Below are 55544 nucleotides of genomic sequence, written 5' to 3' on the forward strand. Positions count from 1 at the left end.
GCGCTTGAAGACTGCGACACCGGCCACATCGGCTTCGTCCTGCAAATCTTCGAGTTCTTCGCGCCACTGCATCTGCTGCATCAGGAAGTCCGGGTCGTGCACCGTGACTTCAATTGGCAACTCGCCACCGTTCATCGCGAGCAGGTAACGCGCGCGTTTCGGGGGGCTTTTAAGCGTCTGATAGGCTTCATTGAGGCTGGCCGACTTCTCCAGCGCCAGGCGTTGCTCACGCTCGGAAGCGTCAGCGAAGCGGTCCGGATGCACGCCACGCGCCAGTTCTCGGTAGCGCGTGGCAAGCTGCTCGAGGTCCAGCCGAAAGCTCGGCTGCAGCTCGAATAAAGCGAAATGACAAGGAGTACCCACAGATAGCCTCAGATGTTGAAGCTTTCGCCGCAGCCACATTCACCGCGTACGTTTGGGTTGTTGAACTTGAAGCCTTCGTTCAACCCTTCCTTGACGAAATCGAGCTCGGTGCCGTCCAGGTAGGTAAGGCTTTTAGGGTCGATGATCACTTTCTCGCCGTGACTTTCGAACACCTGATCCTCTTCGACCACCTCGTCGACAAACTCCAGCACGTAGGCAAGGCCGGAACAGCCCGTGGTGCGAACACCCAGACGAATCCCCTCACCTTTACCGCGCCCATTCAGGGAGCGGCGAATGTGCTGCGCAGCCGCTTCTGTCATGCTGATAGCCATCGTTGACTCCTTACTCGTCGCCAAATGCTTAGATCAAGCCTTTCTTCTGCTTGTAGTCGCGAACGGCCGCCTTGATGGCGTCTTCTGCGAGTACGGAGCAGTGAATTTTCACTGGCGGCAGGGCCAGTTCTTCGGCCAGCTGGGTGTTGCTGATGGTGACAGCCTCATCCAGGGTCTTGCCTTTCATCCACTCGGTCGCGAGGGAGCTTGAGGCAATGGCGGAACCGCAGCCGTAGGTCTTGAACTTGGCGTCTTCGATAACGCCAGCGTCGTTGACCTTGATCTGCAGGCGCATAACGTCGCCGCACGCCGGAGCGCCGACCATGCCAGTGCCGACATCAGGGTCTTCCGCGTTCATCTTGCCGACGTTGCGCGGGTTTTCGTAGTGGTCGATGACCTTTTCGCTGTAAGCCATGGTACTGAATCCTCACTCATCAGGGCCGCTCTGGAACCCTGTAAAAACGCCTGCGTTTTCCGCCACGTTCCTACAGAGCTTGGGTGGCGGCTTCTATATTTAGTGTGCCGCCCACTCGATCTTGGAAATGTCGACACCGTCTTTGTACATGTCCCACAGCGGCGACAGAACGCGCAGCTTGTTGACGGCTTCGCAGACTTTCTGCGCGGCGTAGTCGACTTGCTCTTCGGTGGTGAAACGGCCGAACGTAAAGCGGATCGAGCTGTGTGCCAGTTCGTCGTTGCGGCCCAGGGCGCGCAGCACGTACGAAGGCTCAAGCGAGGCCGAGGTGCAGGCCGAACCGGACGAAACCGCCAGGTCCTTGAGCGCCATGATCAGCGACTCGCCTTCGACGTAGTTGAAGCTCAAATTCAGGTTGTGCGGTACACGGGCGGTCATGCTGCCGTTGATGTACAGCTCTTCAAGGTTCTCGACCTGCTTGTAGAAGCGATCGCTCAAAGCCTTGATGCGCACGTTTTCGGCAGCCATGTCTTCTTTGGCTACACGGAAGGCTTCACCCATGCCGACGATCTGATGGGTCGCCAGGGTGCCGGAACGCATGCCGCGCTCGTGACCGCCGCCGTGCATGGTGGCTTCGATACGCACGCGAGGCTTGCGGCTCACGTACAGCGCGCCGATGCCTTTAGGACCGTAAGTCTTGTGGGCGGAGAACGACATCAGATCGACTTTCAGTTTCGACAGGTCGATGTCGACCTTGCCGGTGGACTGAGCCGCGTCGACATGCAGCAGGATGCCCTTGGAACGGGTCAGCTCGCCGATGGCCGCGATGTCGTTGATGGTGCCGATTTCGTTGTTCACGTGGATCACGGAAACCAGGATGGTGTCTTCACGCAGCGCGGCTTCGATCATGGCCGGGGTGACGATGCCGTCGGTGGTTGGCTCGAGGTAGGTGACCTCAAAACCTTCACGCTCCAGTTGGCGCATGGTGTCGAGGACAGCCTTGTGCTCAATCTTGGTGGTGATCAGGTGTTTGCCTTTGGTCGCGTAGAAATGCGCCGCGCCCTTGATTGCCAGGTTGTCGGACTCGGTAGCACCAGAGGTCCAGACAATTTCGCGTGGGTCGGCGCCCACCAGGTCAGCCACCTGGCGACGAGCGTTCTCGACCGCTTCCTCGGCTTTCCAGCCGAACACGTGGGAACGGGAGGCCGGGTTGCCGAAGTTTCCGTCAACCAGCAGGCATTCGCTCATCTTTTGCGCGACACGCGGATCAACCGGGGTGGTCGCTGAGTAATCAAGGTAAATCGGCAATTTCATGGACTTTCTCCTAAATCAGGCTGGCTGGCGTGCCGTTAGCTCTGCGGCTGTCACTCGACGGCGGACGCTTCGATCTTGTCCAGACGCGGCGCCTTGGTATTGCAACGGCGCTGGTCCTGACGCTGGGCTACTTCTTGCACCTCACGGCGAGTCACAAGATCAGCCAAGCTGATACCACTCAAAAACTCATGGATCTGCAGGCTCAAGTCACACCACAAGTGGTGCGTCAGGCAGGTGTCGCCGGCGTGGCAATCACCCAAACCCTGGCATTTGGTGGCATCGACGGATTCGTTGACCGCGTCGATCACCTGGGCTACCTGAATGCCCTGCATGTCGCGGGACAGTTGGTAGCCGCCACCCGGCCCACGTACGCTGGAAACCAAGTTGCTACGGCGCAATTTGGCAAACAGCTGTTCGAGGTAGGACAGGGAAATGCCTTGGCGCTCGGAGATATCGGCCAGGGACACCGGCCCAGTTTGCGCGTGCAAGGCCAGGTCAAGCATGGCGGTTACCGCGTATCGGCCTTTTGTAGTCAGTCTCATGGACAAGTACCAAGGTGTTTCAGAATGGGAGCAAGTATGCGATTCCCGAGTATTTAAGTCAACTATAAGACCTAGTACTTTAGTCAGGATTACCCGTAAAAAGGGCGCGCGAATTATAGCAGGATGGGGTGGGATCGAACAGCGCGAACAGGGGCCAAGCCTTATCTCAAGACCAGTGGAGATCAAATGTGGGAGCTGGCTTGCCTGCGAAAGCGGTGGATCAGTAATGAAAGGGTGGCTGGCAGACCGCTATCGCAGGCAAGCCAGCTCCCACAGGAGATTTTTACCGACCTTAAGACTCAGCCAGCCTTGGTGGCGGCCTCGCTCTTGATCTCGGCAAAGTCTTCTTCGCGCAGCTCAGGCAGATCTTTCGCACAATAGTTGCTGCCCAACTCCTTCAACGCGCCGCACATGCCGTCCAGCTTGCCATCGACTGCCTGCAAGTGGTCTAGCAACTGCCCGATGGCACGCGCCACGGGATCGGGCATGTCTTCGCTGACGCCGTAGGCGTCGAAGCCGATCTTTTCAGCCATGGCCTTGCGCTTGGCTTCCTGCTCATCGCCGACTTCCGGTTTGACGATAATCCGCCCGGAATGCCCACGACGGTGGCGCCAGGCGGTACGGCCTTGGTCACCACGGCGTTGGAGCCTACTTTGGCACCGGCACCCACCGTAAAGGGGCCGAGCACCTTGGCGCCCGCCCCTACCACCACGCCATCACCCAGCGTCGGGTGGCGCTTGCCTTTATTCCAGGTGGTACCGCCCAGGGTCACGCCTTGATACAAGGTCACGTCATCACCGATTTCGGCGGTCTCGCCAATCACAATGCCCATGCCATGGTCGATAAAGAAGCGACGCCCCACCTTGGCACCCGGGTGAATCTCGATGCCGGTCAACCAGCGGCCGAAGTTCGACACCACGCGCGCCAGCCATTTCCAGCCCATGCCCCACAACGCGCCGGACAGGCGGTGAATCCAGATCGCGTGCATGCCCGGGTAGCAGGTCAGCACTTCAAAGGCGTTGCGCGCCGCCGGGTCACGGTGGAAAACACTCTGGATATCTTCTCGCAAACGCTCGAACATTTTTAATCCTTCCGCTTAAGCAGCTCGCCACGGGCCGCTTTCTGGGTTTCCGTGAGGATGCCACGCAATATATTCATCTCTGCTCGACTGACCGAGCTGCGCCCGTACAAGCGACGCAGGCGTGCCATCAAGTGCCGTGGTTTTTCCGGATCGAGAAATTCGATGGCCACCAGGGTTTGCTCCAGGTGCTCATAGAATCGCTCCAGCTCGTCCATCGTGGCCAGTTCGCCACTCTTGGTCGATGCGACTTCATCCTTTTCTACCTTGCTCGGCTGACCTTCAGCGGCCAGCCAGGCCATGCGCACTTCATAACTCAATACCTGCACCGCCGCCCCGAGGTTCAGCGAACTGAATTCAGGGTCTGATGGAATGTGCACGTGGTAATGACATCGCTGCAGCTCTTCATTGGTGAGGCCGGAGTCTTCACGGCCGAATACCAAGGCGATTTCTGCGCCGCCGGCAGCTTCTTCCACTACTTTGGTGCCGCACTCGCGCGGATCCAGCAGCGGCCAGGGGATGCGACGGTCGCGGGCGCTGGTGCCGAGCACCAGGTTGCAGCCGACCAAGGCGTCTTCCAGCGTGGCGACGACCTGGGCTTTTTCGAGGATGTCATTGGCGCCGGATGCACGGGCATCGGCCTCGTGGTGCGGGAACACGCGCGGCTCGACCAGCACCAGGCGCGTCAGCCCCATGTTTTTCATGGCTCGCGCCACCCCGCCAATGTTGCCGGGATGACTGGTATTGACCAAAACGACACGAATGTTTTGCAGCAAGGGAGGCGCTCTCGGACACGGGAAAGGGGAGCAAATCTTACAGAACAGCCTAAGGTTATGCCATGAAAGCTAACGTCGTCCTTCACCTGAAGAAAGTTTCTGCTAGAATGCCCGGCTTTCTTTAACAACCTTAGGTGACACATCCATGCAGCCCATGCTGAATATCGCGCTGCGCGCCGCCCGCAGCGCCAGTGAATTGATCTTCCGCTCCATCGAGCGCCTGGATACCATCAAGGTCGACGAAAAAGACGCCAAGGATTATGTGTCCGAGGTGGATCGCGCCGCCGAACAGAAAATCATCGATGCGCTGCGCAAGGCCTACCCTACCCACAGCATCCTCGGCGAAGAAACCGGTTTGCACAAAGGCAGCGGCGAAGGCGAAGACTACCTGTGGATCATCGACCCACTGGATGGCACCACCAACTTCCTGCGCGGCATCCCACACTTTGCGGTGAGCATTGCCTGCAAATACCGTGGCCGCCTGGAACACGCAGTGGTTCTGGACCCGGTTCGCCAGGAAGAGTTCACCGCCAGCCGTGGCCGTGGCGCCCAGTTGAATGGTCGTCGCCTGCGTGTCAGCGGTCGCACCAGCCTGGACGGCGCCCTGCTGGGCACGGGCTTCCCGTTCCGTGACGACCAGATGGACAACCTGGAAAACTACCTGGGCATGTTCCGCGCCCTGGTTGGCCAGACCGCCGGTATCCGTCGCGCTGGCGCAGCCAGCCTGGACCTGGCTTATGTGGCTGCCGGCCGTTTTGATGCGTTCTGGGAGTCGGGCCTGTCCGAGTGGGACATGGCCGCAGGCGCCCTGCTGATTCAAGAGGCTGGCGGTTTGGTGAGCGACTTCACCGGCGGTCACGACTTCCTTGAGAAAGGCCACGTCGTTGCCGGCAACACCAAATGCTTCAAGGCAGTACTGACGGCGATCCAGCCGCACCTGCCGGCTTCGCTGAAGCGCTAAGCGAGCGAGCACAAAAAAGCACCCCGAGGGGTGCTTTTTTTATGCCTGGCATTTGGTGCGAACTCAAACACCAGCTACACAACAAATCAAATGTGAGAGGGGGCTTGCCCCCGATTGCGTGGACCAGTCAAAAATTCATTAACTGATGTAGCGCTATCGGGAGACAAGCCCCCTCCCACATTTTGAATTATGCCAGGCCTTGGATTACTGCTGGTTCTGGCCCAGCACCAAGCGCCCTTCCTTGTCGACCGGGATCTGACCACCCGGATCACGGTCCATCCGCACCGAACCTTCCTTGCCATCCAGGGTGTACCGCACGTCATAGCCGACAACCTTGTCGCTGATGTCGTTGACGGTGTTACACCGGGTTTGCGTGGTGGTGTAGGTATCGCGGTTCTGCATGCCTTCCTGAACCTTGTTACCGGCGTAACCGCCACCCACCGCACCGGCTACAGTCGCCAGCTTCTTGCCATTACCGCCACCAACCTGGTTGCCCAACAGGCCACCGGCCAGCGCACCCACCACGGTGCCGACGATTTGATGCTGATCCTGCACCGGCTTCTGCCGGGTTACGGCGACGTCCTTGCAGACCTCGCGCGGGGTTTTAATCTGGGTTTTCACCGGCTGCACCGCCAGCACTTGCGCATACTCAGGGCCGCTTTTTACCAGGCTGTAGGTGGCAACAGCACCCCCGGCAGTCACACCGACAGCACCCAATACCGCACCAACCAGCAACGACTTGTTCACGTGAACCTCCTGACCATCACAAGCGGACCGAAACGTCCGCGCTATACCCAGCCTTGGAGCAAAAAAAAAGGCGCGAGTTCAATACTCGCGCCTTCTTTGTAACAGCGTGTCAACAAGCGCCCATCAAGGGCGGTCGTCGACCTCCTTGCCGGTAGCGGCAGGAGGGATCAAGTCTTCGCTGTTGAGGTTCAGCCAGATCAGCACCACGTTGGCGATGTAGATCGACGAGTAGGTGCCCGCCAGAACGCCGATGAATAGCGCCAGGGAGAAGCCCCACAGGTTGTCGCCACCGAAGATCATCAGCGCAGCAATCGCCAGCAACGTGGAGATCGATGTCGCCATGGTCCGCAGCAGGGTCTGGGTGGTCGAGACGTTGATGTTCTCGATCAGCGACGCCTTGCGCAGTACACGGAAGTTTTCACGCACCCGGTCGAATACCACGATGGTGTCGTTGAGCGAGTAACCAATGATCGCCAGCACCGCCGCCAATACCGTCAGGTCGAAGGTGATCTGGAAGTACGCGAGGATGCCCACGGTCACGATCACGTCGTGGATCAGCGACACAATCGCGCCGACGCCGAACTTCCACTGAAAGCGGAACGCCAGGTAGATCATGATGCCGACCAGCGCCATCAGCATGCCGAGGCCGCCCTGGTCGCGCAGCTCTTCACCCACCTGCGGGCCTACGAACTCAACGCGCTTGACCGACGCCGGGTTGTCGCCGCCGACCTTCTGCAAGGCTTCGGCTACCTGGTGACCCAGTTGCGGGTCTTCACCTGGCATACGCACCAGCAGATCGGTAGTTGCACCAAAGCTCTGCACGATGGCTTCGTGATAGCCGGCCTTGACCAGCTCGTTGCGCACCAGGGTAACGTCGGCCGGCTTCTCGTAGGTCAGCTCGATGAGCGTACCGCCGGTGAAGTCCAGACCGTAGTTCAGGCCCTTATGGAACCAGCTGAACAGCGCCAGAACGGTAAGGAGCACAGTGACGCCGAACGCAATGTTGCGAACGCCCATGAAGTTGATTGTACGTAACATGGCAGCCCCTTAAATCCACAACTTCTTGAAGTCACGCCCGCCAAAGATCAGGTTGACCATTGCGCGGGTCACCATGATGGCCGTGAACATCGAGGTAAAGATACCGAGGGACATGGTGACCGCAAAACCTTTGACCGGGCCGGTGCCCATGGCAAAGAGAATCCCGCCGACCAGCAAAGTGGTCAAGTTGGAGTCAAGAATCGCGGTAAATGCCCGGCCGAAGCCTTCGTTGATTGCACGCTGTACGGTCATGCCCGCCGCGATCTCTTCACGAATCCGCGAGAAGATCAGTACGTTGGCGTCTACCGCCATACCCATGGTAAGCACGATACCGGCGATACCTGGCAGGGTCAGTGTAGCGCCCAGCAGCGACATCAGCGCCAGCAGCATGACCATGTTGCCCGCAAGGGCCACGGTGGCAATGATGCCGAAGAAGCGGTAGATGGCAATGATGAACAGCGACACGAACAGCATGCCCCACAAGGCCGCGTCGATACCCTTGGTGATGTTATCGGCACCCAGGCTCGGGCCAATGGTGCGCTCTTCAGCGAAGTACATCGGCGCCGCCAGGCCACCGGCACGCAGCAGCAGTGCCAGCTCGGACGATTCGCCCTGGCCGTTCAGGCCCGTGATGCGGAATTGAGCACCCAGTGGCGACTGGATGGTCGCCAGGCTGATGATCTTCTTCTCTTCCTTGAAGGTCTGCACCGGCACGTCTTTCTCGACGCCGTTGACCACTTGCTTGGTGTAGGTGGTGATCGGGCGTTGCTCGATGAAGATCACCGCCATGCTGCGACCAACGTTGCTGCGCGTGGCGCGGCTCATCAGTTCGCCGCCGTGACCATCCAGACGAATGTTCACTTCAGGCGTGCCGTGCTCGCCAAAACCAGCCTTGGCATCGGTGACCTGGTCGCCGGTGATGATCAAGCCACGCTCGATCAGCGCTGGAGGACGATTACCTTCACGGAACTCGAATTCTTCGGCAGTCGCGCGAGAAGCACCCGGCTCAGCAGCCAGACGGAACTCCAGGTTGGCGGTCTTACCCAGGATACGCTTGGCTTCAGCAGTGTCCTGCACGCCCGGCAACTCAACCACGATGCGGTTGGCGCCTTGACGCTGAACAATCGGCTCAGCCACACCCAGCTCGTTGACGCGGTTACGTACCGTGGTCAAGTTCTGCTTGATGGAGTATTCGCGGATTTCCGCCAGCTTGGCTGGGGTCATCGCCAGACGCAGTACAGGTTGACCATTGAGGTCGGCCGGCACGATGTCGAAATCGTTGAAGTTCTTGCGGATCAGCGCACGGGCCTGTTCGCGGGACGCTTCGTCAGAGAAGCCCAGCTGGATGGCACCGTTGAGCTGCGGCAGGCTGCGATAACGCAACTTCTCTTTGCGCAGCAGGCTCTTCACATCGCCTTCGTAGACTTTCAGGCGTGCGTCGAGGGCTTTGTCCATGTCGACTTCCAACAGGAAGTGCACACCGCCGGACAAGTCCAGACCCAGCTTCATCGGGTGCGCGCCAATGCTGCGCAGCCATTTTGGCGTGGTCTGTGCCAGGTTCAGCGCGACAACGTAGTCGTCACCCATGACCTTGCGCACAACGTCTTTGGCCGGTAATTGGTCTTCTGCCTTGGTCAGGCGCAACAAGCCGCCCTTCGCATCAGCCGCCAATGTTGCCGCTTTAACCTGAATGCCCGCGTCGGTGAGCGCTTTGCTCGCGCGTTCCAGGTCAGCCTGATTGACTTGCAGCGAAGTGCTGGCGCCCGTGATCTGGATCGCAGGGTCATCAGGATAAAGATTGGGAGCGGAATAAATAAAACCGATCGCCAGCACCGCCAGGATCAGTACGTATTTCCACAGAGGGTATTTGTTCAGCATCACGCCGCCCGCTTATAACGCGGGGCGCCTTGCGCGCCCCGTCGATTGGTAAAGGTTGTTACTCAGATCGCTTTGAGCGTGCCTTTTGGCAACGTGGCGGCGATGGCGCCCTTCTGGAACTTCATTTCTACGGTGTCGGAGACTTCCAGAACCACGAAAGCATCGGAAACCTTGGTGATCTTGCCGGCGATGCCGCCAGTGGTCACAACTTCGTCGCCTTTTTGCAGGCTGCCCAGCAGGTTTTTCTGCTCTTTGGCGCGCTTGGCCTGTGGACGCCAGATCATCAGGTAGAAGATGACCAGGAAGCCGACCAGGAAAATCCACTCAAAACCACCGCCCATAGGGCCGGCAGCGGCAGGCGCAGCGGCGTCAGCCATGGCATTAGAGATAAAAAAGCTCATTTAGCACTCCAGTTGCAAATAGTGAATCTTAGGGTCGGAAAACTCAGTCCAAGGGCGGCACAGGGAGCCCGCGCTTGGCATAGAAGGCATCGACGAAGGCGGCCAATGTACCCTGTTGAATAGCCTCGCGCAAACCAGCCATCAGGACTTGGTAGTGACGCAAATTGTGGATGGTATTCAACATGCTACCCAGCATTTCCCCGCACTTGTCCAGATGGTGCAGATAAGCGCGCGAGAAGTTCTGGCAGGTGTAGCAGTCACAGGTGGGATCCAGCGGCGAATCATCATGGCGATGGAACGCGTTACGGATCTTCAGCACGCCTGTATCGATGAACAGATGCCCATTGCGGGCATTACGGGTTGGCATCACGCAATCGAACATGTCCACACCGCGGCGCACACCCTCTACGAGATCCTCCGGTTTGCCAACGCCCATAAGGTAACGAGGTTTGTCAGCCGGCATCAGGCCCGGCAGGTAATCCAGCACCTTGATCATCTCGTGCTTGGGCTCACCCACCGACAAACCGCCGATGGCCAGGCCGTCAAAGCCGATCTTGTCCAGGCCTTCCAGCGAGCGCTTGCGCAGGCTTTCGTGCATGCCGCCCTGAACGATACCGAACAGCGCCGCGGTGTTGTCGCCATGGGCATTCTTCGAACGCTGAGCCCAACGCAGCGACAGCTCCATAGAGATACGCGCCACGTCTTCGTCCGCCGGGTACGGCGTGCATTCGTCAAAGATCATCACGATGTCGGAGCCCAGGTCGCGCTGCACCTGCATCGACTCCTCCGGGCCCATGAATACCTTGGACCCGTCGACCGGCGAGGCGAAGGTCACGCCCTCCTCCTTGATCTTGCGCATGGCGCCCAGGCTGAACACCTGGAAACCACCGGAGTCGGTGAGGATCGGGCCCTGCCACTTCATGAAGTCATGCAGGTCGCCATGCTTCTTGATCACTTCCGTGCCCGGGCGCAGCCACAGGTGGAAGGTGTTGCCGAGGATGATTTCGGCGCCGGTGGCGACGATGTCACGCGGCAGCATGCCTTTGACGGTGCCGTAGGTGCCCACGGGCATGAAGGCCGGGGTTTCGACGGTGCCGCGCGGAAACGTGAGGCGACCACGACGAGCCTTGCCATCCGTGGCCAACAATTCAAACGACATACGACTCATAGTTGTTCCTCAGGGCCCGCTTCTTTAGGAGCAGTCGGCGCAGGGTTTCGGGTGATAAACATCGCATCACCGTAGCTGAAAAAACGGTACTCGTTGGCGATGGCAGCTTGATAAGCGGCCATGGTTTCCGGGTAACCGGCAAATGCCGACACCAGCATCAACAGCGTGGATTCCGGCAAATGGAAGTTGGTGACCAGGCAATCGACCACATGAAACGGCCGGCCCGGGAAAATAAAGATATCGGTGTCGCCGCTGAACGGCTTGAGCACGCCATCACGCGCCGCACTCTCCAGCGAACGTACGCTGGTGGTGCCGACAGCAACAACACGACCGCCGCGCGCCTTGCACGCGGCCACTGCATCCACGACTTCCTGGCTGACTTCCAGCCACTCGCTGTGCATATGGTGGTCTTCGATGTTATCCACACGCACCGGCTGAAACGTGCCGGCCCCCACGTGCAGGGTCACGTAGGCGCTCTCGACGCCCTTGGCAGCAATCGCATCCAGCAACGGCTGGTCGAAATGCAGCCCGGCCGTCGGCGCGGCAACAGCGCCCAAGCGCTGCGAGTACACCGTCTGATAGCGCTCGCGGTCCGCATCTTCATCAGGGCGGTCTATATAAGGAGGCAACGGCATATGGCCGACGCGTTCCAGCAGCGGCAACACCTCTTCGGCAAACTTGAGCTCGAACAGCGCGTCATGGCGCGCGACCATCTCGGCCTCGCCACCGCCATCGATGAGGATGCTCGAACCCGGTTTCGGCGACTTGCTGGAGCGCACATGGGCCAGCACGCGATGGCTGTCCAGCACCCGCTCCACCAGAATTTCCAGCTTGCCGCCGGACGCTTTCTGGCCAAACAGCCGTGCCGGAATCACCCGGGTATTGTTAAACACCATCAAATCGCCTGGGCGCAAATGCTCAAGCAAATCAGTGAATTGACGGTGTGCGAGGGCACCGCTCACCCCGTCCAGGGTCAGCAGTCGACTGGCGCGACGCTCGGCCAAAGGGTGGCGAGCGATCAGCGAATCAGGGAGCTCAAAAGTAAAGTCAGCAACGCGCATGATGGGGTTCGTCTAGCAGGGCCGGGAAGTCTAGCGGAAATAGTGAAAATAGACCATGAAACGTGATTGACCAACGGTAATCTCATCTCTATACTTCGCCGCCATTGAGCCCTGATGGCGGAATTGGTAGACGCGGCGGATTCAAAATCCGTTTTCGAAAGGAGTGGGAGTTCGAGTCTCCCTCGGGGCACCATCTTAAAGAAAGACCTTGAAATTCAAGGTCTTTTTTTTCGCCTGTAAAAAAGTAAGCAGGCATAGGCGAACGCAGACGTTAAGGAGCCGGGACCATGGAATTGACGCTGGAAGCTGTTGCCCTTTTTGCTCTCAAGCTGGTGCACGAGACCGAAGGCGCGAGCCCGATTCTGCGCGATGACCTGGTCATGGATGGGTATGAGCGCGAGGTGTTCGGGTTGTTGGTGCGTCAGGGGGATTTGGCCGCGATTCGGCTCAAGCTTGATGAATGCCTGACGTTAGCACTCGACTCCCTGGGCGGGCCAAACACAGTGATGGGGCGTGAGCTGCAACGGCTCGCGGTGGACGTGCGCCAAGCGCCGACACTTGAAGCACTCGACGCCCCGCTCAACGCACTCAAGGACTACCTGAAAGCCATCCTGTGACGCGCAACTTACCGCCGCCCTTCAACCGCCATCCGCACCGCCAACCCCATCAGCACCGAGCCCATCACCCAGCGCTGCGCCACCTGCCAACCCGGGCGGGTGACGAAGAACACCGCGATGGAGCCCGCCATAACGGCAATCACCGAGTTGACGCTTACGCTGATGGCAATCTGCGTAAAGCCCAAAATCAGCGATTGCGTCAGCACACTGCCATGCCCGTTGGGGTCGATAAACTGCGGCAGCAAAGACAAATACATCACCGCAACTTTAGGGTTCAGCAGGTTGGTCACAAAGCCCATCATGAACAGCTTGCGCGGGCTGTCCTGGGGTAAATCCCGCACTTGAAACGGCGAACGACCACCCGGCTTGACCGCCTGCCAGGCCAGGTACACCAGGTACAACGCCCCGCCGAGCCGCAGCGCGTCGTAGGCAAACGGCACCGCCATCACCAGCGCGGTAATCCCCAATGCCGCGCACAACATGTAAACCACAAATCCCAGCGCAACACCGCCCAGCGAAATCAACCCGGCCGTACGCCCCTGGCAAATCGAGCGGGAAATGAGGTAAATCATGTTCGGCCCTGGCGTAAGTACCATGCCGAGTGAGATCAGGCCGTAGGCTAGCCAGCTGGACAGTTCGGGCATGGTGTCGCTCCTTAAGAGTTGTGCTGGGCACCATGGTAGGGCGATGAAAAGCAGGCCGTTAGATACAGATCCGCGAGCAAAACGTCATACACATAAACAAAAAAAGAGACATTGGCGTCCCAAGGTCTCTTTACTGCCAACACTGATTCAACGGATGTACACCCTCCACTGTGTGGGCTGGCTTGCCTGCGAAGGCGCCAGCCGCCACACCCTCAACTCACCCGCCTACACACCAACAGCGTCACCCTCCTCCATCACCCCATTCGGCAACATCCCATTGGCCAAATCATCCACCACCGCCTTCGCCATCTCCCCCAAATAATGCGCTGCCCAGGCGTAGCGATCCGCGCTGTTGTCCATGGCGGCATCCAACGCGAGCATTTTGGAACAGTGCAGAAGCTCGGAGGCATGCTCCAGGGCAACGCGGATGGGTACGCCGGCGTTGACGCGAAATAGGCGGTGGAGGTCGGGCTGTTGGCCCCCTTTTTAATTATCGTCGCTAACAGGATGACTTTTCCCACGCAAACCACCGAACAAACCCGACATCAACCTCTGATCCCCCCTCGTACCCTCACTCCCTCGCACAAGGAAGTGAGCCCGTCATGTCAGAACGCGCGTACCCCATCACCGAAGAAGAACAACTCAAACGGCGAATCCTGATTCCGCAGTCGAAACGAGAGCCCTATTCGCCGCCGATAGACTTATTCAACTTGGCACCTGCCCCGGCGCCTACGCCCGTAAAGCTTCCGGGCTGCGTGTTCACCAAACCCTGCCAACTGCCCGACGGCATCATTCGCTACAACGACCCCACCGGTTACGTACCGCTGGAGCTGATCAAGGACTACGGCCACTTCAGCCTGTTGGGTGGGCGCGAGGTGGACAGCCGAGGCGCGGTTGCTTTGCGCAAGATCAGCGGCAGCGCCCTGCCCGTTGGTTTAGGGCAGTTGGCGTTGCGTTCGGCGGTGGTGGAATCCGCAGCCACCGCAGCTGGCACTGTCGCCGGTGGATTATTGGCCGGTTTGGTGGCGCTGGCTTGGCCATCGGAACTAGGTGATAGCGCGCTCTACAGCGAGGAGCAACTGCGTTTGCTGCCACAGGCGCGGTCGCAGATGCGTTTGCATGTGGAGCAGCGTGAGGACGGCACGCTCAAGGGGTATGGGTTTTACACGGGCAACCATGCCGATTGGCAGATGATTGATGTGGTGCAGTTCCAAAGCCGTGGCGATCAGTTTGTGGCGGATTTGGGTGAGGGCGTGGAGCTGATCTGGACGCCTGCGGTTGATCCGGGCGACACGCTGGGTATTCCGGCATTGGAAGCTGCGCCGCAAGCGCCGGTGATTTGGATTTACCCACCGACCGAGAAGGCCGCGCAGATTCTGGTGAACCCGATTTATCCGCCGCAGTATCGGGATTTTATTCTGGTGTTCCCGATGGAGTCGGGGGTTCGGCCGCTGTATGTGGTGGTTAGCGTTCGGGCTGGGGATCACTCCTACCACACCAAGCCTAAACTCTTAGCTGCGTTTCCAAAAGCAAAATGGGCACGCTCTAAAACGCCCATGAAAGGAGGAGGTAAACGTCCTAGATGGAAAGATCCGGACGGGACAATCTATGAGTGGGACTTTCAACATGGCGCTGTCGAAAAGTACACCAAACATGGAGTTCATCTCGGCGAGTTCGACCATATAACCGGAAAACAACGAAAGCCAGCCGATCCTAGTAGGAGGGTAGAGCCATGAAACACGTAATTATGGGCGTTTTGCCTAACGAGGATTTTGCATCCTTTGAGAAAGAGCTATCTCTATCCACTCAAGAGCTAATGGAGATTATGGGATGGAGCCAGCCTGAGGATTGCGTATTTGATTACCCATTGACGGAAGAACAAACACTCAAAATCGAAAAAGCGTGTGCCTTAAAACTGCCCAACCACCTTGACCTGTTCCTTTCCTCACACGAGTAACCAACCTAAGAGAATTTAGCCTTATGCGCAGACTTTCACTAACAAACAAAAAACTCCGCAACATCCCCAGGCGCCTCAAAGCCCTGAGCCGCTGGGCCGACAGCTTCGAAGGCTGTTTCTACGAAGAGTTACCGCCACAACCTGACTACGTAACCGAAAGAATCCCCGTCATCGAAAACCTTGTTGAGGGCAAACAAACCACACCGGAAATTCAGGCGCACTGTGCTCAACAGTTGATCAATGTCTCAGGCCATCTGCTTAAAGCGCGACCAGACGACGCCCCTGAATGCTGGGTAGTCGCCTGCGTCATGCTTCCGGACATGTTCTCAAGCCGCGTCTGTGTCTACACCGATAAAGCTCGCTACTTGGGCCACACTCAACCTTTCGACTATGAGTACTTTCGCCAAGCTCGAATCACTGGCCGAAGCCTAGCCAAAGAATGGAGCCTGACCATCCCACCGGGGCTTCACGAAGTCGGCTTTCACTTCATTCACGAGAATGAAGACGGAGATATCTTCGAGTCAGAGCACTGGTACTTCGGCGAGGTCAGCACGACAGACGAAGACCCAGGCGGTGAGCGCTGGAAGTACCAGACCTTCAGGTCCTTCCAGGCGCAGCACCCGCATTTGTTCGGCCCGACCTCTTAGCTCGACTTGGCCCTGGTCCCTGCCCCTCAACACAATATCCCAGTGTTTTCATGCGCTGTTCCGCGTCGCCTTCGCGGCGTACCAAACGGATTTTTTGCTGCTAGAGGCGCACAGAACGTGGGAGCGCAGCGATGCAAGTGCTTCGGTCGGTCAGGCGTACCGAGGCGATCCCTTCGTAGCCTCGCTGGGGCTCGACAACTCCCACATTTGAGCCGGGCTGCTTCAGGTTTCGTTGAATACCAGCCGCGCGCGCAGGCCGCCCTGCTCCAGATTGTGCAGCGTAAGCCTGCATCCGATCTTCCCGACAATCATCTCCACAATCGCCAACCCCAGCCCAGCGCCATTGGCGTTATCCCGACTGTAAAACCGCTTAAACAACCGCTCCATTTCCGCTTCATCAATCCCCGGACCTTGGTCTTCCACGCTCAAGCAGTCAGCGCCGATCACCACTTTCACTTCGCCGCCCGCGGGGGAAAAGTTAAGCGCGTTAGTCACCAGGTTCTGCAGCGCAATCGCCAACGCCACCGGCTCGGTTTGCACCCAGCATTCGTCTTCCCCTTCCAACACCAACTCCACACCCTTTTCCATCGCCAGCGGCGTCAGCTCCGCCAGTTCTTCGCGCACCAGTTCCGTCAGTTGCACGGGCTTGCACACGGGGTTGTTCAGTTGCGGCTCGATGCGCGCCATGGTCAGCAACTGGCTCCCAATCCGCGTGGCGCGGTCCACGCCATTCACCAAAAAATCCAATGCTTCGCGCCGTTGTTCTTCGGTGACCGCGCTTTGAGCGTTCTGCGCATGAATGCGCAGGATCGCCAGCGGCGTGCGCAGTTCATGCGCGGCATCGGCGATAAAGCGGCGTTCGCGCTCGAGCAGGTCATCCATCTGCACCAACAACCGATTAAGCGCCGTTTGCATCGGTTCCAGATCAGTCGGCAGCGGCTTGAGGTGCAGCGGCTGCAAGGTGTCGGTACTGCGCCCGCGAATTGACATCACCATGGCGCGCAACGGTTTGAGCCCCCAGCCGATGGTTAGCCAGATCAATACGGTCAGCAGCGGCACGCCGATAAGGGTGGGCCAGAGGGTGTGGCGCACGATGCGTTCGATCAGGTCCTGGCGAATGTCGTCGCGCTCGCCCACCCAAATCAGCAAGCCCTGCTGCGGGTCGGCGAGGAGGAAGGCGCACCAGTCGTTGCCGTTATCCATGATGTCGTGGGCGCCGAGGGTAGTCGGCGGCGCAGCCAGCACGGGCGCCTCGGCGGAGCGCACGAGGAGTTGACCGTCGGTGCGCCATACCTGGAAGGTCAGGCGGGTTTCATACGGGTGGGCGACGCCGTCTTCGCCGACGCGGCTCATGGCGTGGTCGAAGGCTTGATACAAGCGGTCCCAATCCGCTTCGCCTGGGTCGCGCTGGCGCAGTACGCCTTGCAGCAGGCGCGCGCTTTGGGCGAGTTGGGCGTCATAGACTTCTTCGATTTCATGGTGGCTGTCGCGCAGCACCAGCCAGCTGATCAGCGCGTCGCCGAGCAAAATAAACACCAGCACCGGAATGAGGATGCGCGCGCGAACAGAGGTCATGGCTCGAGCGCCAGCACATAGCCGACGCCGCGCACGGTGCGGATCAGCTCGGTGGATAACTTTTTGCGCAGGTTATGGATCAGCACTTCCAGGGTGTTGCTCTCCACCCGGTCCTGCCAACCGTACAGCGCGCGGGACAGGCGCTCGCGGGTCACGACTTTGCCGGGGCGCACCATCAATTGGTGCAGCAGCTGGTATTCCATCGGGGTGACGATGATGTCTTGATCCTGATAACGCACTTGCTGGGTAGCCGGGTCGAGGCTGACGCCGGCGTGTTCCAGCATCGGTTGCGCGCGGCCCTGGCTGCGGCGCAGCAAGGCGCGCACGCGGGCTTTGAGTTCTTCGACGTCGAAGGGTTTGATCAGGTAGTCGTCGGCGCCAGCATCCAGGCCGGCGATGCGCTCGGCGGTGCCATCGCGGGCAGTGAGGATCAGCACCGGCAGGTCGTGCTGCCCGGCGCGCAGTTGCTGCAGTAGGTCGAGGCCGTCGAGGCGTGGCAGACCGAGGTCGAGCAGGAGCAAATCGAAGCTTTCGGTGCGCAGTGCGTGCAAGGCGCTGAGGCCATCCTGCAGCCAATCCAGGGTGTAGCCTTCTGCGCCCAATGCCACGCGAATGCCCTGGCCGAGGGCACGATCATCTTCGACTAGGAGTAGGCGCATTGCGGAATCTCTGTAGGAAACGGCGGAATGATGCCGGTTCTGCAGCGGCCCCTTCGGGGAAAGATGTTACGGCGCGTTGCCAACTAAGGTTGCGCTAAGGTTGGTTTTGCACTGTGAAATCTCCCACATCTGCTGAGAGCTTTTCCATGCGCAAAATTCTCCTGCTGTCCCTGATTATCGCCAGCCCCATGGCCCTCGCCGGCCCGCAGTGCACCACCGCCGAACGCTCGCAGTGGCAAGACGAAAAAGCCTTCCAGGACACGCTCAAGGCGCAAGGGTACGAGATCAGCAAGTTCAAGGTCACCGACGGCAACTGCTACGAGATCTACGGCTTCGACAAAGACAAACGCAAGGTCGAGATCTACCACGACCCGGTCACCGGCAAAGCCGTGAAGACTGAGATCAAGGGCTGATGCCAAGCGAATCCCTGCGCCTGTGGGACCCTCTGGTAAGGCTGTTTCATCTGTCTATCGCCGGGGTCTTCGTCGCCAACTACTTCTTTAACGAAGCGGGCGACGACTGGCATGTGTGGCTGGGCTACTACGCCATGGCCTGGTTGCTGGTGCGACTGGTGTGGGGGTTCGTAGGACCGCGCAGTGCACGTTGGTCAGATTTCTGGCCATCGCCTGCGCGACTCAGTGCCCATGTGCGTCGGGTGTTGGACGGGCGAGGGCTGCACCGCCTCGGTCATTCGCCCATCGGCGCGCTGGTAATGCTGTTGATGTTGTCGGCGCTGCTGATCCTCGGTATCAGCGGTTTCCTGATGCAGGAAGTCGACGCGTTATGGGGTGCCGACTGGCCGCTGCAAGTCCACGAAACCGCCGCCAATGTGCTGTTGGCTCTGGTCTGCGTGCATGTGCTGGCCGCCGTGTATGAAAGTCTCCAGGTGAAGGACAACCTGCCGTTATCCATGCTCACCGGTCGCAGGAAGCGCCTGCCGGATGAGCGTGCGCAGTAATCCTTTTCCCAACAGGTTCTCTATGCGCTCCGCCTTACTGATCTGCAGCCTGCTCGCGGTGTTTTTCGCCGCCTGGCAAAGCCATCCGCCGCACGTGCTGGCGCCGTTTGCCCAGGCGAGCCCGAATACCTCCAAGGTTGCGACGGCGCCGCAATACACCAGCCGCTTTGTGTCCTCGCAACTCACCGACTTTGTGCACGCCTCCTCCGTCACCGCCCTGCCCGGCGGCGACTTGATGGCCGTGTGGTTTGCCGGCAGCCGCGAAGGCGCCGCCGATGTGCAGGTGCGCACCGCAAGGTTTGATGCGCGCAGCGGCGAATGGGGCGCCGAGCAGGTGCTGGCCACGCGCGAAAGTACCCGCGACGGCACGCAGCGCTACATTCGCAAACTGGGCAACCCGGTGATTGCGCTGGGGCCGGATAAACGCCTGTGGATGTTTTATGTGTCGGTGTCGGTCGGCGGCTGGGCCACCAGCGCGATCAACGTGATGGTCTCCACTGACCTGGGCGCAAACTGGTCGGCGCCGCGGCAATTGGTGACCTCACCGTTCTTTAATATCAGCACGCTGGTGCGCGCCGCGCCGGTGTTTCACGCCGACGGTTCGATTGGCTTGCCGGTGTATCACGAGTTCATGGGCAAGTTTGCCGAGTACCTGTACTTGAGCCCCGACGGCGCGGTGATCGACAAATTCCGCATCAGCCGTGGCAAGCACTCCCTGCAGCCGACCATCGTGGCGCAGGACGGCCAGCGCGCCGTGGCGATGTTGCGCTACGCCGGCGAAACCCATCACCGCGTGCTCGCCAGCCGCACCATTGATGCCGGGCAAACCTGGAGTGAGCCGTACCCGCTGGCGCCGGCCAACCCCAATTCATCCCTGGCGGCAGTGGCTACTGAGGATGACGGTTTGCTGGTGGCCCTCAACGACTTGCAAGACGGTCGCTTCAAGCTCAGCCTCTACGGCACCAACGCCCAGTTCAGCCAATGGCGCACGGTGGTGGAACTGGACCAGTCGCCCGACCCGCTCGGCCAGCCGTTCTCCCACGAGGCTTACAAAGAAATCATCGGCGAGGGCTTTCGCGCCTCCAGCGGCGCCAAGCGTCTGCCACTGGAACAACGCTTTCTGAGCAACCTGGATTACCGCGTGTGCAAACCGCGCGGCTGCGATTTCGAGTACGAGTACCCGTATTTCAGCCGCAGCCCGGACGGCATGTACCACGTGGTGTACTCGTGGAATAACACCTTTATCAAACATGTCAGCTTCAACGAAGCCTGGCTGGCGGAGCATTTGTGATGGTTTCTGTGTGGCAGGCCCATTTGAGTTTTGTGCTGCTGGGGTTTGTGCTCTTAAGCCTGTTTCGCTTTACCGCGCCGTGGCGGCCGTGGTTGCTGCCGATGCTGGTGGCGCTGAGTTTTATCCCGGTGAATGAACTGCCGTTGGCGGCGTACGTGCGCAGCTTTACCGATGACCTGGCGATCAGCACCTTGGTGTTGCTGGCGGGGGTGACGCTGTGCCGATTGGGCGTGGTGCAGCCGGTTAATCGCCCACATCAAGTGCAACTGCTGGTGCTGTTTGGCACGCTGAGCCTGCTGCTGTATCCGGCCACGATGGGCCTGACGTATTACGACCCTTACCGCTGGGGCTTCAACCCACGGCCGATGATTGTGCTGGTGGGCGCGGCGGCCTTACTGCTGCTCTGGCTACGCAACACGTTGGTGGTGTGGATGCTGGCAGCGGGCACCCTGGCCTTCGCGCTGCGGCTCAAGGCGTCGGAGAACTATTGGGATTACCTGATCGATCCGCTCCTGGCGAGCTACTGCGTAGTCGCCGGGTTAATGCAACTCAACCTGTGGGAGCGGGCTTGCTCGCGAAAGCGGCGTGTCAGGTAACAACGCTGGCACTGATAAACCGCTTTCGCGGGCAAGCCCGCTCCCACATTGGATCAGCGTCGTTTTGGAGGTTGGAAAGGGATACTGATGGCGATCCGCTCCCGGCGGGCTACTGCGTAGTCACTGGTTAACGCAATCCAAACTGTGGGAGCTGGCTTGCCTGCGAAAGCGGCGTGTCAGGTAACAACGCTGGCACTGATAAACCGCTTTCGCGGGCAAGCCCGCTCCCACATTGGAGTGGCGTCGTTTTGGAGATTGGGAAGGGTCAGTGATGGCGATCCGCTCCCGACGGGCTACTGCGTAGTCACTGGTTAACGCGATCCAAACTGTGGGAGCTGGCTTGCCTGCGGAGGCGGCGTGTCAGGCAACAACGCTGGCACTGATAAACCGCTTTCGCGGGCAAGCCCGCTCCCACATTGGAGTGGCATCGTTTGGGAAATTGGGAAGGGTCACTGATGGCGATCCGCTCCCGACGGGCTACTGCGTATTCACTGGTTAACGTAATCCAAACTATGGGAGCTGGCTTGCTCGCGAAGGCGGCGTGTCAGGTAACAACGCTGGCACTGATAAACCGCCTTCGCGGGCAAGCCCGCTCCCACATTGGGTTGGCGTTGTTTTGGAGATTGGGAGGGGTCACCGATGGCGATCCGCTCTTGGGGCTACTGCGTAGTCGCCGGGTTAATGCAACTCAAACTGTGGGAGCGGGCTTGCCCGCGAAGGCGGCGTGTCAGGCGACAACGCTGGCACTGAACCACCGCTTTCGTGGGCAAGCCCGTTCCCCCATTTGCTGTGTGGTGTTTGTGAGATTGAGTAGAGGTCAATGATGGGTGTGTTGCAATCACGCCGCCTGCGCTACGGCGTGGGCGCGATCGGGTTGGTGTTTGCGTTGCTGGCGGCTTTGCGGCTGGTGTTTTTGATCAGCTTTTCCGGTCTGGATTTAAACACCCCGGCGCTGGCAGAAACCCTGGGCATCGGCCTGCGTTTCGACCTGCGCCTGGCCGTGTTGATCATGTTGCCACTGGCCGTGCTGGCCTGGCTCCCACGCTGGAACCTCACCACCCTGCCCGCCCTGCGCTGGCTGGCGCGCGGCTATCTGGTCGTGGCCCTGGCCGTGGTCGGCCTGGTGTACATCATCGACTTCGGCCACTACGCCTACCTCGGCGTGCGCATCAACGCGACCGTGTTGCGCTACCTGCAAGACGCACAGATTTCGCAACAGATGGTGTGGGAAACCTACCCGGTGCTGTGGATAACCGCCTGCTGGCTGGCCGCCGTGGCGCTGTGGGTATGGGCGTTGGTGTGCCTGGAGCGATTGACCCTGGATCGCGAACCCACAGTCATCGGCAAATGGGCCGTGGCTTCCGTGGCCGTAGTCGGCGTTGTCGCCGTGCTGCTGGCCCTGCTCGGCCGCGTGGCCAACCTCAACCTGGAAAACCCGGTGCCGCTGCGCTGGAGCGATGCGTTTTTTTCCGGCAACAGCCAGGTTTCCGCCGTGGGCCTGAACCCGGTGCTGTTTTTATACGACACGCTCAAGGTCGGCCAACCGCAATTCGATGAAGCCACAGTGCGCAAGCATTACCCGCAAATAGCCGAGTATCTGGGCGTTGACCAGCCCGATCCCCAACAACTGAATTTCACCCGCGAACAAGGTGTGCAACCTTATCGTCTGCAAGGCGAACGCCCGCCCAATGTGATTTTCGTGATGCTTGAATCCCTCGGCACCAGCGCCGTCGGTGCCTACGGCAACCCGCTGAACCCCACGCCGAACCTGGACACGTTGGCAACGCAAAGCTGGTTCTTCAAACACTTCTACGTGCCCGTCACCGGCACCGCCAAAACCGTGTGGGCGAGCATCACTGGCGTGCCCGATGTGACGCGCCAGGAGACCGCCACGCGCAACCCGCTGATCACGCGGCAGCACACGCTGATCAACGCGTTTGAGGGGTACCAGAAGTTCTACATGATCAACGGCAACGCTGGCTGGGCGAATATCAATGCGTTGATCCGCCAGAGCATCGACGGCGTGCAGCTGTTTGATGAAAGCTACTGGCGCTCACCGCGAGTGGACGTGTGGGGCATCTCTGACCTGGACCTGTTCAAGGAGGGCGACCAACTGCTGCGCGCCGTGCCCAAGGACAGGCCGTTCTTCGCTTACGTGCAAACCTCCGGCAACCATCGCCCGTTCACCATTCCCAAGCAGAACGACGGCTTCCAGGTCCGTGACGTGACCCTGGAGCAGGCCCAGGCCGCTGGCTCGCGCAGCGTCGAGCAGTACAACGCAGTGCGTTTGCTGGACTTCAACATCGGCCGCCTGATGGACATCGCCAAGGCCGGCGGCTGGTACGAAAACAGCATTTTTGTGTTCTTCGGCGACCACAACACCCGCATCAGCCAGATCCCGCACATGGCCCCGGCCTTCGAGCAACTGGGTCTGGAAAGCAACAACGTGCCGTTGCTGATCCACGCGCCGGGCCTGCAACCACGGGTGATTGAAGAGGCGGTGGGCCTTGCGGATTTGTTGCCGACAGTGGCCGGCATGGCAGGCGTCCCCTTTCGCACTGGCGCGATGGGCCGCGACATCCAGCAGCCGGCAACGGAAGGCGAACGTGTGGTGCCACTGGTGTTGCACGAGGGCACGTTCCCGATTATCGGCGGCGTGACCCAGGACTTCCTGTTGCAAATGCAACACGACGGCAGTTCACCAACCCTGCATGACCTGGCGTCGCCAACACCTCGGGAAGACGTGGCCGAGCAGCACCCTGAAGAGTTTCAACGCCTGCAGGGCCTGACGCGCGGGCTGCATGAAAGTGCGCGGTTGATGCTGTTCAGGAACGTGCGCGAGTGATCATTTGGGCTGGAAGGTTTCGAGGTAGGCCAGGATGTTTTCAATCTTTTCCGGGTCGCTGATGCCCCAAAAAATCATGCGCGTGCCGCTGACGACTTTTTTTGGCGCCTCGATGTAGGCGGCGAGTTTGTCGCGGGTCCAGACCACGCCGGAGTTTTTCATCGCGTCGGAGTACTGGTAGTCCGTGGTGGTGCCGGCAGGGCGGCCGATGATGCCGTTAAGCTGCGGGCCGAAGCCGCCGCGCGCGCCTTCGCCGATGCTGTGGCAGCCGCCGCAGGTCTTGCTGAAAAGCTTGCCGCCCGCTTCGGCATCGCCTGCCGCTAAAGCCGGGGTGGTGGTGAGAATCAGGGCGAGGGTCAATAAAGCGTGCTTCATGAAGGCTCCACATCAGGCAACGGTGAGGCGATTATGCCTGCAAGCGCACTGTGCCGCTGCGGGCAACGCCCTGCTACCCGCTCTAAACCGACCATCCATCGCCCGGAATATATCCAATCGAACCTATTCACGCCCGCCCCACTCCACCTTACTGAACCCTGATGGTGGAGTAAGGATCATGGCTCAGCCATCGATTTTAGTGCTGGAAGACGACGAGATCATTCGCTCGTTAATGGTGGATGTACTGGAGGATTTCGGGGCGCACGTCACGTCATTTCCTTCGGCGGATGAAGGGATGATTTACCTGGAGCGCGGCGACGACCCCGTGGATCTGATTGTCAGTGATATCCAGATGCCCGGTTTGCTCAATGGTTATGACTTGAGCAAGGTGGTAGCGCATCGCTGGCCGTCTGTGCCCGTGGTGCTGACCTCCGGCAATATCAAGCTGGCGGCGCAGCTGGGCGGTTCCGTGCGTTTTTTACCCAAGCCGTGGAGCGCCGAACACCTGGTTGAGTGCGTACAAACGGCGCTGAGCCAACAGGGTATGTCCCTGCACTGATATCGTCGCGATATCACAAAAGCGAACTTGAGGTGCTTTTCCGTGGTCATTAATCACGCAAGGAGTGACTTTTCTGATCCGCCGGTCAGCCTTTTCGCCTAGTGCGCACAGGTGATGGCAATGAGTTGTGTAGAATCGTCGCCCATTTACAGCGTCATTCATGGCCGGAAGGCCCACAGTTCGAGCTCATTGAATGCATTCACAGGCCCCTGACGTCAGTGCGCCCTCATTGCTGGAAGCGTTACGTTCAGGCACCGCCCTGCTGCATGTAGCGCTGGAAAAACGCCTGCCGTTTTTCTCCGAGCGTCTGGATGCCGCGTGGTACCAGCGCTTGCTTCAGGCGTACTACGGTTTTTATGAGCCAATGGAATCGGCGCTGTATGACAGTGGTTTGATCCCCGATGGATTCGATACGTCATTGCGTGTGAAAACGCCTACACTCCTGCACGATCTTTACGCCCTTGGCCTGACTGACGACGCCATCAGCGCACTGCCCCGTTGCACCAGCCTGCCACTGTTCGATACCTCCGCCGCCTGCCTCGGTGCCCTCTATGTACTGGAAGGCGCGACCCTGGGTGGCCAATTGCTGCGCCGGGAAATGGCCCAGCGCCTGGGCATCGACGCCGAACACGGCGGCGCGTTTCTCAATGTGTACGGCGCCGAGACCGGTCGACGCTGGAAAGACTTTCTCGATTACCTGAGCCGCCAACCCCTCGATGCGCACGCCAAACAGCGCGCAGTGCAGGCAGCTTGTTCGACATTCAGCGGCTTCGAGCATTGGCTCGTCAGCCAGGAGGTACTGCTATGAAACCCGAAGACTTTGAAGAGCTGCTTGCCAACTGTGCCGACGAACCCATCCGCACCCCCGGCGCGATACAGCCCCATGGTGTGCTGCTGACGTTGTCGGAGCCGGACCTGCACATCATTCAGGTCAGCGCCAACGTCGGCAGCCTGTTCGGTCACACGCCCGAGTCGCTGCTGGGTCAGCCGCTGCACAGGTTGATCGGCGCCGAACATGCACAAGCCGTGCAGGCCATGGCTGAACACAACACGTTTTTCGATGCGCCAGCGCTGCATGTCACCTTCAATGGCGCGCAATTCGAAGGCCTGCTGCACCGCCATCAAGCGGTGCTGGTGCTGGAATTCGAACCACGCCTGGAAGATTTCAAACCGCGAGCCCTCAATGGTCGCACCAGCGATCTGGGCAAGATGCTGCAACGCCTGCAGGCAGCGAAAACCCTGCAAGCGCTGTACGAAATCAGCGTGAATGAAATCCAGGCCATGACCGGCTACGACCGAGTGCTGATCTACCGCTTCGAAGAGGAAGGCCATGGCCAGGTGATCGCCGAAGCCTCGGCGCCGTCCATGGAGCTGTTCAACGGGCTGTTCTTTCCGGCGTCCGACATCCCCGAGCAGGCCCGCGAGCTGTACCGCACCAACTGGCTGCGCATCATCCCGAATGCCGCTTATGAACCCGTGCCGTTGCTGCCCAAGCTGCGCCCGGACACCGGCCAACCGCTGGACCTGAGCTTTGCGACCCTGCGCAGCGTGTCGCCGATTCACTGCCAGTACATGCAGAACATGGGCGTGCTGTCGTCCATGAGCATCTCCTTGATGGCAGGCGACAAGCTCTGGGGCCTGATCAGTTGCGGTAACCGCGAGCCACTGCTGGTGCCCAATGACCTGCGCCTGGCCTGCCAAACCATCGGCCAGGTGCTGTCGTTGCAGATCAGCGCCATGGAAGCCCTGGACCTGAGCCGCCAACGCGACGAAAAGCTCGAGGCCCTGGCCCTGCTTGATCGCGCGATGAAAGCATCCGAACAAAACGTGTTCGACGGCCTGGCCCAGCAGCCGCAAGTCCTGATGGACCTGACCCTGTCGGGCGGCGTGGCAATCATTGAGGACAAACAGTTGCACCGTTACGGCAACTGCCCGCAGCCCGAGCAGATTCGCGCGCTGCACGCATGGCTGCAAGCCAGCGGCGAACCGGTGTTTTCCAGCCACAACCTGACCTCGGTGTACCCGCCGGCCGCCGAGTTCCAGCGCGTGGCCAGTGGCGTGTTGGCCATGAGCCTGCCAAAGCCTGTGGATAACGGCGTGCTGTGGTTTCGCCCGGAAGTGAAAGAGAACATCAACTGGAGCGGCAACCCGGACAAGCCGTTGAATCTGGAAGAGTCAGACGCCGGCCTGCGACTTCGCCCACGGACCTCGTTTGAAATCTGGAAAGTGGAAATGGCCGGCATCTCCACCAAATGGAGCCATGGCGACCGTTTTGCTGCCAACGACCTGCGCCGTTCAGCCCTGGAAAATGACCTCGCCCGCCAAGTGTTGCGCGAACAGCAAGCCGTACGCGCGCGTGATGACCTGGTGGCCGTGGTGTCCCACGACCTGCGTAACCCGATGACCGTTATCTCGATGCTCTGCGGCATGATGCAAAAGGCGTTCAGCTCCGAAGGCCCGCACACCTCGCGACGTATTTCTTCGGCGATCGACACCATGCAACAGGCCGCAGGGCGCATGAACGTGCTGCTGGAAGACTTGCTCGACACCTCGAAAATCGAGGCGGGCCGTTATGTGGTCAAGCCGGTGGTGCTGGACGTCAGCCAGATGTTTGAAGAAGCCTATGCCCTGCTCGCGCCGCTGGCGATGGAGAAAGGCATCGAGCTGTCGTTCAATGCGGAACCGGGGTTGCAGATCAACGGGGACCCTGAGCGTCTGTTCCAGGTGTTGTCGAACCTGATCGGCAACGCCATCAAGTTCACCCCGCGCCAGGGGAACATCGGCGTGAGCGCCATGAGCAATGACGAAGAGATCGTATTTTCGGTGCGCGATTCCGGTGAAGGCATTGCACCTGAACAGTTACCGCATGTGTTTGATCGCTACTGGACCCAGACCGAAAACAACCCGACCGGCAGCGGGTTGGGGCTGTACATCACTCAGGGCATCGTTCAGGCCCATGGCGGGCAAATCGACGCGCACAGCGAGGTCGGCCGGGGCAGCGAGTTTCGCTTTACGGTGCCCAAGGGAATCGAGGGGGCACACCCCTGACAGCGAAAAGTGGACTTGATGTGGCGAGCGGGCTTGCTCTCCACATCAGGCCGGCTGGTTAAACCCGCAACATACCACCCTGGCCGCGACGGGTTGGTGGCCGGTAGCCTTGTCATGTTTTGACTCAACGCGTGTATAGCCGCGCCAGCCAAGGCTTTGTAAGTTCTGTGCGCGTTCACAACGCGACAACACTTCCCTGGCCTTACCGAGCACACCCAATGGATTTTTTTCTCAGCGCCAACTTGAACTACATCAACACCATCCAGATGATCAACGCCGCGCCTGCGCCACAACCGCCGAAGCCAAGCCTCGATCAGGCGTCGGCCATAGGCCTGAGCGGCGCAAATACCCCAGACAAGAACAACCGCTCCGGCAACCTGGAAAGCCTGGGCAAGGGCAATCTGCTCTAGCCTATGAATGCGGGGCAAGCCATCCTGCCCCGCCATCCCTTAACAAAACACTGACATCCGCTGGGTTAACCTGCCGGCCTTTCCTGCACAGAGTCCTCATTCCTATGCTTGAAGCAGGCACACTGCCCGCCTTTCTTGCCGGGCCGCTGTTACGGCGGCTGGAGCCTCGCCGCCTGGTGTTGTGGCTGGTGGCAAGCCGTGAACTGTCGCCGACCTTGAGGCTGCACGTTGCCGAACACAGCCGCGATATCCGCCTGGATCAGGGCCAGTGCCAAGTCGTGCCGGTGGGGCGCCACGCCTTCATCCACCTGATCGACGTGGCGCTGGACGACGCCCTGCCGTTGGACATGGTCATCGGCTATGACCTGCTGATCGACAACCTGGGCATCGCCGAATGGGCGCCGCACCTGCTGTATGCCGACGCCCGGCAGCCGAACTTCGTGCTGCATAGCCGTATCCACCAGTTGGTGCACGGTTCCTGCCGCAAACCGCACCACCGAGCCGACGACGGCTTGCTGTGCGTCGACCGCCTGCTGGCCGAGGCACACACGCCGACCGAACGCCCGGCCTTGCTGATGATGAGCGGTGACCAGATCTACGCCGACGATGTCGCCGGCCCGATGCTGCGCGCGATTCATGCGCTGATCGCGCGACTGGGCCTGTTTGACGAATACCTGGAAGGTGCGGTGGTGACTGACAGCGCCAGCCTCTACGGGCATCGCGCCAGCTATTACCATCGCGCCGAACTGCTCCCGGCGCTGGACAGCAACGAGACCCTGCGCGAGCGGTTTTTTGGTGGCGTAAAGAAGCCGATTTTCACCAGCAGCACGGCCGACAATCACCTGGTGAGCTTTGCCGAGGTGATCGCGATGTACCTGCTGGCCTGGTCGCCCACGCCCTGGCAGTTGATCACGCCACAACCCCCGCAACTGAGCGTCGAGGAACAGCAGCGTTATGCCCGCGAGCAGGTGCCTATTGATCAATTCCGACAAGGGTTGCCGGGCGCCGCACGGGTCTTGGCTCATCTGTCGACGCTGATGATCTTCGACGATCACGACATCACCGACGACTGGAACCTCAGTGCCCAATGGGAAGAAACCGCCTACGGCCACCCGTTCTCCAGGCGCATTATCGGCAATGCCCTGCTCGCCTACTTGCTGTGCCAGGGTTGGGGCAACCAGCCGGATGTGTTCGCTGAGCTGCTGAGCCAAACCCAGGCACTGGCCACCCAGGTTAAAGGCAACCATCTGGACGCCGGCCTGCAAGATGACCTGCTGGCGGCGCTGCTGAAATTCCAGCACTGGCATTACGTACTGCCCACCACACCGGCCCTGGTGGTGCTCGACACCCGTACCCGCCGCTGGCGCAGCGAGTTCACCCTCAAGCAGCCCTCTGGCCTGCTGGGCTGGGAAGCCTTGAGTGAGCTGCAACAGGAACTGCTGGACCACCCCTGCGCCATCATCGTGTCGCCCGCGCCGGTCTTTGGCGTCAAGCTGATCGAAACCGTGCAGAAGGTGTTCAGTTGGTGTGGCTACCCGCTGCTGGTAGACGCTGAAAACTGGATGGCCCATCGCGGCGCCGCCCAGGTAATCCTCAACATCTTCCGCCACTCGCGCACGCCGGGTAACTACGTGATCCTCTCGGGCGACGTGCATTACTCGTTCGTCTACCAAGTGCTGATCCGCCACCGCAACGGCGGGCCGAGCATCTGGCAGATCACCAGCAGCGGCATCAAGAACGAGTTCCCCCCACGCCTGCTGGAATGGTTCGACCGCCTGAACCGCTGGCTCTATTCACCGCGCTCACCGCTCAACTGGTTCACGCGCCGCCGTACCATGCAGGTAGTGCCCCATATTCCGGAACATGCCGAAGCGGGCGAACGGCTGTGGAATTCGGCGGGCATCGGTCAGGTGTTTTTCAACGACCACGGCCAACCGGAGGCGATTTACCAGCACAACGCCGATGGAAAGCCTCGGACGAGGATGCTGGCGCCGGAGTAAGTTTTCTTACACATGCAAAACCACGCTCGCACTCACTCTGCGGAAAATTCATAACTAACTGTTTTTGCTGTAATTTTCTGCAAAGCTTCGACATCCATCGCTCACAAAAAAAGTGCCAGGCTCTGACCGCTCTTCGCGAAAAGCTTCATCAATCGCCGATTGCCGTATGAACCTATTTTGGTGCACTCTTGTGAACGACTTACCTCTCATGTTGAGCGTCGCGTTTTTCCGAACGCAGGCTGGCAACGAGCCCGTGCGTGAATGGCTGCTGGAACTGCCAAGGGAGTCACGCAGACTCATAGGCATTGACATCAAAGCAGTCCAGATTGGATGGCCGCTGGGAATGCCGCTGGTTCGAAAGCTGGAGCACAGCCTTTGGGAAATACGAAGTGACCTCAATGAGAACATTGCACGGGTCATTTTTACGTTAGTTGACCGCGAAATTGTGTTGCTGCACGGCTTTATCAAAAAGAGCCAGAAAACGACGTCAGTGGACCTGAACACCGCGAGGCGTCGTAAAAGCAAGCTTTGAGGGACCACCATGAATAAACATATCGGCTCCAACTTCGATGATTTTCTAAGTGACGATGGGCTCATAATAGAAGAAGTGTCCGCTGCCGCATTGAAGCGTGTTATCGCCTGGCAGTTGGCGCAAGCAATGAAGGCGCAGAAAGTCAGCAAGAAAGCGCTGGCAGAACGTATGCACACCAGCCGCACTGCTGTGGATCGGGCGCTGGATCAAAACGATGCAGGCATGACTCTGGCAACCCTGGCAAGTGCCGCAAGAGCGTTGGGCCAGCGGGTAGAAGTGCGGCTTTTACCGAACGCCAATACATGACCGGTGATGACGTGAAAACCGGTCCACGTAAATCCAGCATAGGTGGCTCATAGCCATACATCTAAAGCAGCACACCCGCCCTATTCAAACCGCGCAAGTCCCGATGTACAGTAGCGCCAGCCACGGAGTATCGGCGTCAACGAAGACTGGCCTTACAAACCAGCACACGCAGGGAAGCGCAAAGATGGGCGATAACTCCGGCAATAAACCGCTGCGCAATGACTTCTCCGAACTCAACGCCGACATGTTGCACGCCGTCATGGAACTGGTCAGCGACGGCATCTGGGACTGGAACGCCAATACCGGCTTCGTCTACCGCAACCCCGGTTGGTACGAAATGCTGGGTTACCCCCGCCACTCCCTGGAAAACACTGTGTTCACCTGGGAGAACGTGATCCACGCCGAGGATTACCCGCGCGTGATGGCCGTGTTTGATGACTACATCAACCAGCGCGCCCCCCATTACCAGGCCGAGTACCGCTGCCGAAAAGAAGACGGCAGCTACCTGTGGATCGAGGACCGGGGCTACGTGATTGCACGTAATCCTGACGGCTCGGTAGCCCGCATGGTCGGCGCCCACCGCGATATTCACACCCGCAAGAACTCCATCGAACAGCTGCAAAAGCGTAACCAATCGCTGGAGGCTCTGGTGGCCGAACGCACCCGTGAATTGTCTCGGGTCAATCAGCAACTGCAATTGCAGCTGGATGAGAACCGCTCCCTGGCCGAACAGGACGCCCTGACGCGTATCGCCAACCGTTATCGCCTGGAAAAAGTGCTGCTGGAGGAGTGTGAGCGCGCCGAGCGCTTCCGCGTGCCATTGGCATTGGTGGCCATGGATATCGATGACTTCAAGCCGATCAATGACCAACACGGCCATGGCGTCGGCGACAAGACCCTGATTCGGGTGGTGGAAAACCTGGAAGCCTGTGTGCGTCCCGGTGATTTGCTCGCGCGCTGGGGCGGTGACGAATTTATGGTGGTGCTGCCCAAAAGCACCCTCGATTCGGCCAGGCAACTGGCCGAAAGCGTGCGGCAGAAGGTCACCGAAATACCCGCCGTGGGTGATTTCAAAGTGACCCTGAGCCTGGGTGTGGTCGAACGTCGTATGGGTGAGGACCCTGCCGCCTTGATGGCACGCGCCGATCAAGCGCTGTATCGGTCCAAGGCGGCGGGAAAGGACGTGGTGTCGGAGTAAATACGGCGACTCCACTGGCTTGGCGTGATCAGCGCACTGGTGGCGCGTACTGGATGCCGCCGTTGCTCCACAAGGCATTGAGCCCGCGCTTGATCTTCAACACGCTGCCCTGGCCGATATTGCGCTCGAACACTTCGTCATAGTTGCCCACTTGCTTGACGATCTGCACCACCCAGTCCTTGCGCAGTTTCAAGTCTTTGCCGTAATCGCCGTCGGCACCCAGCAGCCGCGCTACGTCGGGGTTCTTGCTGGATTTGGCCTGCGCTTCGACGTTCTGCGAGGTGATGCCCATTTCCTCGGCGTTGAGCATGGCGAACAGCGTCCATTTGACGATGCTGAACCACTCGTCATCACCCTTGCGCACCAGCGGCCCGAGTGGCTCCTTGGAGATCACTTCCGGCAGCACCACAAACTCATCCGGGTGAGCCATCTTGATGCGCTGCGCGTACAGGCCCGACTGGTCGGTGGTCAGCACATCGCAGCGCCCGGCTTCGAGGCCCTTGGCACTTTCGTCGGCGGTATCGAAGGTGATTGGCGTGTACTTCATGCCGTTGGTGCGAAAGTAATCCGAGACATTGAGTTCGGTGGTGGTGCCGGCCTGGATGCAGATGGTTGCGCCGTCGAGTTGCTTGGCGCCGGTCACCCCCAGTTTGTTGTTGACCAGAAAACCGATGCCGTCGTAATAGGTGACGCCGGTGAACACCAGGCCCATGCCCGAATCACGCGAACTGGTCCAGGTGGTGTTGCGTGAGATCAGGTCGATTTCGCCGGACTGCAGCGCGGTAAAACGCTCTTTGGCCGTCAACTGGCTGAACTTCACTTTTGAGGCGTCGCCGAACACCGCCGCAGCGACGGCGTGACACACGTCTACATCGATGCCGGTCATTTTACCGGTGGCGTCCGGCACGCCGAAGCCCGGCAAACCGTCACTGACGCCGCACTGGATAAAGCCTTTTTTCTGGATTGCGTCGAGGGTCACGCCGGCGTGGGCACTGCCCGCCAGGCCCACGACCGCAGCAGCGGTGAGGGCGGCCAAGGTGGTCTTGAGGTTGTTCATGCGAAGCACTCCCTGTCGATCTTTATTATTCGGCGCCGCACAGCCCGCGCCGGTTTATAGTGTGGCCGCGCAGTATCGACGGCTTTACGCCCCTGTCACAAACGACCTTTAGGCAAAGGCTCCTTCCGATTTGGAATGAACTGCATGATCTCTAAACGCTTGACCCCTTCAATGACGGCCCTGCAGTGCTTCGAAGCCGCCGCCCGCCACCTGAGTTTCACCCGCGCCGCCCAAGAGCTGCACCTGACCCAAAGTGCCGTGAGCAAGCAGGTCGCGCAGCTCGAAGAGATGCTCTGCCACAACCTGTTCGAGCGCGTGCGCCAGCGTCTCTACCTGTCGCCAGCGGGCTCGCTGTACCTCGCCGAGGTCCACAAGATTTTGACTCAGGTGGACATTTCCAGCCGGTACATCCTCACCTACGGCGGCGAGACCGAAGTGCTGCGCATCGCCACCCAGCCGACCTTCGGCGACCGCTGGCTGGTGCCCAAGCTCAAGGATTTTGCGGCCAGACATCCGAACATCCACCTGGATGTGCGCAACGAGCTGGAGCCCTTCGACGTGTTGCAGGCCAAGGCCGATATTGCGTTTTTCTTCGGCCAGGGCTCCTGGCCGGGGGCGACGTGCATCGAGCTGTTTCACGAGGCCGTGGTGCCGGTCTGTGCGCCGGGGTTTGTCGCCGAGGGCAGCGATGCCTCCTCGCGCCACACCTTGCTGCAATGCACGTCACGCCCGCAAGCCTGGCATGAGTGGTTTCTGGAACAGGGCCTGCATTCGCAGAACAGCTATCACGGGCCGCGTTTCGACACGTTCTACATGTGCATTCGCGCAGCGCAGTCGGGCTACGGCGTGGCGTTGGTGCCGCAGTACCTGGTGGCCGAAGAGTTGGCCAATGGCAGCCTGATGACGCCTTGGGATTACACGATGCCCAGCGCCGGCGCGCACTTTATCGCGCACGCCGAACACGCCGGCGAGATCCCCAAAGTAAAAGCATTCTTGAACTGGATGGTGGACTACTTAAAAGCACATCCCGACTTTTAATAATGACCCGGCGACTTTATTTCGTTTGCGGCAAGGCCGGGCGCGCGGCTTAGATAAAAAGACGCCCGCCATTGCCGAGTCCGAGATTCATGAGCCGCGAAACCATCAGCCAGTCGATTTCCATCGTCCACCCCATCAGCCTCAGCCACGGCAAGAACGCCGAGGTCTGGGACACCACGGGCAAGCGCTACATCGATTTTGTCGGCGGCATCGGCGTGCTCAACCTCGGGCATTGCCACCCCGGCGTGGTCGAGGCGATTCGGGAGCAGGCCACCAAACTGACCCACTACGCGTTCAACGCCGCACCTCACGCGCCCTACATCGAACTGATGGACCGTCTTACCGCGTTTATGCCGGTGGATTACCCGGTGAGCGGCATGCTCACCAACAGCGGTGCGGAAGCGGCGGAAAACGCTTTGAAGATTGTGCGCGGTGCCACCGGCCGCACGGCGGTGATCGCGTTTGACGGTGCCTTTCACGGCCGTACCCTGGCCACGCTCAACCTCAATGGCAAGGTAGCGCCCTACAAGCAAAAAGTCGGTGTGTTGCCTGGGCCGGTGTACCACCTGCCCTACCCCAGCGCTGATAACGGCGTGAGTTGTGCCGAAGCACTCAAGGCCATGGACCGCCTGTTCAGCGTGGAAATCGACGTTGAGGACGTGGCCTGTTTCATCATCGAACCCGTGCAGGGCGAAGGCGGTTTCCTGGCCCTGGACGTCGAATTCGCCCAGGCCTTGCGACGTTTCTGTGATGAGAAAAACATCCTGCTGATTGCCGACGAAATCCAGTCAGGCTTCGGGCGCACCGGCCAGCGCTTCGCCTTCTCGCGCCTTGGAATTGAGCCGGACTTGATCCTGCTCGGCAAAAGCATCGCCGGCGGCGTGCCATTGGGCGCGGTGGTCGGGCGCAAAGCCTTGCTCGACACCTTGCCCAAAGGCGGCCTGGGCGGCACCTACTCCGGCAACCCGATTGCGTGCGCGGCCGCATTGGCCACGCTGGACGCGATGACGGACGCACACCTGAAAACCTGGGGTTCACACCAGGCCGAAGCCATCGTCAGCCGTTATGAACAATGGCGTGCGCAAGGTGTGCCCTATCTGGGTCGCCTGACCGGCGTCGGTGCCATGCGCGGCATCGAGCTGGCCAATGCCGACGGCACGCCCGCGTCCAGGCAACTGACCCAACTGCTGAGCCTGGCGCGGGACGCGGGGCTGCTGCTGATGCCCAGCGGTAAATCGCGACACATCATCCGCCTGCTGGCACCGCTGACCACCGAGCCTGCGGTGCTGGAGGAAGGCCTGGATATTCTCGAGGCCTGTCTCAAGCAGCTGACTTAGTAGCGCGCATCGGCGGGCTTGCCGCCGTTGGGCCAGTCTTTGACCTTGTCCGGGAAATCCGGGCGCGGTTGGCCGGAGAAATACGCCGCAACGTTGTTCTTCGCGGTGAAGTACTACTTCGGCTATCAGCAGGCGGCGCATCCGCTGTTTTTGAACACGCCAGCGATGCTGGTGGCGGTGGGCGGTGTGTCGGGATTTACCGTTGGTCTGTTCTGTGGACGCGCCCTGCGGTTGCAGCGGGCGCTGACGGCGTTGCGCCGCGACAAGAGCATTGTGCTGCCTTGACCTGATCACCCTCCCCGCTGAAAATGCGCGACGTTTTTTTGTCCCGTTTACTGAAGTAGTGAAATTTCAATGTCTGATTCTTACACCGAACACTCCACCGAAGAATCCGTAACAGCCCTGCAGTCCAAAGCTGAATACGAAAACGCCATCAATCTTTCACAGCATGTGCCTGCGGCCAAGATCATCAGCGAGATGGTGCTGGACGCATTCCACACTTCCAAGGAAAGCGACCAGATCCGTGAATTGCGCGTGGCCATCCGCCAGGCCCACGACGCCTTCGACGACGACAAGGCCTACGACCTGATGGGCCAGCTCAAGCAACTCAAGGACGCCGAGGCCGCCGACAACATCGCCCTGGAGGACCTCAGCAGCAAGTTCTCGATCAGCCGCATTCTGTCCAGTTTCAAGGACGATCCCGAGTTCCAGGAACTGGTCTATGGCCTGGCCCTGAAGGTGCTGAACCAGTCTCACCAGGCCATCAGCAACCCCAGCGCCGGCAAGAGCAAGGCAGCACGCGCGAAGAAGGAAGCCGAAGTGTTTGTGATCAGCAAGGATGGCATCAGCGTCACCCTGCCACTGCGTACACCTCGCTCCAAGCTGAACGTTGACCGTGAGGCGCTGGAGTTCCTGGGCTTTACGTTCGTGGGTGAAGGCAACGAGGCGGAACTGGAAACTGAAACCTTTGTGGACAACAGCGGCGTAGAGCAGCCGGTCACGCGCAAAAGCATCGTGACCGCGCTGCAACAACAAAGCGCCTTTGACGGTTACGCCATCACTGCGCAATAAGTGCGCGCAGGGTCACCAGGGCCTGCTCAACCTGGGCCTGGGTGACATGCCGGCCCACCGAGGCGCGCACGAAATGCGTCGCGCCGAGGTCCTTCAACAGCAGCGGTGTATGAGCGGCAGTGCCCGCCCACAGGTTGAGCCCCAGCTCACGGGCCTGGCCGACAAACGCCTTGGCCGACAGGTTGTGCGGCACGAACGAGACAATCCCGGTCTGCTGGAACTGATCGCACAGCAGCGTCAACTGCGGCAGGCGCCGTAGCTCCTGCGCCAGCAGCGCGTAGGGCTCGGTGCTCACCTTTGCTGCGACCTGCGCGTATTCACTCAACGCGGTGTGCAACCCCACCAACGCTGAAAAGCTTTTTTCTGCAATTTCCAGCACCCGAGCCCCGGACACCTCGATCCGGTTGACCTGGCCATCCGTACTGGCCGCGTGCAAGTCAGCGAAATTCAACACCAACTGGCTGAGCAGGCGTGGCGACACGTAGGCGATCCCGCTGCCACGCGGCCCACAGAGAAACTTGCGGCCCGCGCCGGTCAGCAAATCACAATGGATATCCCGCACGTCCAGCGGCAATTGCCCCAGCGACTGGCACGCGTCCACCACATACAGCGTGTTCGTCTCTTTAAGCAGCGCGCCCAGGGCTTCCACCGGGTTGATCACGCCGCAGCACGACGGCAAGTGCGACACGCTGACCAGGAACACATCGTCGTCCAGATGACGTCGCACCCATTCCAGGTCCAGCGGGCTGGTGGCGGTGGTCGGGATCACTTCAACGCGAATATCGCGCGACAGCTTGAGGTAGTTGAAAAAGATCAGGTTCGCGGCGTACTCCGAGGTCGACACCCACACGCGCTTACCACGGGGAAATTTCAGTTTGCCGAGGATGCTGGTCCAGGCTTCGGTGGCACTGCTGAAAAAACCGATGTCCGCGGGCTGTGCATTCAAGAGCCCGGCTGCCGCCTGATACAGGTCGACGTTGAGCAACTCGTCGTAGGCCAGTTCGGTCTCATAACTGCCCATCTGGGCTTCGATGGCCGTGAAGCGCTGGATCGCGTTCAGGGTGGCCGATGACATCAGGCCGGCACCGGCAGTGTTCAAATGCACGATATTCATTTCACGCTTCCTTGTTCCACAAAAGTGTCGAGCTTTTCATCGCGCCCACCGCCACCGCGAACAGCAGCAATACGGTGCCGGCCAGCAGCCACGGCGAAGGCAAGGACGGCTGGGACACCAACATAAACGCCAGCGACGGGGTGATCATGACCCCGATGTTGACGCCCGCCGAGTAGTAACCGAGGTTGCGGTCCACGGTATGGCGACTGGAAATACTGCTGACGTAGTGGGTGATGCCGGGAAACACGATCATTTCGCCCAGGCTCCAGAGCACAGTGGCCACCAGCAGCAACGCGCCGATGTGACTGAACCCCATCAGGAAAAACCCCACGCCGGCCACCAGGAAACCGGCCACCAACGAGCGGCTGCTCGACAGGTGCGACATGCGTTGGTTGATCGGTACCTCGAACAGAATCACCAACAATGCATTGATAAAGAAAATGATGCCGACGTAGTAAGCCGGCAACTCGGTGTAATTGATGATGTAGGCCGACAGGAACGTCGGCGGCAACGCGTAGGCGATGTGCACCGGCAATGCCGCCAACAGGATCACCAGCAGTCGCGACCGCTCATGCGGCGCGCTCTCCGGCAAGCCATTGCCCTTGCCGGCGAGCGTGGTCACCGGCGCCACCGGAACCGCGCGTCCAAACCGCAGGCAGGCGACGAACGAGACCAACGACAACGCAGCGTTGAGGTAGAACACCGCGTCGGCGTTGCTGAGGAAAATCAGACTGCCCAACAGTGGCCCGATGGCCATGCCGATGTTGATGGCCAGACGGTTGCAGGAGAACGCCACTTTGCGCGTCTCACTGCTGCTGTGGGTGACGGTTTCGGAGAACGTCGCCGGCGTGAACGCCTCGTAACAGGCGCCCCACAGAAACGACAACACAAACAGCGCGGCCGTGTTGTCCACTGAAGGAATGATCAGCAACAGCACGGCATTGAGCAGCAACGAACCGAGGATCACCCGGTTGGCGGAAAACCGCTTGATCACCGCGCCGATGATCAAGTCCACAAACAGCGCACCCGCGCCGTACACCCCGACCAGCAAGCCAGCCGTGCCCGCCGACACGGCGTGCTGATGAATCAGGTACGCCGCATAGAAAGGGAACGCCATGGTGCCCATGCGGAACACCAGGGTAATCAGGAACAGCGACTGCAACCGACCGTTGAGCCCGCGTAACGCGCGATAGGTGCCCATCATCAGCGGATCACGTAAACGTTGTCTTTGTACTGGCGGATCTGCTCATAGTCCTTGTCGATATCGCGCTGGTTTTCCGATACCAGGAACACGCGCAGCGGGCTGCTGAGCAGGTCCACGGTCTTTTTCATCAACTTGCCGGCCTTGTATTTGACACTCAGTTTATGCACCGAGGGCAATGCCTCGATCAGGTGGATGGCGGCGTCATTGAAGCCGGTGACCTCACCTTGCAAGGTGGTATCGGTATTGATCACACAGGCTTCCTTGAGCTTGTGGTAGCGCTTGCCGGCATAACCGGCTTTGAACGCCTCACCGTCGCAGTACGCCAGGTAGGTGAGCTGCGCCTGGTTGCCGCCCAGGCTGATGTCATGGAACCTGGGTTCCATGTTGCCATTCAAGCGTGCGCCAACTTCCACCAGCGCAGGGCCGGCCTCGGTGAGGATCACTTCCGAATGGGCCGGGCCGTTGTTGATTCCCAGCGCCTTGAGCACTTGCACGATGTAGTCCACCAGCACGTTGGCCTCGGCGCTGTCCGGAGCAATCAGCACGTCGCGGTCGTAGATGTTCTTGCCACCGCTGATCTCGCGTTTCACATAGCGCCAGATACCGCAGACATAGGTCTGCCCGTCACGGCTGACCGTGTCGACGATGTACTCCGGGCCCTTGAGGTAGGACTGACAAAGAATTTCGGTATTGGCCAGGCCGAAGATATCCAGGTTGGACACCACTTCCTCGCAGGCGCGTTTCACGTCGTCGACGTTGTGGCAGATCGACACGCCGTCGGTTGAAGCCGAGCTCAGCGGTTTGATCACGCAAGGGAACACTTGGCCGTCCTGCACCCAGGCCAGCAGCTCGGCAGGGTCGGCGGACTTGATTTGCCGCGCGGTCAGCAGGCCGGCGGCGGCCACTTTGTTGATCATCTCGAACTTGTCGCGACGTGCCCGGGAACCGGCACTGCCGTTGGAGGACGGCAGTTGCAGCTGTTCGCTCAAGTAGTCTGCGAACGGTACGCCGGGTTCCTGGCCGGCGATCACGGCAATCACGTTGAACTCACGCAGGCGACGCACGACGTCTTCGGGGTTGCCGTTGAAAATCAAGTTGTGTTCGAACTCCGAAAGGTTCGGCCCCAGCATGCTCGGCATCAGTTCCGGCGTGCTCTGCACATGGATCAGGCCGATGCCCGCCTCATGGAAGAACTGCGGCAGGAAGTTACCGCTCGAATAGACATCGACCAACGCGACGTACTGCTTCATGAGAATGTCCTTTTCAGTAGTGATTGGCGGTTTCGGAAGGCCGTGGCGAGGCCACGTCATCCAGCGCCAGAAAAATATTCTGTGGGAACTCGGCCACGCGGTGCAGCAGGTGCAGGTACCAGTTGGTGCCGTAGACCGCTGAAACACGCGTCTTGACCCGGCCTTGGTCCTTGACCGCCTTGATCAGCTCGGGGCGCACGCCGTGCAGCATCTCCAGCTCGCCTCGGCTGGCAATCCCACTGGCGAGAATCTCCTTCACCAGCAGCGGGTCTTGGGTGGCGAACGCGTAGTTCGTGCTGGCGCCGTTGATGCGGTCCAACAGCCCCAGGTAACGCTCGTTCAGTTGCGCACCGCGCGGCAAGGCAATAGCAGCAGGCTCAGCATAGACGCCCTTGACCAGGCGCACTTTGCAGCCCGTTGCGAGGACTTCCCCCAGGTCATCGGGCGTACGGTTCAACTGCGCCTGCAGGGTGATACCCAAGTTGGGAAAACGTGCACTCAGGTGCATGAAGATATCCAGGATCGAGTCGGTCCACTGGGACCGCTCCATGCTGAGGATCACACCGACCTCCTTGTCGGCTGCATGGGCAAGGATCTTCGAGCAGTTCTCGATCGCCAGTTCACGGGAAATGATCGTGCCAACGTTGGACAGGTCAAAACCCAGCTGTGGTGGCTCGGCCAGTGTGGGGTGCAGCGCCATCAGGTCGATCAGCTTCAAGTATTCGTCGGTGGCCGTGGTCACCTCGGCCAGGGTGGTAGCCTCTTCACCAACGTATTCGACGCCGGTGCGATAGCCTTTGCCTTGCAGGGCGGCGAGCTTGTCGAGCATCTCCAGGCGGTCTTCGGAAATGATGTAGCGCAGGGCGGCCGGGCGCAGGAAGTCGCGCAGCGTGTCACTGGCCAGGAACAGGTCGCGGTACGTCTTGTTCGCCGCCAGTTTCTTCAGGCCAGGGTCGCCAGCAGGCTGTTGTCGATGTCATTCATGGCGTTAAACCCCGTAGGCCTGGTTCAGCATCCGACGTGCGAAGCTCGAATCGTCGGTGTGGTTGGCAATCTTGTGAGCACGAAACTTGGCCGCGTAACTGAGCATGGTTTCCTTGTGGCGGCCATGGCGGTCACGGGTAAAGATGCCCGCCCACAGGTTGTCCCAACGCGCGTATTCCGGGTGCGACATCAGCAGCTCGTGAGCCTTGCGCATGTTCCAGTGAGGAATGGCCGGGTGCAGGTGGTGCACGAGGTGGTAGTTGTCGTCATGGCGGCCGAAGAAGAAGTTCTCCAGGGCGTTGCCCTTGCGATTGCGGGTGAGCAGCAGCTTCTCGGTCTCAGCAGCCGGCAATGGGTAATGCTCGGCCAACTCGATGATCCAGCCCACGGCCACGGCGGTGGTGAACAGCGGCACCAGCCAGAACAGCAACAGTTGCGCGACAACACCGAACCAGGCGGCCACGGCGAAGATCACCGCCCAGTAAGCCCACAGCATGATGCGTTCGTTGCGGATGGTTTTGTCCGCACCCTGGGCTTTGACGCGGTCTTTGATGATGTACCGGATGTACTGCACGGTCCGGTAGCCGGACAGCGCCAGCAAGACGTTCTTGAGGAAGAACTCACGTTCACTTTGCTTGACGTCGTACAGGCCGCACTGCAGGTGGAAGGCGTAGTCAGGGTCTTTTTCCGGATCGCCCAGGTGCACGTGGTGATTCTTGATATGCGACGTGCTGTAGGACTGATGCAGGTGGAAGATCAGGTAGCCGGAGAGAAACGTGCCGGAGACCCAATTGATCACGCGGTTCTTGGCCAGCATCTTGTGCGCTGACTCGTGCAGCACATTCGCCAGGGCGCGTTGCGTGGTGCCGATCAGAAACAGCGAAACCGGGTAGAACCAGTAGCTGATGCCCAAGGACAGGTAGATGGCAAAGGCAATGATTGCGTAATCCTTACCCAACGCGATGGCCCAGTGATAGTTATCTTTTTTGCACAGGTGCTTGAGCATTCCGAAGGTTTCACGGGAAATGCCCGCGGCGTATTCGCCAGCAGGTTCTTTGTTTTTATCGACCAGCATAATCACTCCATAATTAAGCGGCACGCTGCAACACCCGTCTCATTGCTGGGCAAAGGAATTTTTTCAGGTGGTGCGGCTATTGTTTTTTTTGCCTGAGCTAGACTCATCGGCTGCAAAAAAAACTAAAGCACCGCTCGATGGCGAACAAGCTGCCCTTTTAGACAGGTAGGCTGCGACGAGGCGCACGCGTAGACTCGCCGCTGAAAAATCACCGGCGAGCGTCGCGTTTATGAGGAGGGAAGCCTGTAGATCAGGCCTTTTCGCGGATGTACCCCAGGTTCAGGGCCTTGCGAATCGCCGACTTGCCGTTGGTGACGTCCAGCTTGCTGAAGATATTCTTCATATGAAACTTGACGGTACGCGGGCTCATTGAGGTCAGGACGGCTATTTCGTTGTAGGTCTTGCCCAGGCTGGTCCAGGACAACACTTCGGTTTCTCGTGGGGTCAGTACCGTTTCCTGTATCGGCGCAGGTGTGACCGTGGCGCAGCTTTCGAGGGCCTCGTCGTAGACCGAGACCAGCAGCATCTGCAGCTCACTTTTGTTGGCCAACACCGTGTCGCGAAACTGTTGGTCTTCACCGAAGCTGCACAGGTTGAGGATCGAGTAAAAACCGCGGTTGCCATGCACGATAAAGCTCGCGCCCTCACCCACCGGTGCACAGGGCCCAGGCACCGGCACCGCTTCTGCGGCAGGCGCGAGGATGTTTTCATCGCTCCAGAAAAAAGGTTTGACCCGCTCCTTGGACAAGGACAGCAGTTGGCCACGCTGGTAAAAATCGTCCGCCGAGTCGGAGCGGTCCAGCGCGTCGGGGTAATTGGTGATGATCTCTGCTTCATCCAGTGTCGGCCCACACTGATACACCTCGAAGTGCCCCAGGCCGCGCCGGGTCAGTTCGGCATCGAGCAATTGGCGCACATCGGCGGGCTGTATGGACATGGTGTTGCTGGATTGGCCATCGCTTCGCATGAATATCGTCCCTGATGAGTGACAACGTATGAGGCTAATGCTCTGACGGGAACGCTTCAATCCCGAAGCCTCTGGTCAGAGTCGACCCATACTGTAGGAAATATCTCTACATAAAGACAAGAATGAAACATGCCGTACAGGCCTTGTCCAGTGCTTCCTGGGCCGAGCCGACCATCAGCACGCAATGGCCATTTGCGCTGCCGAGCGCCCAGGCTCAGGCCACCTGCGCGGCAAATACTTCGCGAAACCGCTGCATCTCCTGCTGACTGCCCACCGTCACCCGTACCCATTGCGGCCAGTCTTTCCAGACCCGCCCGATCAACACATTGTGTGCTGCGAGCTTGTCGATGACCTGCTGGGCCGGTTGCTTCACGTTGATCATGAAGCAGTTACTCTGCGACGCGGTGCAGGCAAACCCCCGCCCCTTCAGCCACGCCACAGTCTCATCCCGCAACTGCGCGTTGAGCGCCTTGCGGTGGGGCAGCAGTTTGACGTCTTCCAGGCTCGCACGGGCCCCGAGCAAGGTCGAGGCGGCTGGCACGTTGTCGCCGCCAAACACCGCCAGCCGTGCCAGCAGCGCGGGGTGGCCAATCGCCAAGCCCAGGCGTGCGCCGGCCATGCCGTAGATTTTCGAGAAGGTGCGCAGCACCAGCAAATCGTCATGGTCCTTGACCCAGCTCACGCAGCTCGGCGCATCAGAGAAGTCGATGTACGCCTCGTCCACCACCAGCACGCTGCCTTTGGGCTTGTTCGCCAACGCCTGGCGGATCGCCTCGGTTGGCGTCAGGGTGCCGGTAGGGTTGTTGGGGTTGCACAGGTACAGCATGCCCGCCTGCGGATCGGCAGCAAGCATGGCAGGCACGTCGTGCGCATGCTCGGCATTGAGGCTCACTTCGCGCACCGGCGCCTTCCACGACTCGGCGGCCTGGCGCGGTACTTCGTAGGACGGTGTGGCCATCACCAGCCCGCGTGTTTGGCTGGTAAACGCCAGCACGGCATAGCGCAACGCTGCCATGGAGCCGGCAAACACGGCGACCTGTTCTTCGGCGATGCCCTGCTGCTGGGCAAACAGCCCAGCCAAGGCGTACATGTGGTCATAGGGATACCGCCCGGAGATGGCCACCCCACGCTGCATCGCCTCACGGGCAGCGCCTGAGGGGCCGTAGGGGCTTTCGTTGTAATTGAGCCGCACCTTGTCAGCGGGTGCCGACGGCGGGCTGGCCAGCGCCCAATCCAGGTGCCCCAGCACCGGCAAGGCCGCGCCAAAGGCGAGAAGTGACCGACGACTTACGCTGACCATGGAACTACTCCTTGTAGTCGTGTGTTGGATTCGCACAGCACGTACAGAGGAGTATGACGAGGCAGGTGTGGGCTGATTTAGTTCAGCTGCAACTTCTGCTTGAGGCTGTGCATCACATCGGCCTTGTTCTGCAGGTAGTCATTCAGGCCGCGAGCCCGCAAGTTGCACGCATCACAGTTACCGCAACCGCTGCCGAGGATGCCGTTGTAGCAAGTCAGGGTCTGGTGCTGAACCAGGTCCAACTGATTATGGTAATCCGCCAGGGCCCAGGTTTCGGCCTTGTTCAGCCACATCAGCGGGGTGTCCAGGCGCAGTGTGTACTCCATGCCCAGTTCAAGCGCCTTGTTCAGCGCTTTGACGAACTCATCGCGGCAATCGGGATAGCCTGAGAAGTCGGTTTCGCACACCCCGGTAATAACGGTTTGCGCCTTTACCTGATAGGCGTAGATCGACGCCAGGGTCAGAAACAGAATATTGCGACCCGGCACAAAGGTGCTGGGCAGGCTGTCGCCTGAACTGTTCACGGTCGGCACCGGGATGTTGTCGCGGGTCAGGCTGCTGATGGCCAACTCGTTGAGCAGGGACACGTCCATGACTTTATGAACGGTAGCGCCCAACTGCTTGGCGAGCTTCTGGGCGACCTCGATTTCTGCCACATGGCGCTGGCCATAGTCGAAGGTAATGCAGTGAACTTCGTCATACAGCGGCAGTGCCTGGATCAGACAGGTCGTCGAGTCCTGCCCGCCACTGAATACGATAACGGCTTTTTTACTCATCGGTTTGCTTCCTGCATTTGTAGAATTAGGGAATAGTTTAAAGGCCACTCCATAAAAAACCCCGCGCTTCTTGCGAAGGCGGGGTTTTTTACTGCTCGATGACTCAGTGTGCGTAGGTCAGCAACAGCTCTTTCGGTACCTGGAAATCCAGGGACATCATCACGCTGAGCGCGGTGATGGTGAAGATCGAGAACACGAACAGCTTGCGCGCCCAGACGGTGTCATCCACCGCCTTGTAGCCGGTCCAGGCCATGTACAACCAGTACATGCCCATGGCGGCAGCGACGGCGAGGTAGCTCATGCCGGCATAGCCACTGAAGGTCAACATCAAGGTCGCCACGAGGAAGGCCAGGATGTAGAGCAGGATGTGTTTCTTGGCCACCTGGATGCCACGCTTGACCGGCAGAACCGGAATCGACGCAGCCAGGTAGTCATTGAAGCGGAAAATCGCGATGGCATAAGAGTGCGGCATCTGCCACAGGCTGAACATCACCAGCAGCACCAGCGCGGCCATGTCGAAGCTATTGGTCACAGCCACATAACCAATCACCGGCGGCATCGCCCCCGACAGACTGCCCACCAGCGTGCCGTGAACCGACTTGCGCTTGAGGTACAGGCTGTAAAGGCCGACGTAGATGACAAAGCCGATCACGGCAAACAGCGCCGCCAACGGGTTGGCCACCTTGTACAACAACACGACGCCGGCAACACCCAGGACGGTCGCGAACAGCAGTGCCAGTTTCAGGGAGATAAGGCCCTGGACCAGCACGCGGTTCTTGGTGCGTTCCATCTTGATATCGATGTCGCGGTCAATGCAGTTGTTGAATACACAACCGGAAGCTACCACCAGGGAGGTGCCGATCATTGCAGCCAGGAAGATGGCCAGATCGACATGTCCCTTGGAGGCCAGGAAGAAACCGCCTGCCACAGAAAGCACGTTACCGAAAATGATCCCCGGTTTGGTGATTTGGATAAAGTGCTTAAGCGACATCGGGTCTTACCTCACTTCGCCATCATGAACGTGTGGATGCTGAACATGATCCATATCGACAGACCAACCAGCAGCAGGATCACAAGGCCTGCGAACACAAATGCAATCACGTTATCGCGCTGCTCTTTGGAACGATCCAGGTGCAGGAAGTACACCAGGTGAACCAGAACCTGAATCACCGCGAACGCCAGAACGATCATCAACGTGATGGACTTCGGCAGGGTCGGGTACATCACCAGACCAAACGGGATGAGCGTCAGGATTACCGACAGGATGAAGCCGATGGCGTACGACTTAACGCTGCCGTGGCTCGCATCATGGCTGTCATGGTCATGGGAGTGTGCATTAGCCATTACAGGGTCCCCATCAGGTAAACAACGGTGAAGACGCAGATCCAGACCACGTCCAGGAAGTGCCAGAACAGGCTCAGGCAGCTCAGGCGAGTCTTGTTGGTGTTGGTCAGGCCGTGTTTATTGACCTGATACATCATCACCGCCATCCACAGCAGGCCGGCAGATACGTGCAGACCGTGGGTGCCTACCAGCGTGAAGAACGCGGACAGGAAGCCGGAACGGTGCGGGCCGTAGCCTTCGGAGATCAGCAGGTGGAACTCGTTGATCTCCATGCCGATGAAGCCCAGGCCGAACAGGAAGGTCAGTGCCAACCAGCTCAGTACGCCTTTCTTGCTGCCCTTGTAGAAGGCCAGCATGGCGAAGCCGTAGGTGATCGAACTGAACAACAGCAAGGCGGTTTCGCCGAGCACGTAAGGCAGTTCGAAGATGTCGTGGCCCGACGGGCCACCCGCTACGTTGTTTACCAGTACCGCGTACACCGCGAAGATCGACGCAAACAAGATGCAGTCGGTCATCAGGTAGAGCCAGAAACCGAATACGGTCATTGGCCCCGAGTCGTGGTGATGGTCATCGTGCCCATGGTCATCGACATGGGCGTGTCCAGCATTGGTCACTAAGTTCGACATGGTTTAAGCCTGTTCCAACGAGGTTTCTACACGGTTGGCCGGGATTTTCTTCTCGGCTACCAGGCGAGCGTGTTGCTCGGCTTCGATGCGCTCGATCGTTTCGACCGGCACCATGTAGCCTTGATCATCACGGGCAGCGTGAATGATGAAGTAACCGATGGTGCCTACCAGGCCCACGATTGCCAGCCACCAGATGTGCCAGATCATCGCGAAACCGAACACGGTCAACAGCGCGCCCATCACCACGCCAGTGGCGGTGTTGTTCGGCATGTGGATCGGCTCGTAATGCTTGGGTTGCTGGTACGCAGTACCGTCTTCCTTCGCTTCGGTGAACGCATCGATCGTGTTCGCAGTAGGAATCACAGCGAAGTTGTAGAACGGAGGTGGCGACGAGGTCGACCATTCCAGGGTGTGGCCATTCCATGGGTCGCCGGATTCGCAAGCGTTCTGCTTACGGTCACGGATACTCACGTACAGCTGGATCAACTGGCAGGCGATACCGGCAGCGATCATCAACGCACCGAACATGGCGACGTACAGGTACGGCACCCACTCAGGGTTGGTGGTGGCGTTCAGACGACGGGTCATGCCCATGAAGCCCAGTGCATAGAGCGGCATGAACGCGACGAAGAAGCCCGAGATCCAGAACCAGAATGCAGCCTTGCCCCAGCCTTCGTGCAGCTTGAAGCCGAACGCTTTCGGGAAGTAGAAGCTGAAACCAGCGATGTAACCGAATACAGCACCACCGATGATCACGTTGTGGAAGTGAGCGATCACGAACAAGCTGTTGTGCAGTACGAAGTCAGCACCCGGGATGGCCAGCAGTACGCCGGTCATACCGCCGATTGCGAAGGTCACCATGAAGCCCAGGGTCCACAGAACCTGGCTGGTGATACGCAGACGACCGTGATAGATGGTGAATAGCCAGTTGAATAGCTTCACCCCCGTCGGGATGGAAATCAGCATCGTCGCCAAGCCGAAGAAGGCGTTGACGCTGGCCCCCGAGCCCATGGTGAAGAAGTGGTGCAGCCACACCATGAAGCCCAGTACAGAGATCGCGCCCGATGCGTAAACCATCGAGTGGTGACCGAACAGGCGCTTGCCGGTAAAGGTCGAGATCACTTCAGAGAAGATACCGAACGCTGGCAGGATCAGGATGTACACCTCAGGGTGACCCCATGCCCAGAACAGGTTCACGTACATCATCGGATTGCCACCAAGTTCATTGGTGAAAATGTGGAAATCCAGGTAACGGTCAAGCGACAGCAGCGCCATGGTAGCGGCCAGGATCGGGAACGAAGCCACGATCAGGACGTTGGCCCAGGTGCAGGTCCAGGTGAAGATCGGCATGTCCATCAGTTTCATGCCAGGGGCGCGCATTTTCAGGACGGTGGCCAGGAAGTTGACCCCCGTCAGTGTCGTCCCGAGTCCTGATAACTGTAGCGCCCAGATGTAGTAGTCCACACCCACGCCCGGACTGTACTGAATGCCCGACAGCGGCGGATACGCAACCCAACCGGTCTTGGCGAATTCGCCGACGCCCAGGGACAGGTTGATCAGTACCACGCCGGAAACCAGCAGCCAGAAGCTCAAGGAGTTCAGGAACGGATAGGCAACGTCACGCGCACCGATCTGCAGCGGCAAGGCAAGGTTCATCAAGCCGGTGAAGAATGGCATCGCCATGAAGATGATCATGATCACACCGTGAGCGGTGAAGATCTGGTCATAGTGTTCAGGCGGCAGGTAGCCAGGCGAACCCTCGGTGGCCATGGCCAACTGGGTACGCATCATGATGGCGTCGGCAAAACCACGCAGCAGCATGACCATGGCAACGATGACGTACATGACACCGATTTTCTTGTGGTCGACAGAGGTCAACCACTCGGTCCACAGGTAGGTCCACTTCTTGAAATACGTGATTGCAGCAAACAGTGCCAGACCACCCAGCGCGATCATGGCGATGGTCACCATCACGATCGGCTCGTGGAACGGGACCGCATCCCAACTTAATTTACCAAACATCGTTTACTCCTCTGCCCCAGCAGTTGAATGCGAGCCCGTGTCAGAACCTTCAACCGCGGCCACTTCTTTCTTCTCGTGCTTGACCGGCTTGCCTGGTTTCATACCTTCGTACTTGTCGACGATTTTCTGAAACAGGTCCGGCGTGTACGCGGAGTACAGAGTGGCTGGGTTGTTCTGGCTTGGTTTGGCAAGAGCATCGTATTCAGCTTGATCAAGCTGTTTAGGTGCGGCCTTGACTTTGGCTACCCAGGCGTCGAAATCTTCCTGGCTCGTCGAGATCGCTTTGAATTTCATGCCGGTGAAGCCAGCGCCGCTATAGTTGGCGGAGATGCCTTCCATTTCAGCTTTCTGGTTGGCGATCAGGTGCAGCTTGGTCTGCATGCCTGCCATCGCGTAGATCTGGCCGCCCAGAGCAGGGATGAAGAACGAGTTCATCACAGCGTCGGAGGTGATCTTGAAGTTCAGCGGAGTGTGCTCCGGGAACTGGATTTCGTTAACAGTGGCGATACCCAGGTCCGGGTAGATGAACAGCCACTTCCAGTCCAGCGCGACAACTTCGATGTTGATCGGCTTGACGTCGGATTCCAGCGGACGGTACGGGTCCAGTGCGTGGGTGGACTTGTAGGTCACATAACCCAGGGCAATGATGATGAGGATCGGCACCAGCCACACTGCGATTTCGATCTTGGTGGAGTGCGACCACTTCGGCGCGTAGGTAGCGCTGGTGTTCGACGCGCGGTATTTCCAGGCGAAGGCGAAGGTCATGATGATCACGGGGACCACGACCAGCAGCATCAGCAGGGTGGCGGTGATGATCAGGTTTCGTTCATCCAGACCGACCTGTCCTTTTGGGTCGAGCAAGGTCCACTTGCAGCCTCCCAGCATTAACAACATGCCAAGCAGCGGCAAAAAGCCTAGTAATCGGGGGTACCTGTTTTTACTCATCTCACGACCTCTAAAGCAGCTTGCGCAATGCAGTTGGGTTTTGATCGCCAACACTTCACCCTGCCAAGGGTTGGCATTTCTCTTCGATTGAATAAGAGCCTGCCCGGCACGCCATACATTGACGTTTCACGGACCTGCGGTGAGTTCTTATTCGATTTCGTGGCTAAAGGCCTTGTTACAGACCAATTCCATTTGGTGCGGATAGTTGAAAGGCTGCCGGAACCTGGGGTCGCACAGAGCCATCCATCTGCCCCTCGACCGCTCCAATGCTCAAATATTGAACAGCACCGGACATTCAGTGCGGGCGATTGTAGTTAGCTAGCGATGTATAAACCATGTCTTATAAAGAAATAATTTTTATCGATTCCAGCAACAATCCTTCACCAATCTTGCAAAGGTTCGGGATCTTATCGTGTTCGATTCTCAACAAAAACCACAAAAATTGCCGTGTTATTGCGTGAGGGCGCCCTTCCCTTACACCTTGTAAGGGCATGCAAAACGTATCCAAGTCCCCATAAAACAAGGCATTCGGACATCACCGAATGATGCGAACGGTGCGACGTTCGCGGCACCGCTCAATCGACGAACTGACAGCACATCTTGGCCGTTTTATGCAAATTTATGGGCCGGCGCGGCGCGTCAGAAACGTCCTGCGACAGCGTCCGTGTGACAACATGTCGCATGCTGTGCGCACCTCAAGTTGCCCTTCGTCACGGCCCTTTCACAAAACCCTACATACAAAAACGCCCCGTCCTTCGATTAAGCGAGAACAGGGCGTTTCAGTGGGCCGGGTCAGGCCATGCGTTGGCGATTGCGATAGATGCCCAGCGGAACCAGGATCACCGTCAGCACAAACGCTACCAGCGCCCACTGTGCCAGGGACAGGCCAAGGATCGGCGGGTATGGCGTGCTGCAAAAGCCATCGACCTGGAAGCCCAGGGGAAAGACTTTGGCCAGCGGCAAGTCATCGACAATCGGCTGCAGGACATCGATGCCACAGCTGACCGCAGGGAAAAACTGCGTGTACACGTGATGGCCGGCCGCAGCCACGCCGCCCAAGGCGCTGAGGACCACCAGCCCCTCAAAGAAGGTGACCGCGCCTTTGCGGCGCATGGCGGCACCGAGGAACGCAAACACCGCGATCAACAGCAAGGCGTAGCGCTGCAGGATGCACAGCGGGCATGGCGCCTCGCCCAGTACCACCTGCATGTACAACGCACCGCCAATCAGCGCCAGGCAGATGATGCCCAGCAACACCAGAAAGCGCCGCTCCCTGCCTAAACGCAATTCGTCACTCATCCCCGTTTCCCTTTGCCTGATTATGGTTGTGCCTGATGGCCGCAAGTTTACACACAGGGGATGGTTAAAACAGAGAGGGGTTAACGGCGGATTAATCGGGAGGAATGCAAAACCAATTGTGGGAGCGGGCTTGCTCGCGAAGGCGGTGGATCAGCCACTATATAAGTCGACTGACACTGCGCCTTCGCGAGCAAGCCCGCTCCCACAGGTTGAACAGTGCTGTGCCTGGAAACCTTATTCCAGGGCCGCGGCCGGGCCGAAGAATTCATAGCGCGCCTGGTTCTCCGGCACACCGAGGGCTTTGAGGTGGCGCTTGATCGCGGCCATGAAGCCTTTAGGGCCGAGGAAGTAGGCGTCGAGGTCACGCTGCTCGGGCAACCACGCCGCCAGTTGCGCCTGGTTCAACATCCCGACTTTGTCGGCCGCCGGGCTCACGCCATCGTCTTCTGCGTAGCAATAGAAGCGTTTGAGTTGCGGGTGCTTGGCCGCCAGGGCGTCGACCCAGTCACGGAATGCATGCACCCCGCCGTTACGCGCGCAGTGGATAAAGTGCACCGGTCGCTCGGTGGCCAGGGCTGCCTCAAGCATCGGCAGCGTCGGTGTGATGCCCACCCCGCCGCTGATCAGCACCAGTGGCTTGTCGCTGGCGACCAGGGTGAATTCGCCCGATGGCGGAAACAGGTCGAGGGTCGCGCCGACGTGCATCTGGTCATGCAGGTAGTTGGAGACCCGCCCACCGGCCTCGCGCTTGACACTGATACGGTACAGCCCCGCATCGCTCAGGGCCGACAAGGAATAATTGCGGCGCACTTCTTCGCCATCGATCATCAGCTTCATGCCGATGTACTGGCCCGGCGCGGCCGCCAGGATCGGGCCGTTATCCACCGGGGCAAAATAGAACGAAATGATCTCGTTGCTCTCCTCCACGCGCTTTACCAACTGGAACGACCGCGCACCGCGCCAGCCGCCCGGGGCCTGGGCCTTTTCGTCGTAGATGGCGGCTTCGGCGCCAATCAGGATATCGGCCAGTTGGCCATAGGCGGCGCCCCAGGCGCTCAGCACCTCGGGCGTGGCAATCTCGCTGCCCAGCACCTCGGAAATGGCCCGCAGCAGGCACGTCCCCACAATCGGGTAGTGCTCCGGCAGGATCTGCAGGGCCACATGCTTGTTGATGATCTTCGCGACCAGATCGCCCAGTTGGTCCAACTGGTCGATATGCCGCGCGTACATCAGCACGCCATTGGCCAAGGCGCGGGGCTGGTCGCCATTTACCTGATTGGCCTGGTTGAACAGCGGGCGAACGTCCGGGTACTCGCTGAGCATCAGGCGGTAGAAGTGCGTGATCAGCGCTTCGCCGCCGCTTTCCAGCAGGGGCACAGTGGATTTGACGATGGCACGGTCTTGGGCACTAAGCATGGCAGACTCCTGGGTCTTTTTACTGATTGCCCTTAGGTACTCAGTATTCGTGCCAATTTATAAACCGTTATTTTTCAATGAGTTAAATATAATGTAGTCAATATGACTTCCTACGTTTTATAGTCATAAGGACTACAAGGAGTCATTATGACTGCACAATCGCTGCTCACCACCCTGCTGCCTCTGGTTGCCGACTTGTCGCGCGACCTGCCTGAAGGCGAGCGCTACCGACGCCTGTTGCAGGCCATGCGCGCGCTGCTGCCGTGCGATGCCGCCGCGCTGTTGCGCCTGGACGGTGAATGGCTGGTGCCGTTGGCGGTGGACGGTTTGAGCACTGACACCCTCGGCCGACGCTTCAAGGTCAGCGAGCACCCACGCTTTGCGGTGCTGCTGAGCAGCCCCGGCCCTACCCGCTTTGACGCCGACAGCGAACTGCCGGACCCCTACGATGGTTTGGTCGATGGCCTGCACGGCCACCTGCAAGTGCACGACTGCATGGGCTGCCCGCTGTTTATCGACGACAAACCCTGGGGCCTGCTGACCCTTGATGCGCTGGATACCGAGCGCTTCGAACGTGTCGAACTCGACGCCCTGCAAGCCTTCGCCAGCCTGGCAGCGGCCACCGTCAACGTCGCCGAACGCATCGAGCGCTTGGCCTTGCGCGCCGACGATGAGCACCAGCGCGCCGAGATCTACCGCCAGGCCAGCGGCCAGCAGCACAAGGAAATGATTGGCCAGAGCAAGGCCCACAAGCACCTGGTCGAGGAAATCAAGCTGGTGGGCGGCAGCGACCTGACCGTGTTGATTACCGGCGAAACCGGCGTCGGCAAGGAACTGGTCGCCCAGGCCCTCCACGCCGCGTCGCCGCGTGCAGACAAACCGCTGATCAGCCTCAACTGCGCCGCACTCCCGGAAACCCTGGTGGAAAGCGAGCTGTTCGGCCATGTGCGCGGCGCCTTTACGGGTGCGCTGAACGAGCGCCGCGGCAAATTCGAATTGGCCAATGGCGGCACGCTGTTTCTGGATGAAGTGGGCGAGTTGTCGCTGACCGTGCAGGCCAAGCTGTTGCGCGTGCTGCAAAGCGGCCAACTGCAGCGCCTGGGCTCGGACAAGGAGCATCAAGTGGACGTGCGCCTGATCGCCGCCACCAACCGCGACCTGGCCGAAGAGGTGCGCAACGGCCGCTACCGTGCCGACTTTTATCACCGCCTGAGCGTGTACCCGCTGCAAGTACCGGCGCTGCGTGAACGCGGCCGTGACGTGTTATTGCTGGCGGGCTTTTTCCTTGAGCAGAACCGTTCACGCATGGGCCTGGGCAGCCTGCGCCTGACCAGTGACGCACAGGCGGCGCTGCTGGCTTATAACTGGCCGGGCAATGTGCGGGAGCTTGAACATTTGATCGGACGTAGCGCACTCAAAGCCCTGGGAAACTGTCGCGAACGTCCGAAGATCCTGAGCCTGAGTGCCCAAGACCTGGACCTGCCCGACGTCAGCGCGCCGCCGGCAATCGAAGCACCGGCCGATGTGGCCCCTGTTGTCACCGGCGACCTGCGCCAGGCCACCGAGCACTACCAGCGCCAAGTCATCAGCGCCTGCCTGGAGCGCCACCAGCACAATTGGGCCAGCGCCGCCCGCGAACTGGGCCTCGACCGCGCCAACCTCGGCCGCATGGCCAAACGTCTGGGTCTCAAATAGAACGATCACCCAGCCTGAATGTAGGAACAACCCGCTCCAATGTGGGAGCTGGCTTGCCTGCGATAGCGGTGTACCTGCCGGCTCATCCACTTACCGCCATCGCCGGCAAGCCAGCGCCCACATCAGATTTGCTTTGCCTTGAGCATCGGGTTCACAGGCTGGCTCGGTTTAACCTTACGAAACACCAACACATTCCCAAGCATCACCAGCACCAGCCCCATCAACGCCGGCGCCGTCCACTGATACCCCTCGGCAAACGCCGACACATTCAGCGCCACCACCGGAAACAGCACTGTGCAATACGCCGCGCGCTCCGGGCCCATACGGCCCACCAACGTGAGGTAGGCGGTAAAACCAATCACCGACCCCGGAATCACCAGGTACCACAGCGCGCCGACATAACGCGCACTCCAATCCATCTCGAACGGTATCCCGCGCACCGCGCAATAGATCGCCAACATCACCGAACCGTAGGCCATGCCCCAGGCATTGGTGGTCAACGGTTTGAGCCCGGCCTTCTGCTGCAGGCTCGACAGCAGGTTGCCGGCCGAAAAACACATAGTCCCCAACAGCGCCAAGCCCAAGCCCAGCAACGTCTGCGGGCTGGCGGTGTGCCCGACCAGCTCCGGCCAGAACAGAAAACCCAGGCCGATTAATCCAAGCGCGCCGCCCATCAACACGTTGCGCGCCACTCGCTGACCGAAAAACACCCGCGCATTGAGGGCATTCCACA

56 protein-coding genes, 1 tRNA gene and 3 pseudogenes (2 of these 60 only partly in view) are annotated in these 55544 nt (G+C 59.6%); 24 read left to right on the forward strand and 36 right to left on the reverse strand.

The features are described 5' to 3' along the window. From hscB to trmJ, 7 genes and pseudogenes are all read right to left on the reverse strand, one after another. Window positions 1–363, reverse strand: partial view of a co-chaperone HscB gene (hscB, locus tag AB5I78_RS24035; protein ID WP_242199880.1) — the 5' portion only. The gene continues 159 nt to the left of window position 1, outside the view; the window shows 363 of its 522 coding nt (coding positions 1–363); its start codon is at window positions 361–363; its stop codon lies beyond the left edge, outside the window. 8 nt (window positions 364–371) lie between these two features. Further along, window positions 372–695 carry an iron-sulfur cluster assembly protein IscA gene (iscA, locus tag AB5I78_RS24040; protein ID WP_003209680.1) on the reverse strand — a complete coding sequence of 108 codons (324 nt, stop codon included), beginning with the start codon at window positions 693–695 and terminating at the stop codon, window positions 372–374. Window positions 696–723: 28 nt separating this feature from the next. Beyond that, on the reverse strand, window positions 724–1110 hold the full coding sequence (gene iscU, locus AB5I78_RS24045) for a Fe-S cluster assembly scaffold IscU (protein ID WP_003175965.1): 387 nt from the start codon (window positions 1108–1110) through the stop codon (window positions 724–726). A gap of 99 nt (window positions 1111–1209) precedes the next feature. Next, window positions 1210–2424: an IscS subfamily cysteine desulfurase gene (locus AB5I78_RS24050; RefSeq protein WP_017530022.1), complete on the reverse strand. Its 1215-nt coding sequence runs from the start codon at window positions 2422–2424 to the stop codon at window positions 1210–1212. 50 nt (window positions 2425–2474) lie between these two features. After that, on the reverse strand, window positions 2475–2966 hold the full coding sequence (gene iscR, locus AB5I78_RS24055) for a Fe-S cluster assembly transcriptional regulator IscR (RefSeq protein ID WP_003194020.1): 492 nt from the start codon (window positions 2964–2966) through the stop codon (window positions 2475–2477). Window positions 2967–3265: 299 nt separating this feature from the next. Then, window positions 3266–4047 (reverse strand): annotated as a pseudogene (cysE, locus tag AB5I78_RS24060) (serine O-acetyltransferase). 2 nt (window positions 4048–4049) lie between these two features. Then, the gene (trmJ, locus tag AB5I78_RS24065; RefSeq protein WP_003210307.1) at window positions 4050–4820 is read right to left on the reverse strand and encodes a tRNA (cytosine(32)/uridine(32)-2'-O)-methyltransferase TrmJ; all 771 of its coding nucleotides are present in this window, start codon (window positions 4818–4820) and stop codon (window positions 4050–4052) included. A 145-nt stretch (window positions 4821–4965) separates the two neighbouring features. Between trmJ and suhB the strand changes: the two genes are divergently transcribed. Then, window positions 4966–5781: an inositol-phosphate phosphatase gene (suhB, locus tag AB5I78_RS24070; protein ID WP_369302141.1), complete on the forward strand. Its 816-nt coding sequence runs from the start codon at window positions 4966–4968 to the stop codon at window positions 5779–5781. A gap of 204 nt (window positions 5782–5985) precedes the next feature. On the opposite strand, the gene AB5I78_RS24075 is transcribed toward suhB, so the two are convergent. From AB5I78_RS24075 to queA, 6 genes are all read right to left on the reverse strand, one after another. Continuing rightward, complete coding sequence (locus AB5I78_RS24075) at window positions 5986–6528, reverse strand: glycine zipper 2TM domain-containing protein (protein WP_015885750.1); 543 nt, start codon at window positions 6526–6528, stop codon at window positions 5986–5988. Between the two features lie 123 nt (window positions 6529–6651). Next, window positions 6652–7566: a protein translocase subunit SecF gene (gene secF, locus AB5I78_RS24080; protein WP_106578267.1), complete on the reverse strand. Its 915-nt coding sequence runs from the start codon at window positions 7564–7566 to the stop codon at window positions 6652–6654. Window positions 7567–7575: 9 nt separating this feature from the next. Continuing rightward, entirely contained in the window at window positions 7576–9444 is a 1869-nt protein-coding gene (secD, locus tag AB5I78_RS24085) for a protein translocase subunit SecD (protein ID WP_106578266.1), read from the reverse strand. Between the two features lie 62 nt (window positions 9445–9506). Continuing rightward, complete coding sequence (gene yajC, locus AB5I78_RS24090) at window positions 9507–9845, reverse strand: preprotein translocase subunit YajC (protein WP_003175975.1); 339 nt, start codon at window positions 9843–9845, stop codon at window positions 9507–9509. 43 nt (window positions 9846–9888) lie between these two features. Continuing rightward, window positions 9889–11004, reverse strand: a complete 1116-nt coding sequence (tgt, locus tag AB5I78_RS24095; protein WP_003175976.1) for a tRNA guanosine(34) transglycosylase Tgt — start codon at window positions 11002–11004, stop codon at window positions 9889–9891. A gap of 5 nt (window positions 11005–11009) precedes the next feature. After that, a complete protein-coding gene (queA, locus tag AB5I78_RS24100) occupies window positions 11010–12074 on the reverse strand; it encodes a tRNA preQ1(34) S-adenosylmethionine ribosyltransferase-isomerase QueA (RefSeq protein ID WP_119736825.1) in 1065 nt (354 codons plus the stop codon). Window positions 12075–12182: 108 nt separating this feature from the next. Here queA and AB5I78_RS24105 point away from each other — a divergent pair. Together AB5I78_RS24105 and AB5I78_RS24110 are read left to right on the forward strand one after the other, a co-directional pair. Continuing rightward, window positions 12183–12267, forward strand: a tRNA-Leu gene (locus AB5I78_RS24105). Window positions 12268–12361: 94 nt separating this feature from the next. Then, window positions 12362–12691, forward strand: a complete 330-nt coding sequence (locus AB5I78_RS24110; RefSeq protein WP_369302142.1) for a hypothetical protein — start codon at window positions 12362–12364, stop codon at window positions 12689–12691. An 8-nt stretch (window positions 12692–12699) separates the two neighbouring features. On the opposite strand, the gene AB5I78_RS24115 is transcribed toward AB5I78_RS24110, so the two are convergent. Both AB5I78_RS24115 and AB5I78_RS24120 read right to left on the reverse strand, forming a co-directional pair. After that, the gene (locus tag AB5I78_RS24115; protein WP_145164208.1) at window positions 12700–13335 is read right to left on the reverse strand and encodes a LysE family translocator; all 636 of its coding nucleotides are present in this window, start codon (window positions 13333–13335) and stop codon (window positions 12700–12702) included. A gap of 225 nt (window positions 13336–13560) precedes the next feature. Continuing rightward, a pseudogene (locus AB5I78_RS24120) lies at window positions 13561–13815 on the reverse strand (DUF3077 domain-containing protein); the annotation flags it as partial. A gap of 122 nt (window positions 13816–13937) precedes the next feature. On the opposite strand from AB5I78_RS24120, the gene AB5I78_RS24125 reads away from it, so the two are divergent. The 3 genes from AB5I78_RS24125 to AB5I78_RS24135 are packed head-to-tail and all read left to right on the forward strand — an operon-like array spanning window position 13938 to window position 15939. Next, window positions 13938–15071 (forward strand): colicin E3/pyocin S6 family cytotoxin, encoded by a 1134-nt coding sequence (locus AB5I78_RS24125; RefSeq protein WP_369302143.1) that lies wholly within the window; start codon window positions 13938–13940, stop codon window positions 15069–15071. Beyond that, window positions 15068–15292 (forward strand): pyocin S6 family toxin immunity protein, encoded by a 225-nt coding sequence (locus AB5I78_RS24130; RefSeq protein WP_262209915.1) that lies wholly within the window; start codon window positions 15068–15070, stop codon window positions 15290–15292. The genes AB5I78_RS24125 and AB5I78_RS24130 overlap by 4 nt, the downstream gene beginning before the upstream one ends. Before the next feature lie 23 nt (window positions 15293–15315). Beyond that, a complete protein-coding gene (locus tag AB5I78_RS24135; RefSeq protein WP_369302144.1) occupies window positions 15316–15939 on the forward strand; it encodes a DUF3916 domain-containing protein in 624 nt (207 codons plus the stop codon). A 222-nt stretch (window positions 15940–16161) separates the two neighbouring features. Here AB5I78_RS24135 and AB5I78_RS24140 read toward each other — a convergent pair whose 3' ends face one another. Together AB5I78_RS24140 and AB5I78_RS24145 are read right to left on the reverse strand one after the other, a co-directional pair. Then, a complete protein-coding gene (locus AB5I78_RS24140; protein WP_369302145.1) occupies window positions 16162–17514 on the reverse strand; it encodes an ATP-binding protein in 1353 nt (450 codons plus the stop codon). Next, the gene (locus AB5I78_RS24145; protein WP_242199870.1) at window positions 17511–18173 is read right to left on the reverse strand and encodes a response regulator; all 663 of its coding nucleotides are present in this window, start codon (window positions 18171–18173) and stop codon (window positions 17511–17513) included. Before AB5I78_RS24145 ends, AB5I78_RS24140 begins: the two co-directional genes overlap by 4 nt. 146 nt (window positions 18174–18319) lie before the next feature. Between AB5I78_RS24145 and AB5I78_RS24150 the strand changes: the two genes are divergently transcribed. The 5 genes from AB5I78_RS24150 (at window position 18320) to AB5I78_RS24170 (ending at window position 23863) form a co-directional block, all read left to right on the forward strand. Continuing rightward, window positions 18320–18586 (forward strand): PepSY domain-containing protein, encoded by a 267-nt coding sequence (locus tag AB5I78_RS24150; protein ID WP_119736807.1) that lies wholly within the window; start codon window positions 18320–18322, stop codon window positions 18584–18586. Next, entirely contained in the window at window positions 18586–19131 is a 546-nt protein-coding gene (locus AB5I78_RS24155) for a cytochrome b/b6 domain-containing protein (RefSeq protein WP_369302146.1), read from the forward strand. Before AB5I78_RS24150 ends, AB5I78_RS24155 begins: the two co-directional genes overlap by 1 nt. A 22-nt stretch (window positions 19132–19153) precedes the next feature. Continuing rightward, window positions 19154–20422, forward strand: a complete 1269-nt coding sequence (locus AB5I78_RS24160; protein WP_262209923.1) for an exo-alpha-sialidase — start codon at window positions 19154–19156, stop codon at window positions 20420–20422. Next, entirely contained in the window at window positions 20422–21018 is a 597-nt protein-coding gene (locus tag AB5I78_RS24165) for a hypothetical protein (protein ID WP_369302147.1), read from the forward strand. The genes AB5I78_RS24160 and AB5I78_RS24165 overlap by 1 nt, the downstream gene beginning before the upstream one ends. 823 nt (window positions 21019–21841) lie before the next feature. Further along, window positions 21842–23863, forward strand: a complete 2022-nt coding sequence (locus tag AB5I78_RS24170; protein WP_369302148.1) for an LTA synthase family protein — start codon at window positions 21842–21844, stop codon at window positions 23861–23863. Here the strand turns inward: AB5I78_RS24170 and AB5I78_RS24175 are convergent, their stop codons facing one another. After that, on the reverse strand, window positions 23864–24238 hold the full coding sequence (locus AB5I78_RS24175; RefSeq protein WP_369302149.1) for a cytochrome c family protein: 375 nt from the start codon (window positions 24236–24238) through the stop codon (window positions 23864–23866). 178 nt (window positions 24239–24416) lie between these two features. Between AB5I78_RS24175 and AB5I78_RS24180 the strand changes: the two genes are divergently transcribed. From AB5I78_RS24180 to AB5I78_RS24215, 8 genes are all read left to right on the forward strand, one after another. Next, on the forward strand, window positions 24417–24797 hold the full coding sequence (locus AB5I78_RS24180; RefSeq protein ID WP_242201046.1) for a response regulator: 381 nt from the start codon (window positions 24417–24419) through the stop codon (window positions 24795–24797). Between the two features lie 193 nt (window positions 24798–24990). Further along, on the forward strand, window positions 24991–25605 hold the full coding sequence (locus AB5I78_RS24185; protein ID WP_262209929.1) for a biliverdin-producing heme oxygenase: 615 nt from the start codon (window positions 24991–24993) through the stop codon (window positions 25603–25605). Further along, window positions 25602–27845 (forward strand): ATP-binding protein, encoded by a 2244-nt coding sequence (locus AB5I78_RS24190; protein WP_369302150.1) that lies wholly within the window; start codon window positions 25602–25604, stop codon window positions 27843–27845. Before AB5I78_RS24185 ends, AB5I78_RS24190 begins: the two co-directional genes overlap by 4 nt. Before the next feature lie 218 nt (window positions 27846–28063). Continuing rightward, window positions 28064–28255 (forward strand): hypothetical protein, encoded by a 192-nt coding sequence (locus AB5I78_RS24195; protein WP_242201055.1) that lies wholly within the window; start codon window positions 28064–28066, stop codon window positions 28253–28255. A gap of 104 nt (window positions 28256–28359) precedes the next feature. After that, entirely contained in the window at window positions 28360–30255 is a 1896-nt protein-coding gene (locus AB5I78_RS24200) for an alkaline phosphatase D family protein (protein ID WP_369302151.1), read from the forward strand. Window positions 30256–30445: 190 nt separating this feature from the next. Continuing rightward, the gene (locus AB5I78_RS24205; RefSeq protein ID WP_119737164.1) at window positions 30446–30787 is read left to right on the forward strand and encodes a type II toxin-antitoxin system RelE/ParE family toxin; all 342 of its coding nucleotides are present in this window, start codon (window positions 30446–30448) and stop codon (window positions 30785–30787) included. A 9-nt stretch (window positions 30788–30796) separates the two neighbouring features. Continuing rightward, complete coding sequence (locus AB5I78_RS24210; protein ID WP_369302152.1) at window positions 30797–31093, forward strand: Fis family transcriptional regulator; 297 nt, start codon at window positions 30797–30799, stop codon at window positions 31091–31093. 184 nt (window positions 31094–31277) lie between these two features. After that, window positions 31278–32291 (forward strand): sensor domain-containing diguanylate cyclase, encoded by a 1014-nt coding sequence (locus AB5I78_RS24215; protein ID WP_242201061.1) that lies wholly within the window; start codon window positions 31278–31280, stop codon window positions 32289–32291. A gap of 28 nt (window positions 32292–32319) precedes the next feature. Here the strand turns inward: AB5I78_RS24215 and AB5I78_RS24220 are convergent, their stop codons facing one another. Beyond that, complete coding sequence (locus AB5I78_RS24220; protein ID WP_106578247.1) at window positions 32320–33348, reverse strand: amino acid ABC transporter substrate-binding protein; 1029 nt, start codon at window positions 33346–33348, stop codon at window positions 32320–32322. A 144-nt stretch (window positions 33349–33492) separates the two neighbouring features. Here AB5I78_RS24220 and AB5I78_RS24225 point away from each other — a divergent pair, with 144 nt between their 5' ends. Both AB5I78_RS24225 and AB5I78_RS24230 read left to right on the forward strand, forming a co-directional pair. Continuing rightward, window positions 33493–34386 (forward strand): LysR substrate-binding domain-containing protein, encoded by an 894-nt coding sequence (locus tag AB5I78_RS24225; RefSeq protein ID WP_145164248.1) that lies wholly within the window; start codon window positions 33493–33495, stop codon window positions 34384–34386. Between the two features lie 89 nt (window positions 34387–34475). Next, a complete protein-coding gene (locus tag AB5I78_RS24230) occupies window positions 34476–35723 on the forward strand; it encodes an aspartate aminotransferase family protein (protein WP_369302153.1) in 1248 nt (415 codons plus the stop codon). Here the strand turns inward: AB5I78_RS24230 and AB5I78_RS24235 are convergent. Then, window positions 35720–35818: pseudogene (locus tag AB5I78_RS24235) on the reverse strand (hypothetical protein); the annotation flags it as partial. The gene AB5I78_RS24230 and the pseudogene AB5I78_RS24235 sit on opposite strands and share 4 nt — an antisense overlap. A gap of 259 nt (window positions 35819–36077) precedes the next feature. On the opposite strand from AB5I78_RS24235, the gene AB5I78_RS24240 reads away from it, so the two are divergent. Then, complete coding sequence (locus AB5I78_RS24240; RefSeq protein ID WP_145164252.1) at window positions 36078–36794, forward strand: hypothetical protein; 717 nt, start codon at window positions 36078–36080, stop codon at window positions 36792–36794. Here the strand turns inward: AB5I78_RS24240 and AB5I78_RS24245 are convergent. From AB5I78_RS24245 to cyoA, 13 genes are all read right to left on the reverse strand, one after another. Beyond that, entirely contained in the window at window positions 36781–37908 is a 1128-nt protein-coding gene (locus tag AB5I78_RS24245; protein WP_369302154.1) for an aminotransferase class V-fold PLP-dependent enzyme, read from the reverse strand. The genes AB5I78_RS24240 and AB5I78_RS24245 overlap by 14 nt on opposite strands. Before the next feature lies 1 nt (window position 37909). Further along, on the reverse strand, window positions 37910–39112 hold the full coding sequence (locus AB5I78_RS24250) for an MFS transporter (protein ID WP_369302155.1): 1203 nt from the start codon (window positions 39110–39112) through the stop codon (window positions 37910–37912). Beyond that, on the reverse strand, window positions 39112–40362 hold the full coding sequence (locus tag AB5I78_RS24255; RefSeq protein WP_369302156.1) for an ATP-grasp domain-containing protein: 1251 nt from the start codon (window positions 40360–40362) through the stop codon (window positions 39112–39114). Before AB5I78_RS24255 ends, AB5I78_RS24250 begins: the two co-directional genes overlap by 1 nt. A gap of 13 nt (window positions 40363–40375) precedes the next feature. After that, a complete protein-coding gene (locus tag AB5I78_RS24260) occupies window positions 40376–41191 on the reverse strand; it encodes a proline dehydrogenase family protein (RefSeq protein WP_370004047.1) in 816 nt (271 codons plus the stop codon). 159 nt (window positions 41192–41350) lie between these two features. Further along, a complete protein-coding gene (locus AB5I78_RS24265) occupies window positions 41351–42421 on the reverse strand; it encodes a fatty acid desaturase (RefSeq protein ID WP_369302158.1) in 1071 nt (356 codons plus the stop codon). A gap of 250 nt (window positions 42422–42671) precedes the next feature. Beyond that, entirely contained in the window at window positions 42672–43388 is a 717-nt protein-coding gene (locus AB5I78_RS24270) for a LuxR C-terminal-related transcriptional regulator (RefSeq protein WP_369302159.1), read from the reverse strand. Window positions 43389–43602: 214 nt separating this feature from the next. Further along, complete coding sequence (locus tag AB5I78_RS24275) at window positions 43603–44688, reverse strand: pyridoxal phosphate-dependent aminotransferase (protein WP_369302160.1); 1086 nt, start codon at window positions 44686–44688, stop codon at window positions 43603–43605. A gap of 77 nt (window positions 44689–44765) precedes the next feature. After that, window positions 44766–45464, reverse strand: a complete 699-nt coding sequence (gene queC, locus AB5I78_RS24280; RefSeq protein WP_106578234.1) for a 7-cyano-7-deazaguanine synthase QueC — start codon at window positions 45462–45464, stop codon at window positions 44766–44768. A gap of 103 nt (window positions 45465–45567) precedes the next feature. Then, a complete protein-coding gene (gene cyoE, locus AB5I78_RS24285; protein WP_106578233.1) occupies window positions 45568–46455 on the reverse strand; it encodes a heme o synthase in 888 nt (295 codons plus the stop codon). 11 nt (window positions 46456–46466) lie between these two features. Further along, window positions 46467–46808, reverse strand: coding sequence for a cytochrome o ubiquinol oxidase subunit IV (gene cyoD, locus AB5I78_RS24290; RefSeq protein ID WP_010206434.1), 342 nt, complete (start codon window positions 46806–46808; stop codon window positions 46467–46469). After that, window positions 46808–47434 carry a cytochrome o ubiquinol oxidase subunit III gene (locus AB5I78_RS24295; RefSeq protein ID WP_056858318.1) on the reverse strand — a complete coding sequence of 209 codons (627 nt, stop codon included), beginning with the start codon at window positions 47432–47434 and terminating at the stop codon, window positions 46808–46810. Before AB5I78_RS24295 ends, cyoD begins: the two co-directional genes overlap by 1 nt. A 3-nt stretch (window positions 47435–47437) precedes the next feature. Then, window positions 47438–49456, reverse strand: coding sequence for a cytochrome o ubiquinol oxidase subunit I (cyoB, locus tag AB5I78_RS24300; RefSeq protein ID WP_053257915.1), 2019 nt, complete (start codon window positions 49454–49456; stop codon window positions 47438–47440). Window positions 49457–49459: 3 nt separating this feature from the next. After that, window positions 49460–50401, reverse strand: coding sequence for a ubiquinol oxidase subunit II (cyoA, locus tag AB5I78_RS24305; RefSeq protein ID WP_119736759.1), 942 nt, complete (start codon window positions 50399–50401; stop codon window positions 49460–49462). A 27-nt stretch (window positions 50402–50428) separates the two neighbouring features. Here cyoA and AB5I78_RS24310 point away from each other — a divergent pair, with 27 nt between their 5' ends. After that, window positions 50429–50719, forward strand: coding sequence for a hypothetical protein (locus AB5I78_RS24310; protein WP_369302161.1), 291 nt, complete (start codon window positions 50429–50431; stop codon window positions 50717–50719). 474 nt (window positions 50720–51193) lie between these two features. Here the strand turns inward: AB5I78_RS24310 and AB5I78_RS24315 are convergent, their stop codons facing one another. Then, the gene (locus AB5I78_RS24315; protein ID WP_369302162.1) at window positions 51194–51700 is read right to left on the reverse strand and encodes a disulfide bond formation protein B; all 507 of its coding nucleotides are present in this window, start codon (window positions 51698–51700) and stop codon (window positions 51194–51196) included. A gap of 234 nt (window positions 51701–51934) precedes the next feature. Continuing rightward, window positions 51935–53116, reverse strand: a complete 1182-nt coding sequence (gene hmpA, locus AB5I78_RS24320) for an NO-inducible flavohemoprotein (RefSeq protein ID WP_369302163.1) — start codon at window positions 53114–53116, stop codon at window positions 51935–51937. Window positions 53117–53263: 147 nt separating this feature from the next. Here hmpA and norR point away from each other — a divergent pair, with 147 nt between their 5' ends. Then, window positions 53264–54811, forward strand: coding sequence for a nitric oxide reductase transcriptional regulator NorR (gene norR, locus AB5I78_RS24325; RefSeq protein WP_369302164.1), 1548 nt, complete (start codon window positions 53264–53266; stop codon window positions 54809–54811). Window positions 54812–54933: 122 nt separating this feature from the next. On the opposite strand, the gene AB5I78_RS24330 is transcribed toward norR, so the two are convergent. Continuing rightward, on the reverse strand, window positions 54934–55544 hold the 3' portion of the coding sequence (locus tag AB5I78_RS24330; protein WP_369302165.1) for a DMT family transporter. The gene runs 301 nt beyond the window's last position; 611 of the gene's 912 nt are visible here — the last part of the coding sequence; its start codon lies off the right edge, out of view — the gene reads right to left on this strand; it ends in the stop codon at window positions 54934–54936.

The sequence above is a fragment of the Pseudomonas sp. N2-3-1-14 genome (assembly GCF_041228395.1).
Classification (GTDB): Bacteria; Pseudomonadota; Gammaproteobacteria; order Pseudomonadales; family Pseudomonadaceae; genus Aquipseudomonas.

Bases quoted from the DNA above. Each gene is read 5' to 3' on its own strand.
- AB5I78_RS24140 (WP_369302145.1), bottom strand. From the start codon at position 17,514: ATGACCTCTGTTCGCGCGCGCATCCTCATTCCGGTGCTGGTGTTTATT.
- AB5I78_RS24315 (WP_369302162.1), bottom strand. From the start codon at position 51,700: ATGAGTGACGAATTGCGTTTAGGCAGGGAGCGGCGCTTTCTGGTGTTG.
- suhB (WP_369302141.1), top strand. From the start codon at position 4,966: ATGCAGCCCATGCTGAATATCGCGCTGCGCGCCGCCCGCAGCGCCAGT.
- iscR (WP_003194020.1), bottom strand. From the start codon at position 2,966: ATGAGACTGACTACAAAAGGCCGATACGCGGTAACCGCCATGCTTGAC.
- AB5I78_RS24160 (WP_262209923.1), top strand. From the start codon at position 19,154: ATGCGCTCCGCCTTACTGATCTGCAGCCTGCTCGCGGTGTTTTTCGCC.
- AB5I78_RS24270 (WP_369302159.1), bottom strand. From the start codon at position 43,388: ATGCGAAGCGATGGCCAATCCAGCAACACCATGTCCATACAGCCCGCC.
- iscA (WP_003209680.1), bottom strand. From the start codon at position 695: ATGGCTATCAGCATGACAGAAGCGGCTGCGCAGCACATTCGCCGCTCC.
- queC (WP_106578234.1), bottom strand. From the start codon at position 45,464: ATGAGTAAAAAAGCCGTTATCGTATTCAGTGGCGGGCAGGACTCGACG.
- AB5I78_RS24145 (WP_242199870.1), bottom strand. From the start codon at position 18,173: ATGCGCCTACTCCTAGTCGAAGATGATCGTGCCCTCGGCCAGGGCATT.
- AB5I78_RS24150 (WP_119736807.1), top strand. From the start codon at position 18,320: ATGCGCAAAATTCTCCTGCTGTCCCTGATTATCGCCAGCCCCATGGCC.
- AB5I78_RS24220 (WP_106578247.1), bottom strand. From the start codon at position 33,348: ATGAACAACCTCAAGACCACCTTGGCCGCCCTCACCGCTGCTGCGGTC.
- AB5I78_RS24225 (WP_145164248.1), top strand. From the start codon at position 33,493: ATGATCTCTAAACGCTTGACCCCTTCAATGACGGCCCTGCAGTGCTTC.
- cyoB (WP_053257915.1), bottom strand. From the start codon at position 49,456: ATGTTTGGTAAATTAAGTTGGGATGCGGTCCCGTTCCACGAGCCGATC.
- AB5I78_RS24190 (WP_369302150.1), top strand. From the start codon at position 25,602: ATGAAACCCGAAGACTTTGAAGAGCTGCTTGCCAACTGTGCCGACGAA.
- AB5I78_RS24215 (WP_242201061.1), top strand. From the start codon at position 31,278: ATGGGCGATAACTCCGGCAATAAACCGCTGCGCAATGACTTCTCCGAA.
- AB5I78_RS24125 (WP_369302143.1), top strand. From the start codon at position 13,938: ATGTCAGAACGCGCGTACCCCATCACCGAAGAAGAACAACTCAAACGG.
- cyoE (WP_106578233.1), bottom strand. From the start codon at position 46,455: ATGTCGCTTAAGCACTTTATCCAAATCACCAAACCGGGGATCATTTTC.
- AB5I78_RS24240 (WP_145164252.1), top strand. From the start codon at position 36,078: ATGTCTGATTCTTACACCGAACACTCCACCGAAGAATCCGTAACAGCC.
- AB5I78_RS24115 (WP_145164208.1), bottom strand. From the start codon at position 13,335: ATGCCCGAACTGTCCAGCTGGCTAGCCTACGGCCTGATCTCACTCGGC.
- secF (WP_106578267.1), bottom strand. From the start codon at position 7,566: ATGTTACGTACAATCAACTTCATGGGCGTTCGCAACATTGCGTTCGGC.
- AB5I78_RS24275 (WP_369302160.1), bottom strand. From the start codon at position 44,688: ATGGTCAGCGTAAGTCGTCGGTCACTTCTCGCCTTTGGCGCGGCCTTG.
- AB5I78_RS24180 (WP_242201046.1), top strand. From the start codon at position 24,417: ATGGCTCAGCCATCGATTTTAGTGCTGGAAGACGACGAGATCATTCGC.
- AB5I78_RS24245 (WP_369302154.1), bottom strand. From the start codon at position 37,908: ATGAATATCGTGCATTTGAACACTGCCGGTGCCGGCCTGATGTCATCG.
- AB5I78_RS24170 (WP_369302148.1), top strand. From the start codon at position 21,842: ATGGGTGTGTTGCAATCACGCCGCCTGCGCTACGGCGTGGGCGCGATC.
- AB5I78_RS24265 (WP_369302158.1), bottom strand. From the start codon at position 42,421: ATGCTGGTCGATAAAAACAAAGAACCTGCTGGCGAATACGCCGCGGGC.
- cyoD (WP_010206434.1), bottom strand. From the start codon at position 46,808: ATGGCTAATGCACACTCCCATGACCATGACAGCCATGATGCGAGCCAC.
- tgt (WP_003175976.1), bottom strand. From the start codon at position 11,004: ATGTCGTTTGAATTGTTGGCCACGGATGGCAAGGCTCGTCGTGGTCGC.
- AB5I78_RS24110 (WP_369302142.1), top strand. From the start codon at position 12,362: ATGGAATTGACGCTGGAAGCTGTTGCCCTTTTTGCTCTCAAGCTGGTG.
- AB5I78_RS24050 (WP_017530022.1), bottom strand. From the start codon at position 2,424: ATGAAATTGCCGATTTACCTTGATTACTCAGCGACCACCCCGGTTGAT.
- secD (WP_106578266.1), bottom strand. From the start codon at position 9,444: ATGCTGAACAAATACCCTCTGTGGAAATACGTACTGATCCTGGCGGTG.
- AB5I78_RS24210 (WP_369302152.1), top strand. From the start codon at position 30,797: ATGAATAAACATATCGGCTCCAACTTCGATGATTTTCTAAGTGACGAT.
- AB5I78_RS24185 (WP_262209929.1), top strand. From the start codon at position 24,991: ATGCATTCACAGGCCCCTGACGTCAGTGCGCCCTCATTGCTGGAAGCG.
- AB5I78_RS24230 (WP_369302153.1), top strand. From the start codon at position 34,476: ATGAGCCGCGAAACCATCAGCCAGTCGATTTCCATCGTCCACCCCATC.
- AB5I78_RS24135 (WP_369302144.1), top strand. From the start codon at position 15,316: ATGCGCAGACTTTCACTAACAAACAAAAAACTCCGCAACATCCCCAGG.
- hmpA (WP_369302163.1), bottom strand. From the start codon at position 53,116: ATGCTTAGTGCCCAAGACCGTGCCATCGTCAAATCCACTGTGCCCCTG.
- AB5I78_RS24165 (WP_369302147.1), top strand. From the start codon at position 20,422: ATGGTTTCTGTGTGGCAGGCCCATTTGAGTTTTGTGCTGCTGGGGTTT.
- AB5I78_RS24155 (WP_369302146.1), top strand. From the start codon at position 18,586: ATGCCAAGCGAATCCCTGCGCCTGTGGGACCCTCTGGTAAGGCTGTTT.
- AB5I78_RS24255 (WP_369302156.1), bottom strand. From the start codon at position 40,362: ATGAAGCAGTACGTCGCGTTGGTCGATGTCTATTCGAGCGGTAACTTC.
- AB5I78_RS24295 (WP_056858318.1), bottom strand. From the start codon at position 47,434: ATGTCGAACTTAGTGACCAATGCTGGACACGCCCATGTCGATGACCAT.
- queA (WP_119736825.1), bottom strand. From the start codon at position 12,074: ATGCGCGTTGCTGACTTTACTTTTGAGCTCCCTGATTCGCTGATCGCT.
- iscU (WP_003175965.1), bottom strand. From the start codon at position 1,110: ATGGCTTACAGCGAAAAGGTCATCGACCACTACGAAAACCCGCGCAAC.
- AB5I78_RS24250 (WP_369302155.1), bottom strand. From the start codon at position 39,112: ATGATGGGCACCTATCGCGCGTTACGCGGGCTCAACGGTCGGTTGCAG.
- yajC (WP_003175975.1), bottom strand. From the start codon at position 9,845: ATGAGCTTTTTTATCTCTAATGCCATGGCTGACGCCGCTGCGCCTGCC.
- cyoA (WP_119736759.1), bottom strand. From the start codon at position 50,401: ATGAGTAAAAACAGGTACCCCCGATTACTAGGCTTTTTGCCGCTGCTT.
- AB5I78_RS24195 (WP_242201055.1), top strand. From the start codon at position 28,064: ATGGATTTTTTTCTCAGCGCCAACTTGAACTACATCAACACCATCCAG.
- AB5I78_RS24260 (WP_370004047.1), bottom strand. From the start codon at position 41,191: ATGCTCGACAAGCTCGCCGCCCTGCAAGGCAAAGGCTATCGCACCGGC.
- norR (WP_369302164.1), top strand. From the start codon at position 53,264: ATGACTGCACAATCGCTGCTCACCACCCTGCTGCCTCTGGTTGCCGAC.
- AB5I78_RS24310 (WP_369302161.1), top strand. From the start codon at position 50,429: ATGCAGTTGGGTTTTGATCGCCAACACTTCACCCTGCCAAGGGTTGGC.
- AB5I78_RS24200 (WP_369302151.1), top strand. From the start codon at position 28,360: ATGCTTGAAGCAGGCACACTGCCCGCCTTTCTTGCCGGGCCGCTGTTA.
- AB5I78_RS24175 (WP_369302149.1), bottom strand. From the start codon at position 24,238: ATGAAGCACGCTTTATTGACCCTCGCCCTGATTCTCACCACCACCCCG.
- AB5I78_RS24130 (WP_262209915.1), top strand. From the start codon at position 15,068: ATGAAACACGTAATTATGGGCGTTTTGCCTAACGAGGATTTTGCATCC.